We start from the raw sequence: 57,671 nt of genomic DNA, 5'->3' as shown, positions 1-57,671 counted from the left end.
CCTTCCCTACATGGCGAGACTCTGGGGCAAGCCGGTCCACCTCGAGTCGGTCGTGGACGGCAAGCCGGTGCTGTATACCTGCGACGGCGGCAAGACGACGCGGAAAAATTTGTAAGCCAGCCCCAAATTCGGAGGATCGTGCGTAGAACGCCGGCGTTTGGTTTAACTTACTCCTAGACACCATATCAAGGAGTGATACGCCATGACGCCAAACAACCAAACGAGCAGCCCGACCGAGACGCCGACGCGCCCGTCCCATCTCCCGCCGCAGCATCAGGATCAGCAGCCCGGCATTCAGAGCGATATGTATCCGGCCCCTGAGGTCGAATCTCCGACATACAAGGCGGCCGGCAAGCTGCTGGGCAAGGTCGCGCTCATCACGGGCGGCGACAGCGGCATCGGCCGGTCCGTCGCCGTTACGTTCGCCAAGGAAGGCGCGGACGTCGCCATCCTCTATCTGAGCGAGTATACCGACGCGCGCGAGACGCAGCGCATGGTGGAGGCGGAGGGCCGGAAGTGCATCATCCTGGACGGGGACGTGGGCGATCCCGAATTTTGCAAGCGGTCCGTCGAGGAGACGGTATCCCAGCTCGGCAAGCTCGACGTGCTGGTCAACAACGCGGCCGAGCAGCATCCGCAGAAGACGATCGAGGACATCACGCCCGAACAGCTGGAGAAGACTTTCCGTACGAACGTCTTCGGCATGTTCTATCTGACACAGGCGGCGATGCCGCATCTGAAAAAGGGCGCAGCGATCATTAACACGACGTCGATCACCGCCTACCGGGGCAGCCCGGAGCTGCTTGACTACAGCTCGACCAAGGGCGCGATCGTCGCCTTCACCCGCTCCCTCTCGGGCAACGTCGTGGACAAGGGCATCCGCGTCAACGCCGTCGCTCCGGGACCGATCTGGACGCCGCTCATTCCCTCGACCTTCGACGAGCAGAAGGTGGCGAAGTTCGGCGCCGACAGCCCGATGAAGCGGCCCGGCCAGCCTGACGAACTCGCGCCGGCCTACGTCTACCTCGCGTGCGAGGACTCCTCGTACGTGACGGGCCAAGTGCTGCACGTCAACGGCGGCACCGTCATCAACGGATAAATAAAAAGCACCGTTTCCAGCGCGAGCGATTCGCCTGGACGGTGCTTTTTTTTGCGATCGTGCGCCGATCTAGCCGTGCGCTTCCTTCAGGCGGACCGCATGCCAGTCGGTCCGGTAATAGCGGATAGCCACGGTCAAGCCGAGCACCGTCAGGAACGTATACAGCGCGAGCCAAGCCCCCATGCTGCCCCAGTCCGCCACCTGGACGAACAAGAACGTCAGCGGCACGAACAGCAGGAAGCTGAGCGCCAGCGACGCGCGCATGAGGAAGGTCGTATCCCCGATCCCGCGCAGCCCGCCCGCGTAGAAGTTGTACAGCGCGTCGAAAATCTGCAGGTAAGCCGACACTTGAATCAAGCGCGCGGCCGTCTCGTAGACGAGCGGATCGTCGCTGAACATCCGCGCGATCGGGGCCGCCCAGACGAGCTCCGCCGTCCCGAGCAGCAAGATGAATAGGCTCCCGAGCACCGCCGTATCCGTGCCGGCTCGCCGCGCTCGCAGCGGCTTGCCTCGCCCGATCTCCTGCCCGACCAGGATCGTCGCCGTCGATCCGAAGGCGAACGCCGGCATGAAGCCGAACGACATAATGTTCAGCGCTACCTCGTTGGCCGCGAGCGCCGCGTCCCCGAGCCTCGCGACGAACATCGTGAAGATGTACATCGACACGCTCATCGAGAACTCCATCAGTCCCAGCTTGCCGCTCTCTTGCGCAACGAGACGCAGCTCGCGCCAATCCGGCTTCGGGAGGGTACGCGTATTGAACTTGCGGTGCATCGGTCCGTAGAAGACGATCAGGCACAGCGCGAGCTGGATCGCCTCGCCGATGAGGATCGCGTAGCCGGCGCCCTTGACCCCGAGCTCGGGCAGGCCTAAGGCGCCGTTGACGAAGCCGTAGGTCAAGCCGATCATGATCAGGTTGGAGACGATCGCGACGATCATCGAGACGCGGGTATTGCCGACGCCGCGGAAGAAACCGTGGAACACGAAGCTGACGATGCCGAACGCCATCGCGTAGAACCGCAGTTCGAGATAGTCGGCACCGGTCCGCACGACATTGTCGGAACCGCCGGTGAGCGCGAGCACGCCCTCGCTGCCCAGCCAGCCGGCCAGCACGATGAGAACGGCGATGACGACGCTGGCGATCAACGCCAGATAAGTCCGCGCGATCCCCTTGCGCATCTCCCCCGCCCCGTAATTTTGCGCGACGAGATAATTGACCGTATGCCCGATGCCCGAGAATAGCGCGAACACATTGTACATGATGATGTTGGAAACGCCTACGACGGCGATGACGACGATGCCCAGATGCCCGACCATGATCAGGTTCACGGTACCGGTCACCGTCTGCGTGGCGAACGCGAACAGCGACGGGAGCGCGAGCATCATGATTTGAAGCCAATTCCGGAATAATGGCATGATGAGATTAACCTCTTTTGTCGGATGTTCATATAGTCTGCCTTAGGCTCTAATGGAAGTCAATGGGTTGCGCGATTTGAGGTTTTCCCGTAAATTGGATGGGAAGAGGTGTGAAGCACACGCCGTCCGTGCAGCGAATTTACGAATTCGCGGCTCGGGCGGCTTTTTCTATTTCGGGAGGGAATGAACTTGGAAAAAGCATCTACGCGCCGGTTAAGTACGCTGCACGACATGCTGCAACCGCTTCGTTCGATCGCAATCGCAGGAGAACTCGCCGATCCGCAGAGTCAGCACGCCTTCGAGGCGGCGTTTGCGGCTTGGTGGCGCCGGGTTCGCAGGAAGGCTTCGGATCGCGGTCGCGCCAGGCTCGCAGGCGGATTGTCGCACGCTTCGCTGTATTTTCTTCGGTTCGTATGGTGGCCAGCCTTCCGTTCGCTGTCCGGACTTATCCCCGAGTACGAGATCGTCGATTATAAAGACGGCTATCGCTACATCGACTTCGTTTATCTCACCAACGGACTCCGCATCGCCATCGAGCTCGACGGTCGCGGCCCGCATCGCCTGCACATCTCCTCCGCCGACTTCGAAGACGAGCTCATGCGCCAGAACTACCTCATGCTCGATCGCTGGCTCCTGCTTCGCTTCCCTTATCTCATGCTCCGCGACAAACCGCGGCAATGTCAGCAGCTGCTGCAGCAGTTGTTAGGGAGTGCGGGCGGCGCTCACATGGAGACCTTTAACCAACTCAGCCCGACCGAACAAAGGATATTGGCCTGCGTATCCAAAATCACCGGTTTTTTCGGACCATCGCAGGTTGCTGCCGTCATAGGCATCAGCAAAAATACCGCTCACAAGTACATTCGATTGCTAGCCGCCAAACAATTCATCTCGCCCGTAAACGCCGAGCACCAAAAAGTCCGTAGATATACGTTGAACCGCGACCGTATTCCTTTTCACTTTTTTTGACGCCCTGCACCGGGCGGCGCGGCGGGGTCAGGCACGCGAGAATAGCGCATTTTTGCGCTATTCCCGAACGGCGAGTTGGCGGCGGGCGGCGCGGCGGTGTCGGGCATGCGAGAATAGCGCATTTTTGCGCTATTCCAGAGCGGCAAGTTGGCGGCGAGCGGCGCGACTGTTTTGCGCGGGCGAGAATAGCGCATTTTTGCGCTATTCCCGAGCGGCGAGTTGGCGGCGGGCGGCGCGGCGGTGTCAGGCATGCGAGAATAGCGCATTTTTGCGCTATTCCAGAGCGGCAAGTTGGCGGCGGGCGGCGCGGCGGTGTCAGGCACGCGAGAATAGCGCATTTTTGCGCTATTCCCGAGCGGCGAGTTGGCGGCGGACGGCGCGGCGGCTTCGGGCACGCGAGAATAGCGCATTTTTGCGCTATTCCCGGGCAGTGAGTTAGCGGCGGGCGGCGCGACTGTTTTGCGCGGGCGAGAATAGCGCATTTTTTGCGCTATTCCCGAGCAGCGAGTTGGCGGCAGGCGGCGCGAACAGCAAAAAACCGCACAATGGCTGTGCGGTTCGGCGCGCGAGAAGAGGCTTGGTGCGCATGCGGTTCGGAGCGCGTGCGCTCAGCGATTGAGCAGGCTGCCCACGTAGCGCAGCAGCTCGTTGGCGCTGGCGGTGGTGTAGCCGTGCTCTTCGACGAGGCGGTTGATGACCTCGTTGATGCGCTTGAGCTGGTTCTCGTCCGGCGTTTTGGTCGAGGTGGTGATCTTGACGATATCCTTGAGATCGGTGAACAGCTTCTTCTCGATCGCCTCGCGCAGGCGCTCGTGCGTGCTGTAGTCGAACTTGCGGCCCTTGCGCGAATAGGCGGAGATACGGATCAGAATCTCCTCGCGGAACGCCTTCTTGGCATTCTCGGAGATGCCGATCTGCTCCTCGATGGAGCGCATGAGGCGCTCGTCGGGATCCATCGACTCGCCGGTCAACGGGTCCTTGATCTTCTGCCAGTTGCAGTACGCTTCGATATTGTCGAGATAGTTCTCGAACAAGGTGCGCGCCGACTCCTCGAACGAATAGACGAACGCTTTCTGCACTTCTTTCTTCGCGAGCGCGTCGTACTCCTTGCGCGCGACGGAGATGAAGCCGAGATACCGCTCGCGCTCCTCCTTGGTGATCGAAGGATGCTGGTCGAGCCCGTCCTTGAGCGCGCGCAGCACGTCGAGGGCGTTGATGTACTCCTGGTCCTGCTTAATCAGGGCGCTGGAGATGCGGTTGATGACATAACGCGGGTCGATGCCGGACATGCCCTCGTCGGTGAACTCGTTCTGCATCTCCTTGAGATCGGCGTCCTTGAAGCCCTCGACTTCCTCGCCGTCGTACAGCCGCATTTTTTTGACCAAGTCCATGCCCTGCTTCTTGGATTCCTTGAGCCGCGTCAGGATGCTGAAAATGGCGGCGGCCCGCAGCGCGTGCGGGGCGATATGGATATGGTTCATGTCCGACTGGCCGATCAGCTTGGAGTAAATCTTCTCCTCGTCGGTCACGCGCAGGTTGTACGGCACCGGCATGACGATCATCCGCGACTGCAGCGCCTCGTTTTTCTTGTTCGCGATAAACGTCTTGTACTCGGATTCGTTCGTATGCGCCACGATGAGTTCGTCCGCGCTGATGAGCGCGAACCGGCCGGCTTTGAAGTTGCCCTCCTGGGTGAGAGACAGCAGGTTCCACAGGAATTTCTCGTCGCATTTGAGCATTTCCTGGAATTCCATGAGACCGCGATTGGCTTTGTTGAGCTCGCCGTCGAACCGGTAGGCGCGGGGGTCGGACTCGGAGCCGTATTCGGTAATGGTCGAAAAGTCGATGCTGCCCGTCAGATCCGCGATGTCCTGCGACTTGGGATCGGACGGGCTGAACGTGCCGATGCCGGTGCGCGTATCTTCGGACAGGAACACGCGCTCGACCTGGAAGCGCTCGATGTCGCCGCCGTATTCGCTTCGCAGCCTAAGCGAGCACGACGGGCAGAGATTGCCTTCGATGCGCACGTTCAATTCCTTCTCGAAGTCGGGGCGAAGCTCGTTCGGTACGAGATGCAGCGGCTCCTCGTGCATCGGGCAGCCCTGCAGCGCGTATACTGCACCCCGGTGCGTGCGGGAATATTGCTCCAGTCCCCTTTTCAGCAGCGTCACGATCGTGGACTTGCCCCCGCTCACTGGTCCCATGAGCAGCAGGATCCGCTTGCGGACGTCGAGCCTTCTGGCCGCGGAGTGAAAGTATTCTTCGACGAGCCGTTCGAGCGTACGGTCGAGTCCGTAAATGTCGTTCTCGAAAAATTGATACTTCTTGACGCCGTTCTGCTCTTCCACACCGTGGGAGACGATCATGTCGTATACCCTGGAATGCGCGGTCATCGCGGGCACGGGGTCTTCTCTCAGCAGTTCGATGTAATCGCGAAATGTTCCCGTCCACGTCAACCTCTCGCTAGCAGTCCGGTACTCGGCGAGCCGCTTGAAGATGTCCATGCCGCTATCCTCCCTGTCCTTCGCGTATGTCTATCGGTGTGATCCTTCATCGTCTTCGCAACGTACTCTATACCTATGCCGAGAGGTGGACGGATTTGCCCCGAAAATAAGGATGAAAATAAATGCTTCGTACGCGGAAGCAGTGAAGTTGACGCCGCTCTGACGCATGGAGCCGGCCGGCCGCTGCGCCGCCAGCGCCCTCATGCTATAATGGACGAATCAATTCGTCGAACGGGGGAAAACGGCGTGGCGGTCAAGTACGAGACGGAGCTGTATCCGGCGCTCAAGGCGTTCTGGACAACGAGAGGCTACGAGGTCAAGGCGGAGGTCCGCGGCTGCGATCTGGTCGCGGTGCGCCAAGGCGAGCCCCTGCCCGTCATCGTCGAGATGAAAAAAACCTTCACGCTCGCGCTGCTCCTCCAGGGGCTCGAGCGTCAGCGGACGGGCGCCGCCGTATGGCTGGCGGTCGAGCGCAACCGCGTCAAGAAAGGCGCGCACAACCAGCGCTTCGGAGAAATCGCGGATCTGTGCCGCCGGCTCTCGCTCGGCTTTATCACGGTCACTTTTTATAAGACGAAGCCGCCCGTGACCGAAGTGTGGTGCGAGATCGGCAGCCGACCGGCCAGGGGGACGCCCGCCGCGAACGTTCTCGACGCGGCCGCGGTCGCCGAGCATGGCATGGAGCAGCGCTACGCGGCGGCCGAGTCCCCATCCGGCGGCATGCTCCCGACCTCCTCGCTGCTTCCGGCCTCCTCGCTGCTGTCCGCCGCGCTCCCGACCGCCGGATCCGGCGGCCGCCGCAAGGGAACGGCCAAGCTGCTCAAGGAATTCGCCGGCCGCAGCGGCGATTATAATATCGGCGGCAGCTCGCAGCGCAAGCTCGTCACGGCCTACCGCGAGCGGGCGCTGCAATGCGCGCTGGCGCTCCGCTGCGCCGACAGCCCCGCGCTCGCGCCGCGGCAGATCGGCGCGCTTACCGGCGTCGCCGAGCCGGGGCAGCTGCTGCGAAGCAATTACTACGGCTGGTTCCGCAAGGCCGGGCGCGGTCTGTACGAGCTGACGCCCGCAGGGCTCGCCGCGCTGCTCGAATACGGGGAAGCCGTCTCGTATTGGACGGCCAAGTTCCCCTGGGCGGCATCGGCCGCGGCAGCCGCGGAGCCGGACGAATCCGGTGCCGAAGCCGGAGAACCGGGCCGCAATCTATTCGAGGAGGCGATACGACGATGAATCAAGCACGCGTAAGGATCGGACCGGCCGACATGTACGATGGCAATCCGGTGTCGTTGGAGCTGGACGGCAAGCCCTACTGGCTGACCCAAGACGCGGAGGGACGCTTCGCTCTGCTGCTCGCCTACTGCCCTCACGCAGGCGGAGAGGTGCTGCACGCGGAGGGCGAGTTCTATTGCCCGCTCCACTTTTGGACTTTCGACGGGCGCTCCGGCGAATGCACGAACCGGGACTACGAGCGTCTCATGCGCCGCGACGTCGTGCTCGAGGACGGGGCGTTCTACGCTGCAGGCGCCGACTATTAGCGGATGCGTCAGACCGAGCGGCCAACGAATGCCTGGATGGTCCGACTTAATCTTCGGACCCCTTCCTTGATCTCCCGTTCGTCGGAATGCACCGGCGTCAGCCGCAGCCGCGAACGGTCCGCCTCGCCGGCATAATATCCGGTCCCCGGCTGGAACAATAAGCCCTCCAGCCATGCCGCCTTCAACAGGGGCTCTCCCTCCAGTCCCTCGGGCAGCTTCAGCCATGCGTGACTGCCGGCCTGCGGGCATTCGCAGATGAGCCCCGGCACCTCGGCTGCCGCGATCCGCTCCGACAGCAGGGCGTGCCGCGTTCGGTAGATGAACCTGAGCGTCTCCAGCACCGTCGCCGGAGACGATTCCTCCCAGTACCTTAGCAGCGCCTCCCGGTTCTCCAGCGCCTCCAGCTCGCGGTCTGGCCTTCTGACAGGCGGACTCGGCGCGAACGCCTCGTCCGCGCGGCGCCATCCCGTCCATTGCAGCCATCCCAGCCGCATGCCGGAGACGAGACCCGACGGCAGTCCGCCGATGACAGCTGCCGGGCCGGTGTCGCAGCCTGCAGCCAGATTTAGCGTCCGTTCGCAGGTCAAGCTCTGACGCTCGTCGAGGAGCAGCGCCACGCCGGCTGCCGCGCATTGCCGCAGCAAGGCCGTCCGCCGCTCATCGCTCCATTTTCCGCCCGCGGGGTCCGAGCAGGTCAACGAGACGTAGACGGCACGCGGCCGGAATGCCGCGAGCGCGCCCGTTAACGCCTCGGGGTCCATCCCGTCGCGCGTACCCGGCACCTCGACGGCCACCGCTCCGCTGCGCGCGAAGAGCTGGAGCGCCGTCCGGCTCGTCGGACGTTCGACCAACACGGCGTCCCCGGGCCGCAACAGCGCCTTCGCCGCCAGCCGGAGCGCCTCGTCCGCATCGTCCGTCAGAAGCCATTGCCCCGCGTCGTCCGAAGGCTGCCAATACGGTCCCAGCTGCCCCGATTGTACCAGCGCCGCCAGCCGCTGCGCCGTATCGATGCGGCGCAGGCGGTCCGCGCCCGATTCAGCCGCGGCTTCGGCCGTACGCTGCCTTTTTTCCTGCCATTCGGCCTCGGCCAACAGCCCTTCCGCAGGCCAGCCGCCCATCCAATTGATCATGGCCCCCATCTCCAATCGCCTCCGACCGCTCGCGCGCCGGGCGTTATGCCCACCCTACAGTGTATGCTGCACTTCGGCCGTTTTTTGCGTTTTCTTTTTGGCCGGGCTTGGTTATAATAGAAGAAGTTTAGTGGAGGTGTCGAACATGTTACTGGGAATGAGCGACAAGTTCTGGATCGTGATGCTTGTTTTCGCGCTGTTCATCACGGCGATGCTGACGGCCGCGTACAATGAGGACAAGACCAAGGGTCTTTAATCCCGGACTCGCACAGGCGCCGCGCGGGACTTCGCGAAGCGGCAAGACCCCCAAGACCATTCCGCGCATGCGGAGAGGTTTTGGGGGTCTTTTATCGAATAAGAGCCGATTCCGCCGGCAATCGGTTGCCAGGCGGAACGGCTCATCTCTCATCGACATCGGGGAGCGCTTTAGATCGCGTTCATTTCCTTCATGCAAGCCCCGCATACATGACGTTCCTTGTATTCGGTGACGTTCTCCATGGACGAACAGAATACGCACCGCGGACGATAGCGCTCCAGAATAATATGATCTCCCTGCACCAGGATCTCTACAGGATCTCCCTCATTCATCTGATATCGCTTCCGCAGCGATTTCGGCAGTACGATCCGGCCGAGTTGGTCCACTTTTCTTACGACACCAGCAGGCTTCAAAGCAGTCCTCTCCCATTCTTTCGTTATTCATAACAATTGCGATTGTTGCCCAAGTCTTAACCTTAGGTTCGCTAACATCCCCGACAATCCCTGCAAAAAATAGCTTTTGCTTAAAATAATGCAAGAATCTTGCCGATTTATGTCGAATTTATTAGGGGATTAGCCTTCCAAACCCGGAAACCCGGTCTGCCTGAGCGCTTCATAAACGACGATCGCCGCCGAGTTCGCGAGATTCAGCGAGCGGACCTTGTCGGTCATCGGCATGCGGATGCTCTGCCCGGGATTCTCGTCCAGCAGCGCCTGCGGCAGCCCTTTGGTTTCCTTCCCGAAGACGAACAGGTCGCCGTCCCGATAATGCAGGTCGCTGTACCGGCGCGAGCTGCGCGTGCTGGCATAGAAGAACCGGCCCTCGGGGAACGCGGCCCTGACTTCGGCGAACGAATCGTAATACGTGATGTTGACCGCGTACCAGTAATCGAGGCCCGCGCGCTTCAGAATCTTGTCGTCGGTCGAAAAACCGAGCGGGCGGACGAGATGCAGATGCGTGCCGGTCGCGGCGCAGGTGCGAGCGATGTTGCCGGTGTTGGCGGGAATCTCCGGCTCGACGAGAACGATGTGAAAAGGCATGACGGATGCCTTCCTCCTTTGCGAAATAGCGTTGATATCGCGTTGCGTGAACGTTCGGCGAAGCGAAAAAACCGCGGCGTGCGCCGCGGCTAAACAAAATCCGGCAAGCTATGCATGTAACGTCAGCGGCCGGAAGATCCTAACCGTTGGTCCGGGCGAACTCGCCCATGAAGTCTACCAGCGCCTTGACGCTGTCCAGCGGAACGGCATTGTAGATCGATGCGCGCAGACCGCCGACGTCGCGGTGGCCTTTCAGACCGATGAACCCTGCCGCCTCTGACGCCTTCACGAACAGCTTTTCCAGCTCTTCGCTGCCGAGACGGAAGGTGACGTTCATGATGGACCTGCTGTCAGGTGCGGCGAAGCCCTTGTAGAAGCCGCAGCTCTGATCGATCGCCGTGTATACCAAGCCGGCCTTCTCCCGGTTCAGACGCTCTACGCCTGCCGCGCCGCCATGCGCCTTCACCCAATTGAGCACCAGATTGGCCATGTAGATGGCGAACGAAGGCGGGGTATTATACAAAGAACCGCTCTTCGCATGGGTGTCGTAGCGGAGCATCGTCGGGACGGTGATTGCGGGGGCGCCGATCAGATCCTCCCGCACGATAACGATCGTCACGCCGGACGGCCCCAGGTTCTTCTGCGCGCCGGCATAGATCAATCCGAAGCGGGATACGTCGATCGGCCTGCACAGAATGTCGCTCGACAAGTCACCGACGAGCGGCACGTCTCCCGTATCCGGATACTCCGCCCATTGCGTGCCTTCGATCGTCTCGTTCGACGTCAGGTGCACGTACGCCGCGTTGTCCGGAACTTGAAGCTCGCTCAGGGACGGGATCCGCTTGTAGGCGTCGGCTTCGGACGAAGCCGCGATCGCGACCTCTCCGAACAGCTTCGCTTCCTTGATTGCTTTGGTGGCCCAGCTGCCGGTGGCGACATAGGCGCCTGCCTTGTCGGGCTTAAGGAGATTCATGGGCACCATCGCGAATTGCGTGCTGGCGCCGCCTTGGACGAGCAGTACCTTATAGCCGTCCGGCACGCCCATCAGTTCGCGGACGAGCCGCTCGGTTTCCGTATGTACGCGTTCGTAAATGGCGCCGCGATGGGACATCTCCATCAGCGACATGCCGCTGTTCTCGAAGTCGACGAATTGCTCCTGGGCCTGCTGCAGCACCTCGAGGGGCAGGGCGGCCGGACCCGCGTTAAAATTGTAGGCACGATTGGACATGTCATTTCCCACCTTGTATTCGGTCATATTAAAAACATCATAACAAAGCTGTCCGGGGTGTTCAACCGCTTTAAAGGACAAAAGGATGGCAAAACAAAGAATTTCCGAACGAATAAGGAGGACAACATGGAGAACCTTCGTCTTTTTCTCGGCATCGCCTTACCGGAAAACGTCGAGCGCTTCTTGGGCGGCCGCGCGGACTGGATGAAGCCGAAGCTGTCGTTTCGCAAATGGGCGCATCCGGCCGACTATCATATCACCCTTCATTACCTGGGCAATATCCCGCAAGATCGCGTACCCGACATCGAGCAAGCAATCCAGGATACCGCCGATATTGCAGCGCCCCCGCACTTGTCACTCGCAGCGCCGGGCATGTTCGGTCCAGAATCCTCCCCTCGGGTCCTTTGGTGCGGTATTCAGGAGTTATCCTCCGCTGCTCCCGTCGCAGGTTCTCCAGCAGCCTCGCCTTTACATGCGTTGCACGGCACGCTCGGCGAGCATTTGCAGGCACGGATCGGATATCGGCCGGAATCGCGAACCTACCATCCGCACATCACGCTGGCCCGAGACTGCGCGGGCGGCCACTGCGCCAAGCGCACCGTCAAGGAGCTATGGGATACTGCGTCCGGGACTGACGGGCAGCAGCCGGGTCCATGGAGGTGCAGAGACATCACTTTGTTCCGTTCCCATCTCGGACGTTCGCCGTCGTACGAACGGATGGCTTCGATTCCATTACGGAATATGGAGTAAAACGCGGCATCGCAAAAAAAGCTCCCTTGCGGGAGCTTTTTCCTTATTTCTTTAGGATTAGCAATCGAAATAAAGGCCGTATTCGTGCGGGTGAATGCGGATCGCGACAGCCTTGGCTTCTGCACGCTTGACATCGACGTAGTTGTCGATGAATTCCTTCGTGAAGACGCCGCCTTCGGTCAAGAATTCATAGTCCGCCTCGAGCGCGTCGAGCGCTTCGTCCAGGGTGCCCGGTACGCTGCGGATCTCGGCTTTCTCTTCGTCGGTCAGCTCGTAGATGTTCTTGTCGAACGGTCCATAGCCGAGAGCGCGAGGATCGATCTTGCGCTTGATGCCGTCCAGGCCGGCCATCAGCATGGCTGCGAACGCCAGGTACGGGTTCGCGGTGGAGTCCGGCGTACGGAACTCGATGCGGCAGCCCTTCGGCGTCACGGCAGCGACCGGGATACGTACGGCAGCGGAACGGTTGCCTGCGGAGAACACGAGGTTAACCGGCGCTTCGTAGCCAGGAACCAGACGCTTAAACGAGTTCGTGGACGGGTTGGTGATCGCGATCAGGGCAGGCGCGTGATGCAGGATGCCGCCGATGTAGTTCAGAGCCAGCTCGCTCAGGTTCGCATAAGCGCCCTTGTCGTAGAACAGCGGCTCGCCTTCGTTAAAGATGGAGCTGTGCACGTGCATGCCCGAACCGTTGTCTCCGAAGAGCGGCTTCGGCATGAACGTTGCGACCTTGCCGTATTGGCGGGCAACGTTGTGCACGATGTATTTGTACTTCATCAGGTTGTCGGCAGTCTTGGTCAGCGTGTCGAAGCGGAAGTTGATCTCCGCTTGTCCGGCCGTCGCCACTTCGTGGTGATGGCGCTCGACGCGCAGGCCGGAGTCTTGCATCAGGCGAACCATCTCGCTGCGGATGTCCTGTTGGGAGTCGACCGGAGCTACAGGAACGTAGCCGCCCTTGACGCCGACCTTGAACGCCAGGTTGCCGCCTTCTTCCTTGCGGTTCGTGTTCCAAGCGGCTTCTTCGGAATCTACGAAGAAGGAGGAAGAATTCATCGTGCTCTCGTAACGAACGTCGTCGAAAATGAAGAATTCCGATTCCGGAGCGAAGTAAGCAGCCGTACCGACGCCGGATTGTTGAAGGAATTCTTCGGCCTTGTGCGCGATCGAGCGCGGGTCGCGGTCATAACGCTCGCCGTCCGGCGTGAAGATGTTGGACATAATGATCAGGGTCGCGTGAGCGGTGAACGGATCCACATAGACCGATTCGGTATCAGGCATCATTACCATGTCGGATTGTTCGATTCCGCGGAAACCCGTGATCGAGGAACCGTCGAATGCTACGCCATTGACGAAGGTGTCTTCGTCTACTTCGGTTGCCGGCAGCGTGATGTGGTGGGCGCGGCCAGCCAGATCGACGAACCGGAAATCGACGAATTCAATATTCTTTTCCTTGATCAGATCCAATACGTTTTGAGCAGACATTTCGAATTTCCTCCCCATTTCCGAACATTAGGTCTTGTGAAACGAAACAACGTTCAACTTTTCACCTGAACTCTGTCGCTATTATAAATTTTTGCTAGTGGAGCGTCAATACTTATGTAAGGTATTTTTTGTGGAAGTGTGAGGTATGTTAACACTTTCGTCATAGGCCGAATTGCCCTCCTGCGCGCGGACCGAATCCCGCGCCGCACGGCGCCCGCGCCCGCCGGACCGGGGGTTGTCCGCCTCCCTTTCGGGAACCGGGCCGGCAGGCTCGCGAATCCCGTTTATTATCATATAACGCCAATGCCTGCCGCGCCTTTTCGTTATCTTAATCTTCGCGCGGCGAACCATGCGGCGACGCGCTCGTAGCATTCGAACCGCGTCTTCGCGTCGGCCGCGATGCAGTTGAGTATCGCTTCGTCCGCGCCGTAGCTCGCAGCCAAGCCGGACAGCATGCGGCCGACGCGCTCGGGTCCGCCCACGATCATTCTGCGTCTGTTCTCCGCGATTCTCGCGCGGTCCGGCGCGCTGTACGGATGATGCAGCGCCTGCTCGACGGTCGGCACCGGTCGGCCGTAGTCTCCCTTGTCGTTCAGCAGCAGCCGCAGGTCCAGCGGCGCGGCAGCGCGCTCGGCTTCGCGATCGTCCGCAGCGCAGACGACGAAGACGCATACGGCGACGCGTGGCTCGCTCCCGAGCGGCCCCGGGCGGAAGTTCCGCCTGTATTCGCGGGCGGCGCTCTGCCCGCCCTGCCCGTTGATGAAATGCGCGAAGGCGAACCCTGCGCCCATCGCGGAGGCGACCTGCGCGCTGTGGCCGCTGGAGCCCAGAAGCCACGGCTCGGGGATCGTGCGCACGGCAGGCGTGGCCGCGAGGCCCGACAGCGGATGTCCTTGCCCGAGCGGAGGCCCGCTGCCCAGATAAGCCGCGAGCTCGCGAAGGGCGTTTACGAAGCCCGCTTCCTTGTCTTTGCCTGCTTCCCTGCCCATCGCGCGGGACACGAGCGGCATGCCGCCCGGCGCCCTTCCGATGCCGAGATCGATCCTGCCCGGGTACAGCCCTTCGAGCAGCTTGAAATTTTCCGCGACTTTGTACGGACTGTAATGCGGCAGCAGCACCCCGCCCGATCCAATGCGGATGCGGGAGGTGCCGGCGCCGACGGCAGCCAGGAGCACCTCCGGCGAGGAGCCCGCAAGCCCAGGCGCGTTGTGATGCTCGGATACCCAAAAGCGCGAATAGCCGAGCCGCTCGGCGAGCTTCGCCAGCTCGACGGTGTCGTACAGCGCCCGGGCGGCGTCGCCGCCGCTTAATACGGGAGATTGGTCCAGAACGCCCAGCTTCAACATCCGCGATCACCTCGCTTCTATATGTACGCAGGTTCTTCTATGCGATGTACGCAGGTTCTTTTATGGGATGTACGCAGGTTCTTCTGTGCGCAGAATTTATGGTTCCGCTCCCCGTTTCGCCCACAATTTCGATATAATGTAGAACAATGGCGATTGCTGACGAAGCGCACGGCGCCGCGAGAATACAGCGAGGCGGGATACGATATGAAATGCATACTCGTCGACGACGAACCGTTGGCACTGAACGATATGGAGAGGCAGCTTCGCAAGCTCGGCGGCATCGAGATTTGCGGCAAGTACAGCAATGCGCAGGAAGCGCTCGACGCGCTCGGCGCGCTGGAGCCGAACGTCGTCTTTCTCGATATCGACATGCCCGTCATGAACGGACTCGAAGCGGCCCTTCATTTCCAGGAAGCGCGTCCCGCCGCCAGGATCGTATTCGTGACCGCTTACCAGGAATATGCCATCAAGGCATTCGAGCTTAACGCGTTGGATTATCTGCTGAAGCCGGTGCTGCCGCAGCGCCTGGAACAGACGCTGCGCAGGCTGGAGGGCTCTGCGTCCGCCTCGGGGGCCGGCGACGCCCCTGCCGGCGCGCAGACGGCGGTCATCCGCTGCTTCCGTTCGCTGTCCATCGAGTACGGCCCCTCCGCGTCGCAGTTGACTTGGCGGACGAACAAGGCGCAGGAGCTGTTCGCCTTCCTGCTCCACAGACGGGGGCAGCAGACGCGCAAGGATACGCTGATCGAGCTGCTCTGGCCCGAGCTGGAGCCGGTGCGCAGCTACGCCCTGCTCTATACGACGGTGTATCAGCTACGCAAGTCCATAGAGGCTGCCGGCTTGCAGATTCGTATTCTTAATACCAAGGCCGGGTACGAGCTGGTAACGGAGGACAGCCTGATCGACGTCGACGACTGGGAGCGCCGCATGCCGTCGGCCGACGAGTCGCACCCGGACCAATTGCAGCAGTATGAGTCATGGCTCGAGGATTTCACCGGCGACTATCTGGAGGAGCAGGACTACGAATGGGCGGATACGGAACGCCGGCGCCTGCGGCTGCTGTGGTACCGTTTTGCCGTGAAGCTGGCGGCTCTCCTGGAGGAGCACGGCATGCCCGCCTACGGCTTGGACTGGCTGTACCGGGTACAGGAGCGTTTTCCTTATTCCGAGGAGATTTACTTCCTTATTATGAAGCAGCATGCGTCCCTCGGCGAAAATAGCATGGTCGAGCAGCAATACGCCCTGCTCGCGAAGATGAGCGAAGAGCAATACGGCCACCCGCCCTCCGCGGACATCGCCGCATGGTACGCCGGCTGGAGGGCGGACGGTCCGGCGGGCGCGCCCGACCGATGACGGCGAAACGTACGCTCGGCATCGCGCTGCTCGCCGCAGTCCTGCTCTTGGTGCTCCGCGCGGCGTGGTACGATAGCCGCAGACCGCCCGAGCACCCCCCGATCCGGGACGGCATCCTCGATCTGCGGGGCGTCGACCTTCCGGCGAATCGCCCGTTCTCGTTGGACGGCGAGTGGGAGTTCTTCCCCGCGTACCTGACGTCCGGCGACGAGCCGCTGGACGCCGGACGGACGCCGCGCGCGCTCATCGACGTCCCGGGCAACTGGAGCCGGGCGCTGGACGCCTCGCGGCTTAACGGACTTCCTCCCAACTTCGGCTATGGCACCTACAGGCTGCGCGTGCTGATCGATCCGCACCCGGGCCGCGATCTCGGCGTGCGCAGCGTTCAGACGTACATGTCCTCCGATCTGTTTGTCAACGGGCAGCGCGTCGGCGGTTCAGGCAAGCCCGCCGCGAACGCTTCAGCCTACACGCCCGGCATCGTCCCTTACGCCGCCTACTTCGAGGACGACGGCTCGGGCGCGATCGATATTCGAGTCGGCACGGCGAATTACTTCGATACGACCGCCGGCGGCATGCGCAGCTCCTTAAGCTTCGGCACGCGCGGGAGCATCGAACGCATCGTGCTCGAATCCGCGGGTCTGCAGCTGCTCGTTTGCGCCGTCGCGGCGCTTCACGTGCTGAACGCGGCGCTGCTGTACGTCGTCGGTTTTCGCAACCGGGGCATCCTGCTTTTCGCCGCGCTTAACGTCAGCGCCCTGCTGATGGTGCTGTCGCAGGACGACATGCTGCTCGGCCGGATCGCGCCCGTCGGCTCCGCCGTCCTGCTCAAGCTGGCGCTCCTGATGCCCGCTCTCGTCTTCGCATCGCTGCTTGCCTTCGCCGCTTACTTGGAGACGGATCGCGGACGCCGTCCGCTCATTCGCGCCGCGTACGCAGGCTGCCTCGGCATCGGCGCCTATTTTTTGTTATCGCCGACCATAGGCGGCTTCGGCAGCGCGCTGAATATCGTCCTGTTTTTCGGCAGCGGCGCCATTCTCTTCTATTATTTATACCGCGCGACCCGGAGCGGCCGGCCGGGAGCCGTCTATTTGCTCGTCGGAGCGACAGGCGTCTTTTGCAACGTGATCGGCGCCGCCACGCAGACCGTTTTCGATTCGACCAAGACCTTTTACGCCTTCGATCTGCTGTTCGCCTTCTTGTCGTTCGGCGCCTACTGGTTCCGCCATTACGCCATCCTGCTGCGGGACATGCGGGCGGCGACGGACAAGCTCCGGCAGGCCGACAAGGAAAAGGACGACTTTCTCGCGAATACGTCGCACGAGCTTCGCAATCCGCTGCACGGGATGCTGGGCATCGCCCAATCGGTGCTCGAGGGAAGCCGCGCCAAGCTGGACGTTCGCAGTCAACGCAAGATGGAGCTGCTGCTCTCCGTCGGCCGGCGCATGTCGATGCTGCTCGGCGATCTGCTCGATCTCTCGGCTTTCAAGATGAGCGCGGTCCGGCTCCACCCCAAGCCCGTCGACCTGCGCGCGGTCGTCACCGGCGTGATGGACATGCTGGGCGACTTGTCCGACGGCAAGCAGCTGCGTATGACGAACCGGATCCCGGCGGCATTCCCGCCCGTAATCGCGGACGAGAACAGGCTGATCCAGATCCTATACAATCTGCTCCACAACGCGCTCAAATTCACCGAACAAGGTACAGTAGACGTGAACGCGACCGCTGGCGGCGGATTCGTGCATATCGCCGTATCGGACAGCGGGACGGGTATTCCTGCCGACATCCTGGACCGGATCTTCGTGCCTTACGAGCAGGGCGGCGCCGGTGCGGCCTACGCCGGCGGCTTCGGACTCGGACTCAGCGTGAGCAAGCAGCTCGCGGAGCTGCACGGGGGAGGACTGAGGGCCGTCTCCGAACCGGGTAAAGGCACCGTGTTCACGCTGTCGCTGCCGCATGCGGAGCCCGCGTATTCAGGGAGCGCCGTTCATACGGAAACTTCCATGGAGACTGCAGCCGCGGATCCGCATTCTGGCCGTCGACGACGACCCCGTTAATCTGAACGTGCTCGAGGGCATGCTGGCGCCGGAGGGCTACGAACTGACGACCGCGACCAGCGCCAAGGATGCGCTCCAATGGCTCGACCGCGGCAAATGGGATCTGTTGGTCACAGACGTAATGATGCCGAATATGTCAGGCTACGAGCTGACCCGGATCGTCCGCTGCAGATTCCCGCTGGCGGAGCTGCCCATCCTGCTGCTGACCGCCCGCAATCGTCCGGAGGATATCGCCTCCGGCTTCCGCGCCGGCGCGAGCGACTACATCGCCAAGCCCGTCGAACCGCTCGAGCTGAGGTCGCGCGTCAAGGCGCTCACGGATCTCAGGCAGTCCATACGCCGGCGCCTTCGCCTCGAGGCAGCCTGGCTCCAGGCGCAGATTCAGCCGCATTTCCTATTCAATACGCTGAACACGATCGCCGCGCTGGGCGAGGTCGACGCGGACCGAATGCGCATGCTCGTCTCCGAATTCGGCAACTACCTTAAGGCCAGCTTCGACTTTCGCAATTCGGATCTGCTCGTGCCCCTCGACCGGGAGCTAAGCCTGGTCCGATCCTACCTATACATCGAGCAAGAGCGCTTCGCGGAGCGCATCCGGGTCCGGTGGGAGATCGACGCCGACGCGGCGACGACGCCGGTGCCGCCGCTCTCCGTCCAGACGCTCGTCGAGAACGCGGTGCGTCACGGCATCCTGAAGCGGCCTTCCGGAGGGACGGTCTGCATTCGCGCCGGTCGCGCCGAACATGGCCTCGAAGTATCGGTCCGGGACGATGGCATCGGCATCGACGAAGCGACCCTTACGCGGCTGCAGGACAACGTGCTGGATAAGGAATCGGGCATCGGGCTCATTAATACCGACCGGCGGCTCCGACAGCTGTTCGGCAGGGGACTCGCGCTCGAGAGCGGGCCTGACGGCACGAAGGTTTCCTTTATCGTGAAGCACGGACGACCCTAACGTTGAGTCGACCCTAGCGTTACCGTTTAGCCTCCGCAGCGGCTGCTGCAGGGGCTTTTTTTACGTCCGCTCGGCTTTTCGCCGGTTTGTTCAGTTTTTGTACAGTTTCTTTTTATACACTTTTTTCTAGTTTGGATATTTGACGAAACGTGAAGGGGGAGCGTTCTAAATTGAGTGGAGCGCCGTTGCCAAGACATCTCGGGCTGACGTTGCTCGCGTTTGTATTGTTGGCTGCCGGCATCGCGCTGGTCGCCTATCCGCGGTTCGCGGAACGGCGGGAGGACGCGCGCGAGCTGCGGCTGCTCGCCGAATGGAGCACCCAAGCCGCATGGACCGCGCCGCTGTCCGCGCCAGCGACGACCGCTGCCGCTCCCGCGCCGCCCGCGTGGCGGGAGATCGACGGCGCCAAGGTGCTCGGCACCGTCTCGATCGGTCGCCTGGCGATCAGCGAGCCGATCGTCTACGGCGCCGACGCTGCGGCGCTGAGGCGCGGCGCAGGCACGGTCGTGGAGGGACCTCTGCCGGGACGGCCGGGCAACTTCGTGCTCGCAGGACATCGCAGCCTGACGCGCGGCAGGCACTTTAACCGCCTGGGCGAAGCCGTCTTCGGGGATACCGTCGACATCGACACCTCGGCCGGACGATCGACCTACCGGGTCACGGATATCCGTATCGTCGAGCCGGAAGATCTGTCCGTGCTGCGAAGCGCGGCGGCCGGCGAGTCGGAGTTGACGCTCGTAACCTGCCACCCGCGCAAGCATCCGACGCACCGCCTCATCGTTCATGCCGTCCTCATCAAGAATAACGATAGAACAGGAGACCTGTAAGCAATGAAGATTTTCAAGTCCTTTTTAGCCATTATGCTTGTATTCGGCCTGCTGTGGAGCCATTCCTGGCTGCCCGAACCGGATGCGAACGCCGACAGCGACGCTGCCAACGGCATTCTGATGAGTATGTCCACCGACGTGCCGGACGTAGATTCGGGCCGTACCTTTATGTACAAGGTAAATTTCAGCTTCTCGGATCTGGACGAGAGCAATATCGACCCCGAGCAGTTGAAGCTCGTGCTTCCGATTCCCGCCGGCGTCGAGTACGAGACGTATATCCCGCTGTCGATCCTCTCCGGCATGACGCAGACCGGCAACGAACTGGCGTTCAGCTTCAAGAACGCCGCCGACGGCGGACCGACCGCAGGTACGTCCTACACGCTGCAGATCAATGCGCATTATACCTCGCATACGACCCCCGAAGGCACCCAGACGACGGCGATCGCCAAGATCATGGGACCCGACGGGGACGGCAATCCGACGGTCGAGTTGGAAGCCTCCAATCCCGTCACCGTTACGGCTCACGCAGCGGCGGACTGGGAACTCGTCAAGGAGCGCGTCTCTCCCCTCCCGACGCCGCTCGTAGACGGAGAAGTCCAATATCAACTGACGTTTAACAATAAGAAGTCCGGCACGAATATCGGCGTGCTCGATATCGAGAACGTCGTCGTCACGGATACGCTGCCTCCCGAGGCCGAGTTCGTGTCCGCAAATCCGGCGCCGTTGTCCGCGCCTGCGCCCGGTACGACCGGGGTCGTGACCTGGAAGCCGGCCGGCGCGCTCGCCGACGACGCGCGCTATTATGTGACCGTCCGTTATCCGGCGGACAAGGTGGATACGACGACGACCGTAACGAACATCGCGGACGTAACCTACAATCCCCTCGGTCTAGCCGCGCGCTCGCACCATGCTAGCGTAGGCCACGGATTTACCGCCGCCAAGATCGATAACGGTCCCGGAGGCTTTAATAAGGACGTCGAGACCCGTCAGCAGGAGATCTCTCCCGGCCAGGATGTCAAATTCTACGTCGGAGGCTTCCGCAACCGGTCCAACAGCACGATGGAGGACGCGTTCATTACGGATATGACGCCGACCCGGGATACGAGCAATACGTCCGTCGATCTCGATCTGAAGGCGATCGATACGGCAACCTTCCATGACGCAAGCGTAACTTATTCGGTTTATTATACGACGCAGACAAGCCCGGCCCCCGGCGACTGGCTATTCTGGAAGTCCGTCAGCACGGAGACTTCCGAGAATCTGTCCGTCTCTGCGCTGAACCTGGGCGCAGACCGCGTGATGGGCGTGCAGTTCCGCTTCGCGAGCCCGCTTCCCGTCTCGTTCAGCCAGACGACGAACTTCGTGCTGACCTACACGCTGCGGAGCGGCTCGGCGATCGTGGACGGGCATACGATCCGCAATACGGCCACCGTCGACTACACGTTCGATTCCGGGCCCAAGCACGGATCCGACGACGCCGACGTGCACGTATGGGGGCCGCGTCCGCTCGTGCGGCTGGACAAGACGCGCGTCGGCAGCGGACCCTTCGTGCCCTCCAACGCAACGGAGGCAAGCTTCGTCGAATTCGACCTCAAGGTAACCAATACCGAGTATTCGAGCGCCGTCTTCAAAGACCCGATCGTATTCGACAAGCTGCCGAAATATTTAACTTACGAATCCTCGGCGATCTCGGATTCGAGCGGCTTTACGGCGAGCGCGCTGACGCTCGATCTGGCCCCGGCCAAGGACGGCGCCGGCGAGACCCTGCTGCGCTGGAAATTCCCGGGCGGCACTTCGATGCCCGTGGACAGCACGTTCACGATTCGCGTCAAGGCCAAGATCGACGCCTACACCCCGCCAACGACCTACACGAATGTCGCGGGCCTGACGAGCGGTAGCGATCCCTATTTGAACGACTACTACTTTAATCCGCTCAAGACCGATACCGGAGATTACGACGGCGACGGCAGTCCGGCCGACCACTACATCGGCTCCCAGGCCGACGTCACCGTCAATCGCGTAGCCGAACTCGGCTCGTACAAGCGGGTACGCGGCGAGCTGGACGACGATTGGAAGACGGGCAAGTTCCCGGCCGGCTGCACGTTCGGCGCGGCCTGCGACGAGCTCGCGAACACCGTCGCCGGCGGACGGGTGGATTACAAGCTGACCGTCAAGAACAACTCCAACTTCGACGTCGATCATATCGTCGTCGTCGATACGCTTCCGCGCGTCGGCGACGAGGGCGCGCTGCTTGGGTCTCGCGGCTCCGAATGGGGCACCGTGCTGACAGAGCCGCTCGCCCCTAACGCGGATTACACCGTGTATTACAGCACGGACGCCCATCCCAAGATCAATGCCTCCTCGACCTGGAGCACGACGGCGCCGGCCGATCTGACGACCGTCACGGCGCTCAAGTTCGAGTTCGCGGCGGCAATAGCGCTGAGTCCGGGCCAAGAGTACCCGCTCACCTGGACGATGAAGGCGCCGCTCGGGACGACGCGGGACCGGATTGCATGGAACTCCTTCGCGCATCAGGCGCAGGAAAAGGGAACGAGCTCGAAGCTCGAGCCGGCCGAGCCGCCGAAGGTCGGCGTGCACATCAATCCGCCCACGGGACTGTCGCTCGGCGATTATGTATGGGCGGACATCGATAAGGACGGCGTGCAGGATGCCGGAGAACCGGGCATCAACGGCGTGAAGGTCGAGTTGCTCAAATCCGATAACACGCCATTTACGAAGGATTTCAAGGACGACGGCGTGACGGTCCATATCCCCGTGACGACGGTGACGGGGCCGGACGCGAGCGGCAAGGCGGGTTACTACCTGTTCCCCAGCCTGCCCGCAGGCGACTATAAGGTACGGTTCACGATGCCGACCGCGCTGCCGCAGGACTACAGCTACGGCACCGGCGCCAACGCATACACGAACGCGGCTCGGCACTTCGCCGCCTGGACGCAAAAGGGAGCCGGCGGGAATGCCGCGGCGGACTCCAACGTCGGCGTATCCGGCGTTCCAGACCCGACGGCGGTCGTCGTAACCGACCTGATCCATCTGACCGCCGACGACCTGACGATCGACGCGGGCCTGGAGCCCCCGCTCGGCGCGATCGGCGATTACGTGTGGTACGATCGTAACGGATCGGGTACGCAGGATGCCGGCGAGCCTGGCATCTCGGGCGTGACGGTCAAGCTGTACAAGCAGACAGGATCCGCTTGGACGAGCGAAGGCACCGATACGACCGATGCGGACGGCAAGTATTTGTTCGACAACCTGCTGCCAGGCAAATACAAAGTGCAGTTTCCAACGCAGCTCGCCAATTATGATACCGACGGCGTTGGCACGCTTAAGGACGTTTTGCTGACGTTCAAGGGCAAAGGGAACAAGCGCGCCGAGGATTCGAATGCTTACGATCTGGCCGGCGCCGCTACCTTCGGCACCGACGCGACGGAGGACGACGCCAAGCCGCTGGGCTATACGGACGTCATCGACCTGCAGCTCGGCGAAGTCAACCTGACTGTGGATGCAGGTTACCTGCTGCCGGTCGAGCTGGGCGACGAGGTATGGATCGACGGCAACGCGGACGGCAAGCAGGCGAGCGACCCGACGGACGCCCCCAAGTCCGGCGTGACCGTCCGCCTGCTGACCGAAGGGGGTACGGCGGTTAAGAATCAAGCCGGAGATCCCGTAACGGATACGACGGATGTCAATGGATTGTATTTGTTCGACCATCTGCTTCCGGGCAAATACAAGGTCGAATTCGTCCTGCCTTCGGGCTACGGTTTTACGCGCAGTAATCAAGGCGGCGCCTCGACCGACTCCGACGTCGTCCGGTTGGCCAACAATGACCCGACGCTGCAGACGTCCGGACAGACCGGCACCATCGGGTCGGTGCAGGCGCCCGGCGCCAGCGACAAGACGATCGACGCAGGCCTCGTCGAACTGACGGCCCTCGGAGACTACGTCTGGAACGACAAGGACCTGGACGGCGTTCAGGATGCGGGCGAGCCTGGCGTTAGCGGCGTCAAGGTCAACCTTTACTACGAGGACGACTCCGCGACGGCCGTCTACCGGACGGCGACAACGGCGGCGAACGGCTTGTACAAGTTCGAGAACCTGTATCCGGGCAACTATAAAGTCGAGTTCGTCCGGGGCGACGGCTATCTGTTCACGGCGAAAAGCGCGAGCGCAGGCACGGCAGCCAGCGATTCCGACGCGAACGTGCCGGGACTGCCGACGGAAACCAAAGCCAAGACGGACACGGTCGCGCTGCTCGCGGACGACAACATGGATATCGACGCGGGTCTCATCGAGCTCGCATCCGTCGGCGACAAGGTATGGCTCGACACCGACGGCGACCATGTGCAGGACGCCGGCGAATCCGGCGTAGCGGGCGTCCAGGTTCAATTGCTGGACAACGCCGGCGATCCGGTGGTGACCGACGCTTACGGTACGGCGATTTCTACGGCCACTACGGTGGCTGACGGTCTATACAAGTTCGAGGATCTGAATCCGGGCGACTATACCGTCAAGTTCACGCTGCCGACCGGCTATTGGTTCGTACAGCCGGATCAAGGCAGCGACGGCGCGCTCGATTCGGACGCGATCAAGGAACCGAGCGGCTCCGTCGGACTCGCCGACACGACGCTGTCCGCGGGCGAGCATGACATGACGATCGACGCAGGCGTGCACGCGCTGGCTTCTCTCGGAGATCTGGTCTGGCACGACCTGAACGGCGACGGCGTGCAGGATGCCGGAGAAGCCGGCAGAAGCGGCATCAAGGTCGAATTGCTCGATTCGGACGGCACGACGACGGCGAAGGACGCTTATGGGAACGACGTCGCTTCGCAGACGACGGATGCCGACGGCAAGTACAAATTCATCAATCTGGCGGCAGGCGACTATATAGTCAAGTTCAGCCAGCTCCCTGCCGGCTTCAACTTCACCGGCAAGAGCCAGGGCACGGCCGCCGTGGATTCTGACGCGATCGCGTCGGGTGCAAGCGAGGGCCTGACCGATATCGTGCCGCTCGCTCTGGGACAACAGAGAACCGACATCGACGCAGGAATCGTGGACCGCGTGTCGCTGGGCGACTTCGTATGGAGCGACCGCGACTTCGACGGCATTCAGGATGCAGGAGAACCCGGCGTCGAAGGCGTGACGGTTAAACTGTACGACGCGGCCAATCTCGCGACGGCGATCAAGACGGCGGCGACGGACGCGGACGGCAAGTACGCCTTCACCGGTCTGTGGCCGGGCGATTATGTCGTACAATTCATCCTGCCAAGCGACGAATACATGTTCACGCATGCGCTCGCAGGCGCGGATCGCCTCGTCGACTCCAACGCGGACGACGACGCGGCCGGCACGAGCTTCGGCTACAGCCCGGCTGTCACGCTCGTCTCGGGCGACAACGACATCACGATCGATGCCGGGCTCGTCGAGCTCGCCTCTCTCGGCGATATCGTCTGGCACGATGCCGACGACGACGGGATTCAGGATCTCGGCGAGAGCGGCTTCGCCGGCGTCACGGTCCACCTGCTGGACGACAGCGGCAATCCGGTCCTGAAGGACGGCACGCCTGTTGCGGCGACGACCGACGTTAGCGGAAAATACGGCTTCTCCAAGCTCGTTCCGGACGATTACATCGTGAAGTTCGACTTGCCGACCGATTACATTTTCGCCAAGAAAAACGCCCCGGGAAGCGCGCCGAACAATGATTCGGACGCCGATCCGGCGACCGGACGCACGGCCCTCGTCTCGCTAAGCCCCGGTGAAAACGACGTCGACAGCGATGCAGGCGTCGTGAAGCTTACCGCGCTTGGCGACTATGTATGGATGGATCGCAATCTGAATGGCATCCAGGACGCCGGGGAGACCGGCGTGGCTGGCGTGACCGTACGCTTGCTGGACGGCGCGGGTTCGCCGGTGACGAGCGGCGGCTTGCCTGTCGTCGCGACGACGGATGCGGACGGCAAGTACATGTTCGAGCATCTGCTGCCCGGTTCGTACCGGGTCGCGTTCGACCTGCCTGCCGGCTACGTCTTCACGTCGATCGATAAAGGCCCGCTCGATACGGCGGATTCGGATGCCGACCCGAGCGCAGGCGGGCGCACGGCTGCCGTGACGCTGTCTTCCGGCGAAGTCGTCCAGACGCTGGACGCCGGCCTTGTCCGACTCGTCAACTTGGGCGACAAGCTCTGGGTGGATCTCGGCGCGATCGGGCGTCAGGACGGCGAACCCGCCGATCCGGCCGCTGCAGGCGTCACCGTACGCCTTCTCCAAGGCGACGGCACGCCTGTCCTTAGCGGCGGGACGCCGGTGACGACCGTCACGGACGCCTCCGGCAATTATCTGTTCACCAACCTGTATCCAGGCGATTATAGAGTCAGCTTCGATCTGCCCGCAGGTTATCTGTTCACGAAGAGCCTGATGGGCGGTACCGGCTATACGACCGATAACGATTCGAATGCCGACGCGGCCGGCCTGACCGGTGTCGTCACGCTGACTGCCGGCCAGGACGATCTCGGCATCGACGCAGGCATCGTACGGCCCGCATCGATCGGAGATTACGTCTGGGAAGACACGAATTCTAACGGCATCCAAGATCCGGACGAGACCGGACGCAACGGCCTTAAGGTCGAGCTGCTCGACGCCCTCGGCAACGTGCTGAAGACGACGACAACGGCCGATGGAGGAGGCAAATCCGGCTACTATAAGTTCGACGGGCTGATGCCGGACGCATACGGTATCCAGTTCTACACTCCCGACGGCCAGATGTTCACGGTAAAGGGCGCGGCACCTGCCCCGGGCCAAGACTCCGACGCCGGAATGGAAGGCGATACGGAACTCGTCACGTTGTCTCCGGGCGAGTACCGCGACGATATCGACGCCGGCTTCCACGTCGTGCCGGCTATCATTCCGGCTGGCCTCGGTGACCGCGTATGGGTGGACGTCAACGGCGATGGCATCCAGGACGAAGCCGAGCTGGGCTTGAACGGCGTGACGGTCGAGCTCTACAACCGTTTCGACGCGCTGGTCGCGACTAAAGTCACCGCGGACGATTCAACGGGCAAGCCCGGACTCTACGCATTCACCGGTCTGAATCCGGAAGATTATATGGTAAAATTCATTTTGCCTGCGGGCTATCAATTTACGAAGGCCGCTCAAGGCACGGACAAGAGCAAGGATTCCAACGCGGATCTGCTCGGCAAGACGCCGGTCGTGCCGCTCCTGGCCGGTCTGTATGACAAATCGATCGACGCCGGCGTGATCCCGCTGTCTTCCCTTGGCGACTATGTGTGGATCGACGCTAACGCGAACGGCAGGCAGGATGCCGGGGAATCCGGCATGAACGACGTCGAGGTCTCCCTCTACGATGCCGAAGGCAACGAGATCGACATGCAGCTGACCGGCAACGATGCCGGCGGCAAGGCGGGTTACTACGCATTCAAGGATCTCGTACCGGGCGCATACCGGGTAGGATTCCGACTGCCTGACGGCTACGCGTGGACGTCCGTGCACGCTGCTGGCGCGAAGGGCGACAACGATTCGGATGCAGGTCCAGACGGCCGGACTGGCGTCGTCTCGCTGCAGCCGGGCGCCGTAGACTTGACCGTGGACGCCGGACTCGTCCTGAAGAAGGACGAGCCGCAGACGCCTGACGGCGGCGACGGCGATCCTGGCACGCCAGGCACGCCGGGCACGCCTGGCACGTCCGAGCCGGGCAGCGGCAACGGCCACACGGGCGGCGGCTCCTCCGGCGGCTCGGATACGGGCGCCAACGCGGGCGGCGACGGCAGCGAAGGCGACGATGGCGGCGCAGACGCCGGCACGAACGGGGCCTCCGCCGGATCCTCCGGCTCCGGCGCCGCAAGCGGCGGCAAGCTGCCGCAGACCGGCGAAACGGCGCCGATCTATCCGTATATCGGATACGGTCTGATCGCGGCATCGCTCCTCTTGTTCGCCATCCGGCTTCGCCAGCGCAAGCCGAAGCGCACGCTGTAATTCATATCGTTTGATTGCGAAGACCGCCGGAGCGATGCGCTGCTCCGGCGGTCTTTTTATGCGCGATCGATTCGTTGTATCCCTTATGCTTTCTCGCGCCCTCCGGACCACAGATCCGTTATATCCTCCCCAATCAGGGTTATCGGAGCTCCTCCCAGTCCAGACCGAGCAATAGCCTCACGAAATTAAAGAACCGCCAGCGATGCTGGCGGTTCTGCACGTTGCATTCGGTTTATTTGATCCATGTCGCGAACGCTTCAGCCGGCTCCTTGGCCGTGTCGAAACGCTTGCCGAGAAGCGGCGCGAGCTGTTCGAGCTCCTTGAGCAGATTGGCGAACTGGTCCGGGAACAGCGATTGCACGCCGTCGCCCGTCGCCGAGTTGTCCGGGTCCGTATGCATCTCGATGATCAGACCGTTGGCTCCCGCGGCGAGCGACGCCTTGGTCATCGTCTCGACTAGCTCGCGACGGCCCGTGGCATGGCTCGGATCGGCAATGACCGGCAGGTGAGACAGCTGCTGGATGACCGGGATCGCGGCCAAGTCGAACGTGTTGCGCGTGTACGTCTCGAAGGTGCGGATACCGCGCTCGCACAGCATGACGTTCGGGTTGCCGCCGGCGAGGATGTACTCGGCCGCATTCAGCCATTCGTCGTAGGTCGCGCTGAAGCCGCGTTTGAGCAGCACCGGATTCCGGATCGTGCCGAGCTTGCGGAGCAGGTCGAAGTTCTGCATATTGCGCGTGCCGACCTGCATGATATCCGCATTTTCCGCGCAGATATCGACGAACTCGGGCGCCATGACCTCGGTGATGGTGAGCAGGCCGTACTTCTCGCCGGCTTCCTTCATCCACTTCAGTCCATCTACGCCGATGCCCTGGAAGCTGTAGGGACCGGTCCGCGGCTTGAACGCGCCGCCGCGCAGCACCTGTCCGCCGGCCGCCTTCACCAGGCGGGCGATCTCGTCGATCTGCTCCGGCGTCTCGACCGCGCATGGGCCGCCCATGACAACCAGATTGTCGCCGCCGATCTTGACGCCCTTCACGTCGATGATCGTGTCGTCCGGATGGAAGTCGCGGCTCGCCAGCTTGTAGGACTTGGAGATCTTGATGACGTTCTCCACGCCCTGCATCGAACGGATATGCTCCGCGAGCGTCGGCTCGGCCTTGCCGATAATGCCGATGACCGTACGGTCCGTCCCGCGCGAGATATGAGGCTGAACGCCGCTCTTCTGAATATATTCTGCAATCTCCAAGATGCGTTCTTCGGAGATATGCGGAGTCGTAATAACGATCATAAGGACACGCTCCCGGTTTCGGATTATTCAAGCTCACTCGCTTTTATGCTTTTAAGCTTATACGCTTCGACGCTTATACGCTTTTAAGCGCTAAAGTAAATATAGACGATAAAACCCCGGGTGTCAATCCCCGGGGCCCTATGCCAATCTTGTTACTCCAATGCCGGTTTGTTCGCCTCGACGACGATCTTCCTAGCGCGTCTCTTCTCCCTGCGCTTGCGCTTGAAGGCCTGAACGCTGTACCAGATCGGAAAGAAAAACAGAACGCCGAGCGCCAGCCCGTCGATCATGCCGCCGACGATCATCTTCAGGTTGAACAGCAGAAAGTGGTTGACCTTCTCCGGCAGGAACGAGAAGTTGACCGCGAAGTGCTCGGGCATGACGGCGTCCGCCACCATCTTGTTCAGGAACGACATAGGCACGTAGATCAGCTTGCCGAAAACGAAACCGACGAGCGCCGACGGCAAATTGCCTCTTAGCAAGAAGATCAGCGGAAAGATAAGCACGAACGATGTGCCGTAGGTAGGGAGATTAAACATCTCGACGAACAGCCCGATCGCGAACCCCATCGCTATAGAGTAAGCCCCGCCCTTGGCACGCAGGAGCTTGACGTATTGAAGCTTCAGATAACGTCCGAACTTGCGGAAACGTTGTTGCATGGCGCTCCTTTCTTGCGGCCTGCGGCGCCACTCCAGCCGGGAAAGGCTCAAATGGTTGTTTTTTCTCTAACCGTCGGCAGCAGCTTGCTCATGTTGACGGTGCGGCGGATCTCCCACGTCGAAGGATCGTTATGATCGTATCGCTCCAGGTACTGGATGACTTCCTTGGTCAGCGGCGTCGGCGTCGAAGCGCCCGATGTGACGGCCACGCGGTCGATGCCCGCGAGCCATTCCTGTTGAATCTCCGTTACGTCCGAGACGCGGTACGCCTTCACGCCGGAGATCTCCTCCGACACCTGGGCGAGCCGATTGGAGTTGTTGCTCCGTGGATCTCCGACCACGATGCACAGCTGCGCGTTTTTCGCCTGCTCCGCGACCGCCTCCTGCCGGACCTGCGTCGCCAGGCAGATCTCGTTATGAACCTCTGCCCGTGGGAACGTCTCCAGCAGCTTGGATATCAGCAGACGGATGTCCCACTGCGACATCGTCGTCTGATTCGTAATTATAATACGGTCGCCCGCGAGGCGAAGTTCCGCAATATCCGCCTCGCTCTCGATCAGATGGACGCGCTCGGGCGCGATGCCTATGGCTCCCTCCGGCTCGGGATGACCTTTTTTGCCGATATAGACGATGTCGTAGCCCGCGGCGACCTTCTCGCGGATGAGGTCGTGCGTCTTGGTGACGTCCGGGCAGGTGGCGTCCACGATGGTCAGCCCCTTCTCCTTGGCTCTGCTGCGTACCTCGGGAGATACGCCGTGCGCAGTGAAAATGACGGTGCCGGACTCGATGCTCTCGAGTATCTCGAGCCGGTTCGCGCCGTCCAGCGTGATGATGCCCTCGTCCTTGAACGATTCCGTGACATGGCTGTTGTGCACGATCATGCCCAAAATATAAATGGGGCGCGGCAGATCCAGGTTGCGCGCCGTCTGAAGAGCGAGCACCATGGCATCCACCACGCCGTAGCAATAGCCGCGAGGGGAAATTTTAACGATCTCCATTTTTGTAACCCGCTTTCTCGCCCGTACTGTCAGCTTGGTTCCGTACCAGGAACAACCGGGCGTACCGATGCCTCCATTATACCGTAATCCGGGCGATCGGAAAAGTCGACGGGCAGCCAGACGGTAAACCGGCTGCCGCCTTCGGGACGCGATTGGACGTCCAGCGAGGCGCGGTGCATGTCCGCGATCCACTTGGCGATCGAGAGTCCGAGGCCGGTGCCCGCCGTCTGACCGCGGGATTCGTCGGCCCGGTAGAAGCGGTCGAATATGCGGGGCATGTCGCTTTTGGCGATGCCGATGCCCGTATCGACGACGGACAGTCCGACGCGATCGTCCTGACGGAACACCTCCAGGCGCACTGCGCCCGCGGGCGTATACTTGAAGCCGTTCTCGATGAAGATGAACAGCAGCTGCATCAGATAATCGCGGTTGGCGACGACGCGCACACCGGCGAGCGCATCGAGCGGACCCACGATCCACTCCGCCTTCCGCGGCAGAAACCCTGCCCTGCGCGCCGCCTCTTCGACAAGCGGAAGCAGATCGATCGGCTCTTTGTCCACCACATAACCGGCGTCCGCGCGAGCTAGCGACAGCAGATCGTTGACCAGACTGCTCATCCGCCGCGCTTCGTCCGAGATATCGTGCAGCGCCTCCCGCGACAGCTCCTCGCGCTCGGCGAGGGATAGACGAGGTTTTGCCATCGCATTCCCCGACGCATCCGCAAGATCGCCCGAAGCCTTCTCCGCCCATACTTTTTCCAAAAGATCCACATTGCCGCGGATCGTCGTAAGCGGCGTGCGCAGTTCATGGGAGGCGTCGGATACGAATCTGCGCTGCGCCGTATTGGACTCCTCGAGCACATTGTACGCCTTTTCCACCCGTTCGAGCATATGGTTGAGCGTCCTCGTGAGCCGGCCGATCTCGTCCTGACTCTCTCCCGGTATGCGGAGCTTCAGATCCGATCCGCTCTGCACGCGCTCCGCCGCCTCCGTCACCTTCTCGATCGGCCGCAGCGCCTTGCGCGCGAGGAAGAGGCCGATGACGAAGGCGAGAACGAGGCTGGCGAGGCCGGCAATCCAAAGGATCGTGCGCATTTGCGACAAATATCCGATTTCCTTGCCCGTGTAGGCGCCGACCTGCAATAATCCGAGCAATTGACCGCCAAGTTCCAACCGCTTTTCATAAATTAAGAATGGCGTGCCCGACAGCGTAACAGCGCGGTATTGACCGTCTACCGCTTGCTTGGCCGAAGGAAACGGAAACGTGAAGTTGGAAGAGATCAGGTTGCTGGACTTGCTGTTGACTACGCCTTCGAACGATTGCGAGTAGTTAACGACTTGGACGGCGATAATGACATCGAACGGCGAAGAGGCGCGCGGCGTAAGGTCAAGATCGTCCGGCGACACGGCGACGCGTATTTTATCGGCTTCGATTGCCAGTCTATTCTTAATAACGCCCATCGTATTCTGGGATACAACCGCATACATGATGACGCTGACCGCGATCAGCAAGATCGCCAGCAGCCCCGAATACCACAAGGTCAGACGCAGCCTGATCGACATGAGCTAGCTGTCTCCCTTCAGAATGTAGCCTGCTCCCCGCACCGTCTGAATGAGCCGCTTGTCCCCGAATTCCTCCAGCTTCTGGCGCAGCATCGCCACGTACACCTCGAGCACGTTGGACTCTCCGCTATAATCGTAGCCCCAGATTTTATCCATGATCTGGTCTCGCGAGAGGACGCGCTTCGGATTCTGCATGAAGAGGTGGAGCAGATCGAATTCCTTGGCGGTCAGCTCGATCCGGTTGTCGCCGCGGATCGCTTCCCGACCGTCTACGTCGAGCACGAGATCCTCGAAGCGCAGCCTGTTGTTCTCCCCTGCCGGCTCCGGACGGCGGCGCATGAGGGCGCGCACGCGGGCCATGAGCTCCTCGAGCGCGAACGGCTTCACCAGGTAATCGTCAGCCCCCAGATCAAGGCCGCGCACGCGGTCCTGCACGTCGTCCTTGGCCGTCAGCATGAGCACGGGCACGTTGATGCCCGCGGTCCTCAGCCTGCGGCACACCTCCCAGCCGTCGATGCCGGGCATCATGACGTCGAGAATGATCAGGTCCGCGGATTTGTCGGCCACGATGCCGAGGCCTGCCGGACCGCTCGATGCGGTCGATACTTCGTAGCCCTCGAAGGCCAGGCTGCGCCTGAGCAGGGAGGTAATCTTGTCGTCGTCGTCGATTACGAGAATATGAGGTCTCATAGGTTCCTCCGTCTAAAAGAATAGGGCAGTCTCGGCGACTGCCCCGCTAACGCTATTGTAGCAGAAAAGCTTATGGTTGTTGGCGCTTATGGTTGTTGCTGTTGCTGCGGTTGCTGTTCCGTCGATTGATCGGCGAAGTCGCTCTTGTTGCCGATCGTCAGCGTCAGATCGATCTTTTTGCCGTCGCGGTAGACGTTCAGGATCGCCTTGTCGCCCACGGCCTTCTTCTGGATCGCCTCGATCAGCTCTTCCTTCGTCTTGTACGACTTGCCGTCCATGCCGAGGATGACGTCGTACTGTCGCAGGTCCGCCTTGTAAGCCGGCGAGTTATACAGGATGCTGTTCACGAGCGCGCCATCCGTGCTGGACAGTCCCAGCTGGCGGGCGGCCGAGCTGCTGATATCCTGCAGCGTAGCGCCGATGAACGGAGACGGCTTCGCCGGAATCTTGGTGTTGGACTTCAGATTGTCCAGCACTTCGGTGATCGTGCTCGTCGGGATCGCGAACCCGATGCCTTGCGCCTGAGAGCTGACCGCGGTGTTGATGCCGATGACTTCGCCGTTGAGATTAATCAGCGGACCGCCGGAGTTGCCGGGATTGATCGAAGCGTCGGTCTGCAGCAGATGCTCATAGTTCCGCGTGCCGTCCGAATCCTGAATGCTGATCTCGCGTTCGTTGGAGCTCAGCACGCCGACGGTAACGGTGTGGTCGAAGCCGTACGGGTTGCCGATCGCCACGACCCAGTCGCCCATGTTGGCCGATCCGGAATCGCCAAGCTTAAGCGTCGGGAAGTCGGCGCCTTCGATCTTCAGAACCGCGAGGTCCAGATCGTAGCTGGAGCCGAGCAGCTTCGCCGTATACGGTTCCTGATGACCGGTAACGGTAACTTTGATCTGGTCGGCGTCCGCGATGACATGCTGGTTCGTCAGGATATAGCCGGTGGAGTCGAAAATAAAGCCCGAACCCATGCCCGACTCCTGCAGCGAACCGCTGCCGTCCGTGCCGCCGCCGCTACCGTTTCCGCTGCCGCCTCCATTGCCGCCGGAGCCGTCTCCGTACTCGTCGCCGAAGAACTGGCGGAACAGCGGATTTTCGTCGAACCAGTTGCCCGTGCCGCCCCCGCCGCCACTCGACGCCGATACGAAAGTCTCGATTTTGACGACCGCCGGGCTTGCTTGCTCGAAGATTTTCGCAATGTTGTTCGGCCGCACCACGTCCGACACGTTGGCGACCGTCTTGGCGCCGCCGTTGTCGCTCGCGGACGCAACCGCCGCGGAGGCGGGCGCCGCCGCCTGGGTGCTGAACCAATCGCCGCGGTCGGCCGCGAACATCAGTCCGCCTACGACGACCACGCCCGCCATGAACGACGCGAAGATCGCGCGTACCGAGGACTTGCGGGGCGGCTTGGATGCCTCCCAGTTCCTGCCGCTGCCCGAGACGGTGAACGGCCGGTACTCCCTGTCCGCGGGCTGAACGGCCGGCGTCGCGGGACGCTGCGCCTCCGCGCCCTCGTACGCCGATCCGTAGGCGGAGCTGCGCTCCCGGTCCGTTCCGAACGGGCCGTACGTGAAGCGGGTCTCCTCTCTCGGCGGCAGGTAGCCCGAATCCGGCGTATCCGACGCGGAGGCCGTCTCGCCCGCCGATCCGTCGCGTTCGGCCGCGGAGCCCGAGTACCCGAATTCCGGGCCCTTCGTCGTTTGCGTTTCGCCCTTCTCTTCGCGCTCATTGCCGTATCGGAACCCGAAGAGATTGTCTTCCGGCTTTTTGTTCTGATCGTCCATGTCCGATTCCTCCCATGTCCTCGCCGGCGGTTCCCGGCCGGTCGTTGTTGTTCTTCTTGTTACCATCTTCGCCTACTTACCTTAAAACAATCTTAAAGTGAACTGAATCAAAACTAAAAAGTCAAAAAATGAGAAACGCCCCCCGTATCGCCGGAGGGCGGACGTAATATCTCGGGGCGATCGCCGCTGCTTCTAATTAGGACACAAAGACGGGCTCGCGAATTAGTTGGCGAACCGCTGCTCCGCTTGTTCCAACAGTCTTTTGGCTTCGCGAATCCATGTATCCTCGATCGCGGCATCCGGGTTCTCCGGCGCGGCGAACTGGTCGAAAAAACCGCCGAACGTCCGGGGCTGCGCATCCTGATCCAGCCCGTCTTCGTACTCGTGCTTCAATACGTAGGGCTGTCCGAACCGAATGACGGCATCGGTCTTTTCAGCCTCCGCGTCAAGTTCGCCGCGCTCAACCTCGAAAGGCAGCCGCAACCATACTTTGTGCGCCTGGTCGAGCGCGCGGTCGAGGGATCCCGTCTTGTATTCCCAGTTGCCTCCCAGGCTGAAGCCCAAATCGTCCAGGCCTTCCTGCGCCTGAACGTACGGGACTTGGGTGGAGGTGAGGCTCGAAGACAGCAATTGCATGGAAATTCCGCCTTTTTAGCCATAGAATGCCCGATCGCGCCGCACGCTAAACCTCCCCGCGTTAAGCCTTCGCCCAGCCTTTACGATGCGCAAAGATGGCTAGCTGCGTCCGGTCCTCGAGCTCGCACTTCATCAATAGGTTGCTGACATGCGTCTTGACGGTTTTGATGCTGATATGCAGCTCGTCGCCGATCTCCTTGTTCGACTTTCCCTCCGCGATGAGCAGCAGCACTTCTCGCTCGCGCTCGGTCAAGCCTTCGTCTTCATCCTGCGTCATGCGCCGGCGGAGTCCGCGCGTCAGCGCCTGAGAGACGTCGCCGCTCATGACCGGCATTCCTCGGAGCGCGCCCTGCATCGCATAGACGAGCTCGTCCGCGGACACCGTCTTCAGCACATAGCTTACGGCGCCGGCCTCGATCGCCGACACGATCTTGTCATCTTCAAGGAAGCTCGTCAAAATGACGATCCGCACGTTCGGGTACTTGGCCAGCATCGCGCGGGTCGAATCCACCCCGTCCATGCCGGGCATCATGAGATCCATCAGTACGAGCTGGGGCACGCGCCCGCCGTATGCGCCCGCATCCAGACGGTCGATCGCCTCCTGCCCGCCCGCAGCCTCTCCGATGACCTCGAAGCGGTCGTCCAGCATCAGATAGGTGCGGATGCCCGCCCTCACCATCTCGTGGTCGTCCACGATCAGCACGCCGCACGGGCTTTGCATTGCGTTTACTCCGGTCATTAGCGCTTAACCCCTTCCGTTTCCTTCGACCGCCTGGGCGAACTTGGGCAGTCCGACCTTAATCCGCGTTCCCGAACCGGGCTTGGTCGCGATCTCGACGTCCCCCCCGAGCTGGATCGCCCGCTCGCGCATCGTGCTCAGGCCGTATGAGCCCGCCTTAACCTGATCCGCGCTGAAGCCTTCCCCGTCGTCGTCGATCGACAGCAGCACCTGCCTGTCCGTCTCGCCCAGCACCAGCCGGACTTCGTCCGCGCCCGAGTGCTTCATTACGTTGGCCATCGCTTCTTGAATGATGAGAAAAAGCTGATGCTCCATGGCCGGCGGCAGGGCCGCGGACACACGGACGTCCAGGGTCCCTTGCATGCCGTTCTGCCGGCAATAATCCGGGAACCAGCGGTCCAGCGCTTCCGGCAGCGTCGTCCCCTGCAGCTCGAGCGGCCGCAATTGCGCGATCAGACCGCGCATCTGGCGCTGCGCGGCTTTGGACATCTCGATGAGCTGCTGCATGACGCGCCCGGCATGCTCCGGGTTTTTCTCGATCAAGGCCGGCAGCGCGGACGCGCTCATATGGATCGCGAACAGCTGCTGGCTGACCGTATCGTGCAGGTCCCTCGCCAGCCTGCGTCGCTCCTCCAGCACCGCCTCCTCCACGGTGGCCGCCTTGCCCATCACTTCCTTCTCGCCGAGCTGCTGGAGCAGGCGGAGCCGCTCCGACAGCCCTTGCTGCAGCCGGTTGAATTCCCGGTACGATCCAGCGAAGGCGTCGGTCCTATCCTCCGGCAGCCGGGCTTCCCAGTTGCCTGCGGCCGACTGCTTGAGCGCTTCCTGCAATGCGTCGATTCGGCTCTGGTACCTTCTGCCGCGGAAGTAGGCGCTGACGATGCGCACGGCGATGAGCAGCGGGATCAGCCGATAGATCGCCGGCCCCGCCGGCAGCGCCTCGATATGAGGCCGCCACAGACCGTAGATGACGGCCAGCACGATACCGCCGGACAGCGCGGCATAGAAGGCCCATTCCCATTTAATATTGCGTAACAACTTCGGCACCGGAGGTCAACCTACCTTCGTCACGCGCACGTCGCCAATAAAGCAGCTGACGATGAGCACGACTTGTTTGTCCGTATCCTGGAAGCCCGGCGTCTCCGCGGACATCTGGTTGAATACCCCGCCCCGCTTTTGTTCGAGCACCTTCACGTCCCCGATCAGACAGCTCGAGACGACGCGGATGCCGACGCTGTGGTCGCCCGGCACATAAGCCTTGACGTCCCCGATGAAGGCGGAGACATAGATGCGCGTCTCGCCGACGGGGATATGCGCCCGCGTCAGGTCGATCGTCGTGTCGCCTATAAAATGAGAAATGCTCATCGGCTGCAGTTCCCACATCTCTTGACCGATGTGCACGTCGCCGATGAACCGGCTGTGATCGATTCGCGATCCCCGCATCGAATGTCCAGGCGGGCGGTGATAATCCTTCCATAGACGTTCGGACTCGCTGCCGCCATCGTAACCGTGGTCATGCCCCCGTCGCGCGTGGCGCTCACGCGTTCTCGCATGAAGCTTTTCATGGCGCTCCTGATGCTTGGCGTGAATCCGTTCAGCCCGCTCCTGCATGCGCTCGTGCACGCGGCCCAGACGCTCCTGCCGTCGCTCCAAGCGCTGCTGCAGCCGATCCTTCGGGTCCCATCCCCAGTCCTGTCCGTTCGCCGCTCGGGGATCCCGCGTCCGATTGGCGTCCTGGTCCCTTCCGTTAGCGGACATGGCCGGCGGACCGTCGCCGGATGGAGCCTCGTCCGTAAATGCGTTCGGACTGTCGTACGGCGCCGGCGGCGGGGGAGGGGGCGGCGGCAAGGCCGAATCGAAAGTCTCGGGCGCCGGCGGCGGCGTTACCTGATTCCATCCGCTATCCTCCCATTTTTTCTTCGGAGCGCCGCATCCGCTTCCTCTGAACACCATGTTCAAGCCCGCCACGATGAACGCCGCCGGGATCGCGAACCGGATGAGATCTCCGATCTCCCATGTCAGCCAGCCCAGGTTCCGTCCGAGGAAGAAGATGCCGAACAGCACGACGACCGAATTCCAGCCGATGCCGTTCCTCCGCTGCAGGAGCAAGCCCTGGATGCCGAAAAAGATCATGAAAACGGGCCAATAAGTCGAGAAAAGATAGCCGATATCGACCTCGATGACGCCGCTCTGGTTCAGTAAAAATACCAGGCCGCCTCCGATTAAAATAAATCCCCAAAAGATGCGGTGTAGCACCGACTGCTGCATAGGGGTTCCTCCGTTGTGTGCTCTAATGTTCTAACTGGTTTCATTATAAAGGAAAGTGTTGCCGCCGCCATAGCGGCGCGGGAAGGAACTTCGCTCGGTCTAGAGACTGAGGCCGCTCCCAGCCCTTTTTATTATGTCATTTATTATCACACGTTTCGTTGACATATATGACTTAACGCTATATAATTTGGTCGTAATTTCGTTTGATTTGGTGTTATACCCTATAAAATCGATTCGCTCTGGGGGAACAAAGATGACGTTGGAAGCGCTGTCCAGCGGCGTCGACACGATCTGGGTCGTGTTGACCGCCGCGATGATCTTACTGATGGAGGGCGGATTCGCGCTGCTTGAGGCAGGCTTCGTCCGGCAGAAAAACGCGGTAAGCATTATTATGAAGGTATTCGTCGACATCTCGTTCGGCGCCCTCCTGTTTTATGTGGTCGGCTTCGCGCTCATGTACGGCAAGGACGCCGGCGGCTTAATCGGCTGGTCCGGCTTCTTGATGAACGGTGACCTGTCCCACTTAAGCCTTAACATTTCAGTCGACACCTTCTGGCTGTTCCAATGCGCCTTCGTCATCGCCGTCATCTCGATCGTGTCCGGCGCCGTGGCCGAACGCATTCATTTCCGAGCCTACATCGTTTACACGATCATCATGACAGGCCTTATCTATCCGATATCCGGACACTGGATCTGGTCGGCCAGCGGCTGGCTCGCGAAGCTCGGCATGATCGACTTCGCCGGCTCCGCGGCCATCCACGCGCTCGGCGGGTTCGCCGCGTTGGCCGCGGCCTTGTTCCTCGGGCCGCGCATCGGCAGATTCGGCGAAGACGGCCGCACCAACATCGTCCCGCCGTCCAATCTCCCCCTGGCCTCCGTAGGCGCCTTCATCCTCTGGTTCGGCTGGTTCGGCTTCAATTCGGGGAGCACGCTCAGCGCCACCAACCCCAACATCGGACACATCGCGGTCACGACGATGCTCGCTTCGGCCGCCGGCTGCGCCGCCTGCATCCTGTTCACCATCCTGCGATATCAAAAAGCGGATCCGCCTACCGTCATTAACGGCGCGCTCGCGGGCCTCGTCGGCATCACCGCCGGATGCGCCTTCGTGTCGGACGGGGCCGCCATCCTCATCGGAGCGGTCAGCGGCATCGCGATGGTGCTGGCGACAGAGTGGCTCGAGGCGCGCCGCGTCGACGACCCGGTCGGCGCCTTCGCCGTGCACGGCGTGTGCGGCAGCCTGGGCACGCTCGCGGTCGGATTGTTCGCGACGCCCGACTTGGCCGCGAACGCCGGATTGTTCTACGGCGGCGGCTGGCGGCTCCTCGGGGTACAGGCGCTCGGCCTGGCCGTCGTCGCCGTCTGGGGTTTCGCGCTCACCTGGGGCTCCCTCAAGCTCATCAAGGCATGGCGGCCCGTGCGCGTATCCCGCGACGAAGAGCTCGTCGGTCTCGACGTCGGCATTCACGGCGTGCCCGCATACAGCCAAGAGCACGACTTTCTCGATATCGAGCGGCTGAGACGCGAATAGCCGTCTTGGGCTCGTCCGCTATCCAGCTTCGCCATCCGATCGGGGACGGCGAAGCTTTTTATTTTAGCTCATAAAAAAGAAGCTTCTCCGGCAAGACGCGGACGTCTCCGGAAAAGCTTCCTTCCACACATGCAGGATTCGGTTATCCCTGATCTTCTATGGTCTCGCCGTTCTGCTTCATCGTCTCGTAGCGCGCGATCTCCTCGCGCAGGTGCCTGGCCTTCTCGAGCGGCTTCTTGACATAATGAATATATTCGACGGCAGCATGATGATCCGGCTTCTTGCCGCTCAGAAACTTGCGCAGCGTCGACATGGTCCGGTAAGCCTGCTCTTCCTTCTGAATCCTGCGCTCGTAGCGCTGGACCATCTGTTCGATCTCGGCAACTTCCTCAAGCCGCTTCTCGATGAGCGCATCCAGGAGCGAATGGACCTCCGCATGCCTCGCCGGCACGCCGGAAGCGGATATGGTTTGCACGATCGGCTTCGTCATGAAATATCACCTGTCTATTCTTGTGAAGATTCATCACACGTAAGCCAATTGTACCGGAATTCCTCCCATATGAGAACACTTATGTCAGCTATTTTTTAGGAAGAGATCACAATGTCTATCCCGATAACGCCGATTGGCTTGCCTTCGGTCCCCGGCAGCGGCATCGATACCGTCACGCAGGGCTTTTTCGTAATCGCGGATAAATAAACCTCGGATACGAACATATCGCCTTCCATCGCTTTTTTCCACCAATCCCGGCTGCGCGCATTGAGCAAGCCTGCGACCGGCTCGGAAAAGATAAACGATCCGTCGGCCCGATTGGACCAAATCGCCTCCACGCCGGCCGTATTCGCCAGCCATCCGGACAAGACTTTGCGGTGAATGTCTTCCTCCAGCCCGACGAGCGCCGGATCCGCCGCCATGGTCTCGAGAAATTGCATCCAGCGCTCTTTCTCCGCGAGCCCCGTGTCCGACCACACCCTCCCGCCGGCCTGCTGGACCGCCCCGATCAGCTCGTCCGCGGCCGCCTTAAGCCCGGTGGATACTCTGCCGAGCTTGGCTGTCTCCTCGCGCTGCTTCACATTCTGCGCGAGCGTGTCGTCGATGCTCGCCATCATCAGATTGACCGCGTCGACGACGTCCTTGAGCATCGCGTTGGCCACGGTCGTCCGATCGGCCTGCTCGACGGCGGCGCCCAGCGTTTGCCCGACCTGCCCGTCCACCTTCACGATATGATTGTAGATCGCGTCCATCCGGTCCCGGTTCACCTTCATCTCGGCCAGACCGCGCGCGACCGACTGCTTCTCCTCCGCGACGGACGCCACGACCTGGCGGATGCCCGCCTCGATGTCGCGCACGATGCCCGTGGATTGCTTGACCGCGACGCCGCTCTGCTCGGCGAGCTTGCGGATCTCCTGGGCCACCACGGTAAACCCGCTGCCGTATTCGCCGGCGTGCGCGGCCTCGATCGCCGCGTTCAAGGCCAGCAGGGACGTCTGCGAGACAATCTCCTGTATAAGCTCGTTCATCTGCGTAATCTTCGAGGCCTGGGCGATCAGTCCGCTCACGCGTTCCTCCATCGTCCCGTGATGGACGGCGAGATCGTTCATGACTTCGTCGGTCTGCAGCATCGACTTGCACACGTCGATGACGACGTCTCTCGCCTCCTTGCTCTGCCGGCTCATGCCCTCGGAGGTGGCACGAATCTCCTCGGATGCCGCCGCTACCTCCTGCAGCGCGGAAAACGCCTCGTCCAGCCGGCCTGCCGCGAGCCGGCTCTGCTGCCGCAGCCGGTCCTCCTGCACGGCCGACCGGTCTGCGATCGCCTCGAGCTGCCCGACGCTCGAGTCTACCTCGTCCACCGCGGCCTGGAGCCGGTCGGAGATGACGACCGCTTCGCCGACCATCGTCCTCAGCTTGTCCTGCTCCGCCAGGGCAACCGCGCCTGTCTGCGTCGCAGCTTCGGACGCGGCCCCGGCTTCCTTTCGCATGGCTCGGGTCCCGTCCGTCCGCTTATTGATCCATTTCCGCCATCCGGCCATGCGAACCGCCCCCGACTGCCGTCGACATCTTCTACCGCCGATCGACAAGAATGTTATATTTTCTAACATTATATCCGTCCCCCGGGCAAAATAAAAGAGGAACCTCTCGGTTCCTCGCGCTTGTATGCGATTCGCTATAAGTCCATGGCCCCAGTGCCTCCGGACTCGGCCTTCAGCCTGGCCTTGCCGCGGTGTATGCGGGCCTTGATGGTACCGACCGGCACCTGCAGCGCCGCCGCGATCTCGTCGTCCTTGAATCCGTAGTAAAACTTGTAGAGCAGCAGCGTACGCGTAGCCGGCTCCAGCCGTCCCAGAATGTCGGACAGCTCCGCGATGACCTCCGGCTCGTTCAGCCGCATGGCGCCGGACTCGCCCGCATAGGAGTCGCTGAGCTCGCTGACGGGCTTGACGCGCCTTGCCCGATTGGCGTTGAGCGCCAGATTGGCGGCGATCGTCTTCGCCCATGGGATGATCTTGTTGCTCTCCCGGAGCGTGTCGCGCTTCTCCAAGATACGTACCCATGCTTCCTGGACCACGTCGATCGCGTCGCTCTTGTGATGAAGCCTGTGACGGGCCACCCGCAGCATCTCTCGATACAGCTCGTTCAGAAGTTCATCCTCGATAGCGGATTGTTCGCGACTTCCGATGTCTCCGCGGGAGTTCGTCATGCCTTAATGTCACTCCTTAGGCCTTTTGATCCTCATCTCCTTCATTTTAACATATGGATACCGATCGTAATATCATAATTATACTAAGAATCGAATTTTTTGTCGGACAAGTCCTGACCCGCCACGGCGACCTCGTTCATCGCGTCGAGCATCGTCTCCGTGACCCTGCCGCTGCCTCGTTTGATGACTTTGACCTCGACCTGTTTTTTACCCCATTCCTTAAAAACCTGCCGCGTGGAGGGGAAATAAAGATCGATGCGCCTGCCTTTGATTCGCGATCCGGTATCCGCCACGCACCCGTAGCCGTAACCCGGAATATACAGCAGCGTGCCGAGCGGGAATACGCGCGTGTCGGCCGCGATCGTCGATACTTTGCTGCGCCTGACTTTGACTCCGGAAAAGGTAACCCCGTACTGCGGGTGCCCGGGGCGTTTGCCCGTCGACTCCACGCCGGCGGTGTAGCCGGTCGCCAGGACGCTTACGGTCGAGGTATCGGCATCCGCCACATCTTCTGCCGCGTCTGTCGTTACCGCCGCCGCATCCGCGGGGCCGCACGGGACGACGGACGCGGACAATACGGCAGCCACGACAAGCGCGGTCAGGTTCGATCTGATAAAAAAGCTTGCGGGCATCGGTAGCATTCCTCCTAGAGGGAGAATGTCCAAAGCCCGCAAGCTTTATGCGCAATGCCTTATACCTTAATGCCTCGCGCCTGTCAGTCTATGCGCTTGCTGTCGATATCTCCCCTGATCCGCGCGATGAAGGCGTCGATCGGCTCCGCGCCGATATCGCCTTCGCCGCGACGGCGGACGGACACCGTGCCTGCCGCGGATTCATTCTCTCCCACGACGAGCATGTACGGCACCTTCTCCAGCTGCGCTTCGCGGATCTTGTAGCCGAGCTTCTCGTTGCGCAGATCCGCCACGACGCGGACGCCGGCTTCGCGAATCTTGTCCTCGAGCTCGCGCGCGTAACCCTCGAACGCCTGGCTGACCGGCAGGATCTTGGCCTGCACCGGGCACAGCCACACCGGCAGCGCGCCGGCGAAGTTCTCCAGCAGGAACGCGGTCATCCGCTCCATCGTGCTGATGATGCCGCGGTGAATGACGACCGGGCGATGCTTTTTGCCGTCGTCGCCGACGTACTCGAGCTCGAAGCGCTCGGGCAGGAGAACGTCGATCTGGGCGGTCGAGAGCGTCTCTTCCTTGCCGAGCGCCGTCTTCACCTGTACGTCCAGCTTAGGCCCGTAGAACGCGGCTTCGCCTTCGGCCTCGAAGTACGGAAGGCCGAGCTCTTCGACGACCTCGCGCAGCATGCGCTGAGTGGTCTCCCACATGTGATCGTCGGGCCAATACTTTTCCTTGTCCGCCGGGTCGCGGTAGGACAGGCGGAAGCGGTACTCCTTGAGCCCGAAATCCTCGTACACGCGCTGGATGAGCTGCACGACGCGCTTGAACTCCTCCTTGATCTGGTCAAGGCGGCAGAAGATATGCGAGTCGTTGAGCGTCATGGCCCGCACGCGGTGCAGGCCGGTCAGCGCGCCCGACATCTCGTAGCGGTGCATCGTGCCGAGCTCGGCGATCCGGATCGGCAGGTCGCGGTAGCTGCGCATCTCGCTCTTGTATACCATCATGTGGTGCGGGCAGTTCATGGGACGAAGCACGAGCTCTTCGTTGTCCATCTGCATCGGCGGGAACATGTCTTCCTGGTAGTGCTCCCAGTGACCGGAGATCTTGTACAGCTCGACGTTCGCCAGTACCGGCGTGTATACGTGCTGGTAGCCGAGCTTCTCCTCGAGGTCGACGATGTAGCGCTCGAGCATCTGGCGGACCTTCGCCCCGTTCGGCAGCCACAGCGGCAGACCTTGCCCGACCTCGCGCGAGAAGGTGAACATGCCGAGCTCCTTGCCGAGCTTGCGGTGGTCGCGCTTCTTGGCTTCCTCGAGGAAATGCAAATGCTCGTCGAGCTGCGCCTTCTTCGCGAAGGCGGTGCCGTAAATGCGCTGCAGCATCTTGTTCTTGCTGTCGCCGCGCCAGTAAGCGCCCGCTACGCTCAGCAGCTTAAACGACTTGATGCGCCCGGTCGACGGCAGGTGTGGTCCGCGGCAAAGGTCAAAAAACTCGCCTTGGTCGTAGATCGTAATCTCCGCTTCCTCGGGCAGCCCGTCGATGAGATCCAGCTTCAGCGGATCGCCCAGCTCCGTATAGATGCGTAGCGCTTCCTCCCGGCTGACGACGCGCCGTACGATCGGCAGATCCTCCTTGACGAGCTTCTCCATCTCGGCTTCGATCTTCGCCAGATCGTCGGGCGTGATCGACTGCTCCATGTCGATATCGTAATAGAAGCCGTCCTCGATCACCGGACCGATGCCCAGCTTCACTGCGGTATCGCCATAGAGCCGCTTGATCGCCTGGGCCATCAAATGCGCGGTGCTGTGCCGCATGACTTCGAGCCCTTCGGCGGAATCCAGCGTCACGATCTCGACCTTGGCGTCCTGCGCCAGCTCGGCGTTCAGATCGACGACTTTGCCGTTCAGTTTGCCGGCTACGGCGTTTTTCTTCAGTCCCGGGCTGATCGAGCCCGCGACGTCACCGATGTTGGAGCCGTCCTCGTATTCGCGGACCGCTCCGTCGGGCAGCTTGATCTGTACAGTCATTGCGTTGGCCTCCTTGGCAGCATGGAATATGTGTTGGGGACAAAGCAACGCAAAAAAGCGCCCGTCCCCGGAAAGGGACGAGCGCCGTGATTGGCGTCCGTGGTTCCACCCTCGTTCAACCGCAGCGCCGTCCGCGTATGCGGATCGCTGGCGATTCTCTAGGCATGAGTAACGGTCATGACCCGGCAGGACTTAATGGCGAAGCGGCGTCCGTCGGGTCGCAATGTCTCGATGCAAAAATGCGATGACGGGGTGACGCGCGAATCGCGTTCGGCCCTGCGGCTCGAAAGGGGTCGACGCTTGCCGTTGCCGGAAGGAACTTGCAGCCTGGGTTCCTCTCTCTGGGCCGTCCGTTGCAGCGCCGCTGTCTTTCTCGCAGCCGATAAGTTGCATTATACCCGCATCCAACCGCGTCCGTCAAGACGCGTAAGCGGCATAAGGGCGCGGTTCACGGAGGTCGGGGCCGGATCGTCGAGCGGATTGAGTGCGCCAGTCTAACGCAGCGACGGATGGTCGCATATCGCCGCCCGTTCGCCGAAAATCCCCATCAGCGTACGAACCACCTGCGCATCCGGTTCGTCCGTGTGAATGTACAACTTGCGCGGACTTGCCGCCAGCAGCCGCGTGACCAGCAAGCTCTCGCGGTCCTGCTGGTCGGCCGCCGCCTGCAGCATCGGCTCGGCGACCGGTTCGTCCTGAAGCGGCCGCATCTTCTCGTCGAGCAGCGTTGGCCCCTGGCCGGCGCCATGCAATACATGGATGGCGGGAAGCCCCGTCTCCTGACCTTTGACCATAGACTGCAGCAGCCGCATGAACTCCTGGTACTGCCGGTCCATAAGCATCTCCTCGATCGCCGTCTCCGCCGCTTCCCGAAGCTCGTCTGCATAGTCGCGCATTCTGAAGCGGACGTACCCGTCCAGATGCACCGAGCCGTGCCGCCACAGATACTCGCCCAGCTTCATCCCCATCTGGACCTGCCTGCGCCTTCTTCCCTCGCCTCCATCGGCCTGCGCACCGAACGCCTCTCCTCCGCTAGGCAGCTCGCCGTTCAGCAGGACGACCGCTTCCCGCACGCCCGTCTTGATCTCCTTGGGATCCCGCGTTCCCAGCCTGCGTTGCATGATCTTCTCGAGGGCCTGCGGCTCCTTGACCGCCAGCATGAACTCGGCCAGCACCATGCCCGTCTTGTCGCAAAACTCCCTGCGTCCCGCGGAGATATCAAGCCGGCAAGCGATGGCGTCGCCGCGGTCCGCGAGCTGCCACGGACCTTGTCCCGCGCTGTCGGCCAGCCCCTCGAACGCGTCGTTCATCATGCGTTGCAGCCTGCTTCGCGTCTCCAGGTTCCCGTACAACCTGACCGTCCACTGCTCCCTGTCCATCGTCTCACCCCCGGCTTCCTGTTCTTAAGCTATATGGTGACCGGATTCGGGATATACGATCGCTTGCGGCGAGTGGTATATTTTATTAATTCGGGACTGGGAAAATGCGGCTGCGGCGCAGGGTGCGGGGAGGGTGGAGGTGGCCTGCACTAGAGGAGGCGAAGGGGCGCTCGGGTGCGCGCGTTGGCTATCGCTTTCACTACAAGAGGCGATGGGGCGATCGGGTGCGCGCGTTGGCTATCGCTTTCACTACAAGAGGCGATGGGGCGCTACAGCGCGCGGGTTGGTCAATCGCCTTCACTACAAGAGGCGATTGAGCGATCGGGTGCGCGAATTGGGCGATCGCTTTCACTACAAGAGGCGATGGGGCAATAAAGCGCCCCGACCGGGCGATCGCCTTCACTACAAGAGGCGATGGAGCGCAATAGCGCGCGGGTTGGTCAATCGCCTTTGCTAGAAAAAGGACCATAAAACTCGAATGACGAGCCAACTCACACCCTCTTGTAGTGTGAATGCCCGTCATTCGCGCCATGATATATTTACTGCAATTAAGCAGCAGCCTTCAAAAAGTACGAAAAAATTAGTTCTGCATAATAAAGTCCCGCGCCACGCTCTCGTCCTCGTTGTACACCTTCAGAATCTCGTAGCGCGTATTGCGCTGCGCCGGGATCTTGCCCGCCTCGCGGATCAGCTTAAGGATGAGCTCGATGTTGACTTTGTGCGTGGTCCCGGCCGCCGAGACGACGTTCTCTTCCATCATCGTGCTGCCGAAGTCGTTGCATCCGTAAGTCAGCGACAGCTTGCCGATCTCCGGTCCCATGGTCACCCAGGACGACTGGAAGTTGTCGATGTTGTCCAGCGCGATGCGGCTGATCGCCAGCGTCTTAAGGTACTCTTCCGGCGACGCCTTCTCGCGCTTCATATTCGTATTGTCCGGCTGGAACGTCCACGGGATAAACGCCAGGAATCCCTTGGACGGGTAGCCGTTCGTGAGGCACTCGTCCTGCGCCTCGCGCACGCGCAGCAGATGCAGCGCCCGCTCCTCCATCGATTCGCCGAAGCCGATGACCATCGTGGCGGTCGTGTTCATGCCGATCTTGTGGGCGGTCGTCATGACGTCCATCCAGTCGCGCCAAGTGCCCTTGAGCCGGCTGATTTTCCTGCGCGTGCGATCGTCGAGTATCTCCGCTCCGCCGCCGGGCAGCGAGTCGAGTCCAGCCTCGTGAATCTGCCGGATGACTTCCTCAAGCGAGAGACCGTCCGATACGTCCTTCATCTTGTGAATCTCCGCGGGGGAGAAGGAGTGCATCGTAATATCGGGAAAACGCGCCTTGATCTTGCGCAGCAGATCCAGATAGTAGCCGAACTTCAGGTTCGGATTGGTGCCGCCTTGCATCAGAATCTCGGTGCCGCCGACGTCGACGGTCTCCTGAATTTTCTGCAGGATCAATTCGTCCGGCAGCACGTAGCCCTCATTGGAGCCCGGTGCGCGGTAGAACGCGCAAAACCGGCAGTATACGTCACAAATATTCGTATAATTCACGTTGCGGCCGACCACGAACGTCGTGATCGGTTCCGGATGGCGGCGCAGCATGAGCTCGTTCGCGGCCGCTCCCATCTTCTCGATCTCTTCCGACTCGAACAGCCTGACGACATCTTCCAATTCCAAGCGCTGGCCTTGCAGCGCGCGTGATAGTATTCCATCTACCGCACTCATCGTTCAAGCCTCCTTCACTATGCCCTTATTCTAACGCTGTTCTACGTCCTTGTCATGCATTTCTTTGTGAAATAAATCACGATTCGAAGCGAAGAAAAAGGCGCTTCCCTTAATCAGGAAGCAACCAAGCCGCGCCGAATCTGAATCCGTTCCTTCATCTCTTCGAAAATGCCGCGCTCGTGCTCGTGCATCAACGGGTTCGGCCGCGCAAAGTAATAGCCTTGGCCCATGCCGACGTCCAAGCGGAACAGCACGTCCGCCTCTTCCTCGCGCTCGACGCCCTCGGCCACGACCTCGCAGCTCATCTCGCCGGCGGCGGTCACGATCGCGCGCAGCAAGCTCTCCTTGACCTTGAACCGGTCCACGAACTGGATGACCGAGCGGTCGATCTTGATGAGCTCGGGCGTGAGCTCGCCGATCCACTGCAGGCTCGAGTACCCCGAGCCGGCGTCGTCGATCGCGAAGCGGTACCCCTTCTCCCTGAACCGGCCGAGGATCTCGGACATGCCCGCAAGATCGTGTATCTCGTGGCGCTCCGTGATCTCCAGCACGATCTGACGCGCGGATAACGCGGGATGCCGCTCCAGGCACTGCTCCAGATGCGCCATGAACAGCGGATGGGCGAGCGTCACCGGCGTGACGTTGAGGAAAACAGGCTCGCAGATGCGCCTGCTGGCGATCTCGTCCAGGGCATGACGCACGACGATGAATTCGAGCTTGCTCAGCAGCTTGCTCTGCCCCGCGAAGCGGAACAGCTCGTCCGGCATGTGGAACACGCTCGCCGCCGGTCCCCGCGTCAGAATCTCCCACCCGTACACGTCGCCGCTTCTGAGGTTCATGATCGGCTGCGCCAGCACGGAAATCCGGCCTTCGGCCAGAATCTCGTCCAGCTGCCTGCGGGCTTCGATGACCTGCGGCGTGACCGCTCCCGTGGCGAGAGCGAGCGCGAAGTCGAACGTCTCCTTCAGAACTTCGGCAGCATCCGCGCGGTTCCCCCAGGAAGCCGCCGATACCGGGACGTACGTCCCCGTCAGCTGCCGCCGCTCGGCTGCCTCGGGCAGCACCGTCGCGGTGCCGCCCTCGAACGCGTGCCGGAGCAGCTCCAGCCTGCGGAACAGCGCCGCGGGCACGAACGATTCGTCCGGATCGTGCGGCGCGCTGACCAGCACGGCATAGTCCTGCGCGCCGAACTGATCCATGCCGATCAATTCGCCGGCGCCGAACTGCTCCCGCGCGAGCGCGGCGAGCTGCCGCCTGCTGGCGGCCGACAGCCGCCGATCGTCCTCGCGGCTGTCCGGGTCCTGCTCGTGGACGGTCTTGCTATCCCAGCGATACAAAGCTAAAAAGCAGGCTTCCCCGCGGTCGAGACGACGCCGCAGGAGAGACAGAATCGGCCGACGGATCGTAAAGTCCGGCGGGAAGGCATTCAACCGGCTGTCCGGAAGAAAAACCTTGGCAATCGTCTTCAATCTCTCGAGCAGCACTGTCGCGGTCAACGGTCCTCGCCTGCCTTGTCGTATCGAATGTGTCGAATATTGCTATTCTACCACGTATCGGAATAGTCGGGAAGCCAGATCATGGAAGAAAATGGTTCGACTTCCCGGCCGTTCACTCTTCAAGGGCTTGCTCCAGATCGCGGATGAGATCATCGATATCCTCAAGCCCGACGGAATAACGGACCAGGCCGTCGGTGATGCCGCGGGCCGCCCGCACTTCGGGCGGCATCGCGGCGTGGGACATCATGGCCGGGTAGGACAAAATGCTCTCGACCGCCCCGAGGCTGACCGCCACGATCGGGATTCGCACCTTGCCCAGCACCCGTTTGGCCCTTTCCCCGCTGCCCGCGTCGAACGATACGACGGCCCCATAGCCCCGGGACTGGCGCTCGTGGATGTCTTTGCCCGGGTGACCTTCCAGCCCCGGATAATACACGCGCGTCACGCCGGGGTGCGCGTCCAGCCACGCCGCCAGCTTGCGCGCGCCGCGCTCGCTCGCTTCCATGCGAACCTGCAGCGTCTTCATGCCCCGCATGAGAAGCCAGCATTCCTGCGTGCCGAGCACCGTGCCGAGACCGTTCTGCAGCGCCTTGACCCGGCGGCCCAGCTCGTCGTCCGCCGTGACGACGAGGCCGGCGAGCACGTCGCTGTGTCCGCCGAGGAACTTGGTCGCGCTGTGAATGACCAGATCGACGCCCAGCTCGATCGGACGCTGATGATAAGGCGTCATGAACGTATTGTCGAGCATCGTGAGGAGCCCTTGCTCCTTGGCCCAAGCCGCGATCCGCGAGATGTCGGTGATCTTGAGCGTCGGGTTGGACGGGGTCTCCATGAACAGCGCCTTGGTATTCGGCCTGCGCGCCGCAACGACCTGATCGAAGTCCGTCATGTCGACGAATGTGGATTCGATCGCCAGCCGGTTCAGCACGGTCGTCAGCAGGCGGTACGTGCCGCCGTACACGTCCTCGGTGACGATGACATGGTCGCCTGCCGAGAGCAGCAGGAAGGCGGTCGAGATCGCCGACATGCCGGACGAGAACGCGAATCCGCGCGTCCCGCCCTCGAGCAGCGCGATGTACGATTCAAGCGCTTCGCGGGTCGGATTGCCCGAGCGGCTGTAGTCGTGCTTGGGCGGCTGCTCCAGATCGAAGTGATGGAACGTGGACGCCTGATAGATCGGGACGCTCGAGGCGCCTGTGGCCTCGTCGATCTCCGAGCCGAAGTGGATTAGCTTGGTGGCGAACTCGCGGTCTCCCGCGTGCCGGTCGTTCGGATGCGTCACGCGCGCTCTCCTCCGATCTCGGCCACGGCCGACCCGATCGCCTGTCCCAGATCTCCGATCAGGTCGTCGATATGCTCGATGCCGACGGAGAATCGCAGCAGGCGGTCGTCGACGCCGACCTGCCGGCGGATCTCCTCGGGGATGTCCGCGTGCGTCTGCACGGCCGGATAGGTGAGCAGCGACTCGACGCCGCCCAGGCTCTCCGCGAAGGCGATCAGGCGCAGATGGCGAAGGATCGGCTCGACCGTGCGCGCGTCCTTCATGCGGAAGGAGAAGATGCCCGTGCTGCCCGAGGCCTGACGCTTCTGGACTTCATGGCCGGGATGCTCCGGCAGCGCGGGATGATAGACGGATTCGACCGCCGGGTGCGCGTCGAGCCACTCCGCCAGCTTGACGGAGTTGAACTCGTGCCGTTCCATCCGGAGCGCGAGCGTCTTCATGCCGCGCATCAGCAGCCAGGAGTCCTGCGGCCCGAGCACCGCGCCGATGGAGTTGTGGAGGAACGCCATCTCGTCGGAGAGGGCCTGGCCCTTCGTCACGATCAAGCCCGCCAGCACGTCGTTGTGGCCGCCCAGATACTTGGTCGCGCTATGGATGACGATATCGGCGCCGAGCTCGATCGGACGCTGGAGGAACGGCGTGAGCAGCGTGTTGTCCACGATCGTCAGCAGGCCGTGCACCTTCGCCCAGGAAGCGACGGCCGCGATGTCCGTGATCATCATGAGCGGGTTGGTCGGCGTCTCGATGAGAACCGCGCGGGTGGCCGGCGTGCGCAGCGATTCGAGCGCGTCCAGGTCGTTGGTGTCGACGTACGAAGCGGTCACCCCGAAGCGGGTCATGATCTTCTCCAGCAAGCGGTAAGTGCCGCCGTACAGGTCGAGGGACACGATCAGGTGGTCGCCCTGCTTGAACAGCGCGAAGATGGTCTGAAGCGCGGCCATGCCGGAGCTGCAGGCGAATCCGCGATCGCCGCTCTCCAGCCGCGCAGCCGCTTCCTCGAGCACGGCCCGCGTCGGGCTCTTGGTACGGGCGTAATCGAACCCGGTGCTCTGTCCGAGCTTGGGATGGCGGAAGGCGGTCGATTGATAGACCGGGAAGCTGACGGCGCCGGTGGCGGGATCTTCCTGCGAACCGATCTGGGCAAGGCGGCTTTCGATTTTCATGTGTGGGATTCCTCCATCGTCTTATATGGTCATGCGGGGTGGATTCGCTTCAGATGCCGGCGCCCAGGTCGTAAGGCGTCTCTTGGTAGACGTAGTAGTTGAGCCAGTTGGAATAGAGCAGGTTCGCGTGGGCGCGCCAGGTCGACAGCGGCATTTTGGAAGGATCGTCCTTCGGATAATAGTTCTTCGGCACGTCGATCCGGAGCCCCTTCGCCTTATCGCGGTCGTACTCCCACTTCAGCGTGTTCGGATCGTATTCCGAATGTCCGGTCACGAAGATCTGCTTGCCCCCGCGCGAGGCCACGATGTATACGCCCGCTTCCTCCGACTCGGCCCACACCTCCAGCTGCTGAACCTTGTCGATGTCTTCCCGCCGCACCTCGGTATGCCTGGACTGCGGGACGTAGAACATCTCGTCGAATCCGCGCAGCAGCGGCACGTTGCGCTTCGAGATCGTATGAGGGAATACGCCGAACAGCTTCTCCTCGAGCGGGAGCTTCGGCACGCCGAAGTGGTGGTACAAGCCCGCCTGCGCGGCCCAACAGATATGGAACGTCGAGGTGACGTACTTGGCGCTCCAGTCCATGATGTCCTTAAGCTCTTCCCAGTAGTTGACCTCCTCGAAGGGCAGCGTCTCGACCGGCGCTCCCGTGATGATCAAGCCGTCGTAACGTTGATGGGAGATCTCGTCGAACGTCTTATAGAAGCTCTCCAGATGCTCGGACGACGTATTCTTCGACGTATGCGTCTTCGGGTGAAGCAGCACGACCTCCACCTGGAGCGGCGTATTGCCGATGAGGCGCAGGAGCTGCGTCTCGGTCGTTTCCTTGGTCGGCATCAGATTCAGTATCGCAATGCGGAGCGGGCGAATATCCTGATGGTAAGCCACGCTTTCGTCCATGACGAATATGTTTTCTCCGGTCAGAATCTCCTTCGCGGGCAGGTTGTCGGGTACCTTGATGGGCATGATATCACTCCTGTTCGATCGGTTTTGGGCAAAATAAAAGACCCGCTTTCGTCAGAAAGGGGTCGTCGTTAACAAACGGTTACACGCGATCGCCTCTCTCATCTCCCAGAAACGTCCTAAATAGAACGTCTTCGCAAGATTTAGCACCGTGCGTACGCTACGCCGGTTGCCGGGCTTCATCGGGCTAGTCCCTCCGCCTGCTCTTGATAAGATGGGCAAAACTATTCAGTTGTATTGGTTAAACTAAACCTAATGTAACCGATCGGCCCGTTCCCGTCAAGCGCCCGAAAAAGCCCCGCGAAATTGTCCTTGAAAGGGATGTTGCGGAGGATTATACTTAACACGGATTGCGCCCGGACAGGGCGGGACCAAAGGTTAGGAAACGATCCGAACGCGGAAGGGGGGAGCCGGTCATGGAAGGAGATCATCCTGGGCCAAGTCGAATATCAAGCAGATTTGCCGCAGGACGAGAGTCCGCCGCCGAAGCCCCGCGCTTGCCCGGCTCCGCCGAGTAGCCCCTTCGCCCGCGGATGTTCGCCCTGCATAATACGACAGCGCCGTTCCATGCGCCTATCGACAGGCGCGCCGGACGGCGCTTAAGCCGATTATGACAAGGAGCGATATCCATGAAGATCCGCCTGGTCCGTCAAGGCTTATTCACGCCTGTCGAAGACATCACCGAGACGCTCGTCCCGCCCGAAGAGGGCTTCTACTGGATCGACGCCGACGTGGACGATCTGGTCGTGCTTCAGCCGCTGTTCGGCATCCACGACCTGGCCGTCGAGGACTGCCTTACCGAGGAAGAGCAGCGCCCGAAGCTCGAAGTTTACGAAAGCCATTATTTTTTGGTCATCAACAGCATCCGGTTCGACGACGAGGAGATTTTCCTCCGGGCCCTGAACCTGTTTCTCGGACGCCATTACCTCATCACCGTCACCCGCCAGAAAATCAACGAGCTGCGCAGCATCAAGCCGGTCCTTTGGGAGCAAGAGGTCAACACGGCCGACAGGCTGATGTACCATCTCGTCGATATCGTCGTCGACAATTACTTTTCCGTCGGGGACCGGATCGAGGCCCGCATCGAGCAGCTTGAAGAAGATATCCTGATGCACACGAAGAAGTCCCATCTGACTGAGATCATCGGGCTGCGAAGCGAGATCCTCTGGCTCAAAAAGGTACTGGGCCCGCAGCGGGACGTCATCGCCACGCTGAATAAGCGGGACCTCCGGCTTATCGATCACCAGCTGCAGAAATATTTTATCGACATCCACGAAAATGCCGTCAAAATATACGAAACGTTCGAAACGTACCGCGATCTGATGGGGAACTTGCGAGAAGCCTATCAATCCAGCGTCGCCAACCGGGCCAACGAGATCATGCGCGTCTTCACGGCGCTGACGACGATCTTCATGCCGCTGACCTTCCTGACCGGGGTCTATGGCATGAACTTCGATTATATCCCCGGCATGCACGATCAGTACGGCTCCGTCGTGCTGTTGTGCATTATGATCGGACTGGGATTCGGCATGTTTTATATTTTCCGCAAGAAGGATTGGCTATGAACGCAGCCGGCCCGTTCATACGACACAAGGCGCTCCTGACATTCTGCAGCAGCAGAACGCGGGAGCGCCTTGTCGCAACTAGGCGAGCGGAATGGATCAGGCGGTCAAGCCGCCGGCCGACGACGCGCCCCGTCAGGCACCGCCCTCATATCCCGTGCTCGGTACAGCGAACAAGCCCCGGCGCCGATGATGGCGCCATCTGAAGTATAGCGCCGCCCCCCGGATGTACTCGTCGAGGATCATGCCGGCATAGACGCCGTACAACCCCCAGCCGAACTGGATGCCCAGCAAGTACGTGAGGCCTACGGACACGAGCCATTGGCTCGGGATCGAGATCTTCATCATGAACCGGCTGTCCCCGACCGCCACGATCGATTGGCCGAGCGCCATGTTAAGCATCTTGCCCGGCTGCAGGACGAGATTCAGCCACAGCAGCGCGATCGCCATGTCGACGATCCATGGATCGGCGGTAAAGAAGGTGATGATCTGACTGCGGAATACAAGCATCAGCGCCGTGTTGAACATCACGAACGCCATGCCGTACCCCATCGCCCGATATGCGCTGTGGTATGCCTCCTTCAGCCGGCCCTGGCCGAATAGGTAAGCGATCAGAATCTGCACCGCCATCGCGTACGACCAGCCAATCGTGAACGCGAACGATTCCATGGTGTTCATGTATGTCCGCGCCGCGAGCTCCTGTGCGCCCATCGCGCCGATGATGCCCGTGATCGCGAGCTGGGAGATCTGCCAGGAGCCGCCGTTGATGCTGAGCGGCCAGCCGATCCGCAGGATCTCCTTGGACTTGCCCCAGTCCGGGCGGAAGAGTTCTCCGTAGCCGATCTTGCCGCCGAAAGCCGAGCGGAAAATATAAAACAGGAACACCACCGAAGCCGCGCGAACGAACAATGTAGACAGAGCGACGCCGAACAGCCCCCACTTCGGAAGCCCGAACAGGCCAAAAATAAAGACCGCGTTCAGGAAAATGTGCACGACGTTCATGACCAGCGCGATGTACATCGGCGACCGCGTGTTGCCCGTATTGCGGATGGCGGTCGACAGCGCGTTGCCGATCGCCGTGAAAATCATGCCGCCGCCCACGATCGACATATAATCGCGCGCCAGCGGCCTTATGTCGCCCGGCATGCCGAGCCATGCGGCGATCTGGCTGGCTCCGAAGATCATCAACAGGCTGACGGCCAGCCCGATCGCGCCGGTCAGTACCACCGATACGATCGCGAGCTTGCGCGCCTCGTAGGCCTCGCCGGCGCCGAGCCGGTTCGCGATCAAGATGCCTGCGCCGCTCGCGACCAGCATGAACACGACGATTACGGCGTTAAAGAACTGATTGGAAAACCCGACGACGGCGACGGCTTCATCCGAGATTCTGCTGACCATGAGCGTATCCGACGTACCGATCGCAAAGGCCAGGAACATCTCGATCATAATAGGCCAAGTAAGTCGGCCGAGCTTCATCTTTTTGTCTAATTCCATCTGTGTAAGCGCCCCTCGCCGAACCCGCATGCATGCCTATTCCAATATCCATGGCATCATATCACGTCCGGTGTTGCGGCAAAAGGGCGCTTCGACCCCGTGAACACGGGTTTATGGCTGAATTCGTCCTTAAATGGCGATTTTCCGGCTTCTACGGAAGCTTATGCGAAGCATGCGCAGCTTCTCGTATTGTCGCTCGGTCTCGGCAAATTCCGTGCCGGCCGCGCCGCCGTATACGCGCTGCTGCAGAGGCTTCAGGAAGCGGTCTCCCAGCTCGCCCATAGCGCCCAGGGCGATCTCCTTCTCCTCCTCGGGAACGGTCGCCAGCTCCTGCTCGATGAGCGGCAGCACGTCGTAGCCCTCTTCGTCGAGCTGCTCGATACGGGCGACCAGGTCCCTGCGGGCACACTTCATCAGCTCTGCGAGCTCCGCCAGCGAGCTGCCCTCGCGGATGCCAGCCAGCAGCTTGCGCTTCTCCCGGATGAGGGACAGGCTCTTGCCGTATCGCTCTTCCCGCTGACCGAACGTCCAGGCCGCGTAGCGCTCCTCCGATACCGCGGCCGATACCCAGTCCAGCGGGAAAACGTGGCCGCGCTCCGTCTGCGCGAGCATCGCGACCAGCTCGGCGCCGTAACGCTGCGCCTTCAGCTTGCCGAAGCCCGGCACCTGCTGCAGCTCCGCCTCGCTGTGCGGCAGATAGACGGCCAACCCGTGCAGCTCCCGGTTGGTCGCGATCATATAAGCGGGTCGCTTCTCCTCCGCCGCCTTGGTCCTGCGCCAGAGGCGAAGCGACTCGAGCACCTCCTCCGAAGCGGATTGACTGTCCGCATAGCACTGGAGCAGCGTCTGCAGCTGCGGCTTGCGCTCCCAGAAAGGCGTGTCGTCGAGCATGCCGTCCAGCATCGGACGGTACCCCTCCTTCATCCGGCCGGCCACGCCATGGCGGAACGACGACAGCAGCTCCTCCCAGCTCGTGCCCTCGTACCAGATCGTCCGCTCGGTCTCTCCGCCCTCGGCCGTCTCCTGCCAGCCCGCGGTCCAGTTGCCCTGCTCCTCTCCGATGAATACTTGACCCTCGCGTCCTGCCGGATAACCGCTATCCAGCTCGAGCCGATTCAAAAACACGATCTTCATAGCCTTCGTCCTCCTTGTATGG

Annotated in this window: 45 protein-coding genes and 1 riboswitch (1 of these 46 only partly in view); of the genes, 13 read left to right on the top strand and 32 right to left on the bottom strand. The window is 61.5% G+C overall.

All coding sequences use genetic code 11. The annotated features are described in order from the left end of the window. Both PQG80_RS06700 and PQG80_RS06695 read left to right on the top strand, forming a co-directional pair. Positions 1–115, top strand: the final stretch of a protein-coding gene (locus tag PQG80_RS06700; RefSeq protein WP_271750456.1) for a SpoVR family protein. It extends 1,286 nt beyond the left edge of the window; the window shows 115 of its 1,401 coding nt (coding positions 1,287–1,401); the start codon falls outside the window, past its left edge; its stop codon occupies positions 113–115. An 87-nt stretch (positions 116–202) separates the two neighbouring features. Continuing rightward, positions 203–1,099 (top strand): SDR family oxidoreductase, encoded by an 897-nt coding sequence (locus tag PQG80_RS06695; RefSeq protein ID WP_271750455.1) that lies wholly within the window; start codon positions 203–205, stop codon positions 1,097–1,099. A gap of 69 nt (positions 1,100–1,168) precedes the next feature. Here PQG80_RS06695 and PQG80_RS06690 read toward each other — a convergent pair whose 3' ends face one another. Further along, entirely contained in the window at positions 1,169–2,515 is a 1,347-nt protein-coding gene (locus tag PQG80_RS06690; RefSeq protein ID WP_271750454.1) for an MATE family efflux transporter, read from the bottom strand. A 189-nt stretch (positions 2,516–2,704) separates the two neighbouring features. Here PQG80_RS06690 and PQG80_RS06685 point away from each other — a divergent pair, with 189 nt between their 5' ends. Further along, positions 2,705–3,481 (top strand): DNA-binding response regulator, encoded by a 777-nt coding sequence (locus PQG80_RS06685; RefSeq protein ID WP_271750453.1) that lies wholly within the window; start codon positions 2,705–2,707, stop codon positions 3,479–3,481. On the opposite strand, the gene PQG80_RS06680 is transcribed toward PQG80_RS06685, so the two are convergent. Together PQG80_RS06680 and PQG80_RS06675 are read right to left on the bottom strand one after the other, a co-directional pair. Next, complete coding sequence (locus PQG80_RS06680) at positions 3,469–3,891, bottom strand: hypothetical protein (RefSeq protein ID WP_271750452.1); 423 nt, start codon at positions 3,889–3,891, stop codon at positions 3,469–3,471. The genes PQG80_RS06685 and PQG80_RS06680 overlap by 13 nt on opposite strands. A gap of 198 nt (positions 3,892–4,089) precedes the next feature. Then, on the bottom strand, positions 4,090–5,985 hold the full coding sequence (locus tag PQG80_RS06675; protein WP_271750451.1) for a PrkA family serine protein kinase: 1,896 nt from the start codon (positions 5,983–5,985) through the stop codon (positions 4,090–4,092). A 246-nt stretch (positions 5,986–6,231) separates the two neighbouring features. Between PQG80_RS06675 and PQG80_RS06670 the strand changes: the two genes are divergently transcribed. Beyond that, positions 6,232–7,212, top strand: coding sequence for a DUF2161 family putative PD-(D/E)XK-type phosphodiesterase (locus tag PQG80_RS06670; RefSeq protein WP_271750450.1), 981 nt, complete (start codon positions 6,232–6,234; stop codon positions 7,210–7,212). Beyond that, the gene (locus tag PQG80_RS06665; protein WP_271750449.1) at positions 7,209–7,517 is read left to right on the top strand and encodes a Rieske (2Fe-2S) protein; all 309 of its coding nucleotides are present in this window, start codon (positions 7,209–7,211) and stop codon (positions 7,515–7,517) included. The genes PQG80_RS06670 and PQG80_RS06665 overlap by 4 nt, the downstream gene beginning before the upstream one ends. 8 nt (positions 7,518–7,525) lie before the next feature. Here the strand turns inward: PQG80_RS06665 and PQG80_RS06660 are convergent, their stop codons facing one another. From PQG80_RS06660 to serC, 4 genes are all read right to left on the bottom strand, one after another. Next, the gene (locus PQG80_RS06660; RefSeq protein ID WP_271750448.1) at positions 7,526–8,647 is read right to left on the bottom strand and encodes an aminotransferase class I/II-fold pyridoxal phosphate-dependent enzyme; all 1,122 of its coding nucleotides are present in this window, start codon (positions 8,645–8,647) and stop codon (positions 7,526–7,528) included. 426 nt (positions 8,648–9,073) lie between these two features. After that, a complete protein-coding gene (locus PQG80_RS06655; RefSeq protein WP_271750447.1) occupies positions 9,074–9,316 on the bottom strand; it encodes an AbrB/MazE/SpoVT family DNA-binding domain-containing protein in 243 nt (80 codons plus the stop codon). Between the two features lie 159 nt (positions 9,317–9,475). After that, positions 9,476–9,943, bottom strand: a complete 468-nt coding sequence (gene trmL, locus PQG80_RS06650) for a tRNA (uridine(34)/cytosine(34)/5-carboxymethylaminomethyluridine(34)-2'-O)-methyltransferase TrmL (protein WP_271750446.1) — start codon at positions 9,941–9,943, stop codon at positions 9,476–9,478. 139 nt (positions 9,944–10,082) lie between these two features. Further along, positions 10,083–11,171, bottom strand: coding sequence for a 3-phosphoserine/phosphohydroxythreonine transaminase (serC, locus tag PQG80_RS06645; protein WP_271750444.1), 1,089 nt, complete (start codon positions 11,169–11,171; stop codon positions 10,083–10,085). Between the two features lie 126 nt (positions 11,172–11,297). On the opposite strand from serC, the gene thpR reads away from it, so the two are divergent. After that, entirely contained in the window at positions 11,298–11,921 is a 624-nt protein-coding gene (gene thpR, locus PQG80_RS06640) for an RNA 2',3'-cyclic phosphodiesterase (protein ID WP_271750443.1), read from the top strand. Positions 11,922–11,978: 57 nt separating this feature from the next. Here the strand turns inward: thpR and glnA are convergent, their stop codons facing one another. Beyond that, positions 11,979–13,403, bottom strand: coding sequence for a type I glutamate--ammonia ligase (gene glnA / locus PQG80_RS06635; protein WP_271750442.1), 1,425 nt, complete (start codon positions 13,401–13,403; stop codon positions 11,979–11,981). A 323-nt stretch (positions 13,404–13,726) separates the two neighbouring features. Further along, positions 13,727–14,749, bottom strand: a complete 1,023-nt coding sequence (locus tag PQG80_RS06630; protein ID WP_271750441.1) for an LLM class flavin-dependent oxidoreductase — start codon at positions 14,747–14,749, stop codon at positions 13,727–13,729. A 204-nt stretch (positions 14,750–14,953) separates the two neighbouring features. Here PQG80_RS06630 and PQG80_RS06625 point away from each other — a divergent pair, with 204 nt between their 5' ends. The 5 genes from PQG80_RS06625 (at position 14,954) to PQG80_RS06605 (ending at position 27,945) form a co-directional block, all read left to right on the top strand. Next, positions 14,954–16,102, top strand: a complete 1,149-nt coding sequence (locus tag PQG80_RS06625) for a response regulator (RefSeq protein ID WP_271750440.1) — start codon at positions 14,954–14,956, stop codon at positions 16,100–16,102. Continuing rightward, on the top strand, positions 16,099–18,159 hold the full coding sequence (locus PQG80_RS06620; protein ID WP_271750439.1) for a sensor histidine kinase: 2,061 nt from the start codon (positions 16,099–16,101) through the stop codon (positions 18,157–18,159). The genes PQG80_RS06625 and PQG80_RS06620 overlap by 4 nt, the downstream gene beginning before the upstream one ends. Next, a complete protein-coding gene (locus PQG80_RS06615; RefSeq protein ID WP_271750437.1) occupies positions 18,059–19,114 on the top strand; it encodes a response regulator in 1,056 nt (351 codons plus the stop codon). Before PQG80_RS06620 ends, PQG80_RS06615 begins: the two co-directional genes overlap by 101 nt. A 170-nt stretch (positions 19,115–19,284) precedes the next feature. Beyond that, entirely contained in the window at positions 19,285–19,941 is a 657-nt protein-coding gene (locus PQG80_RS06610; RefSeq protein WP_271750436.1) for a class D sortase, read from the top strand. Positions 19,942–19,944: 3 nt separating this feature from the next. Next, the gene (locus PQG80_RS06605) at positions 19,945–27,945 is read left to right on the top strand and encodes an SdrD B-like domain-containing protein (protein ID WP_271750435.1); all 8,001 of its coding nucleotides are present in this window, start codon (positions 19,945–19,947) and stop codon (positions 27,943–27,945) included. Between the two features lie 232 nt (positions 27,946–28,177). On the opposite strand, the gene aroF is transcribed toward PQG80_RS06605, so the two are convergent. The 10 genes from aroF to liaF form a co-directional block, all read right to left on the bottom strand. Then, the gene (gene aroF, locus PQG80_RS06600; RefSeq protein ID WP_271750434.1) at positions 28,178–29,239 is read right to left on the bottom strand and encodes a 3-deoxy-7-phosphoheptulonate synthase; all 1,062 of its coding nucleotides are present in this window, start codon (positions 29,237–29,239) and stop codon (positions 28,178–28,180) included. 152 nt (positions 29,240–29,391) lie between these two features. Next, on the bottom strand, positions 29,392–29,898 hold the full coding sequence (locus tag PQG80_RS06595; protein WP_271750433.1) for a DUF2062 domain-containing protein: 507 nt from the start codon (positions 29,896–29,898) through the stop codon (positions 29,392–29,394). Positions 29,899–29,945: 47 nt separating this feature from the next. Then, positions 29,946–30,896, bottom strand: coding sequence for a 4-hydroxy-3-methylbut-2-enyl diphosphate reductase (locus tag PQG80_RS06590; protein ID WP_271750431.1), 951 nt, complete (start codon positions 30,894–30,896; stop codon positions 29,946–29,948). Between the two features lie 29 nt (positions 30,897–30,925). Beyond that, on the bottom strand, positions 30,926–32,458 hold the full coding sequence (locus PQG80_RS06585; protein ID WP_271750430.1) for a sensor histidine kinase: 1,533 nt from the start codon (positions 32,456–32,458) through the stop codon (positions 30,926–30,928). A gap of 3 nt (positions 32,459–32,461) precedes the next feature. Further along, complete coding sequence (locus tag PQG80_RS06580) at positions 32,462–33,148, bottom strand: response regulator transcription factor (protein ID WP_271750429.1); 687 nt, start codon at positions 33,146–33,148, stop codon at positions 32,462–32,464. A gap of 86 nt (positions 33,149–33,234) precedes the next feature. Next, positions 33,235–34,929 (bottom strand): S1C family serine protease, encoded by a 1,695-nt coding sequence (locus PQG80_RS06575; protein ID WP_271750428.1) that lies wholly within the window; start codon positions 34,927–34,929, stop codon positions 33,235–33,237. A 222-nt stretch (positions 34,930–35,151) separates the two neighbouring features. Beyond that, a complete protein-coding gene (locus PQG80_RS06570) occupies positions 35,152–35,565 on the bottom strand; it encodes a YugN family protein (protein ID WP_271750427.1) in 414 nt (137 codons plus the stop codon). A 61-nt stretch (positions 35,566–35,626) separates the two neighbouring features. Then, positions 35,627–36,286 (bottom strand): response regulator, encoded by a 660-nt coding sequence (locus tag PQG80_RS06565; protein WP_271750426.1) that lies wholly within the window; start codon positions 36,284–36,286, stop codon positions 35,627–35,629. A 24-nt stretch (positions 36,287–36,310) separates the two neighbouring features. Beyond that, complete coding sequence (locus PQG80_RS06560; protein ID WP_271750424.1) at positions 36,311–37,351, bottom strand: sensor histidine kinase; 1,041 nt, start codon at positions 37,349–37,351, stop codon at positions 36,311–36,313. 6 nt (positions 37,352–37,357) lie between these two features. Then, the gene (gene liaF / locus PQG80_RS06555) at positions 37,358–38,572 is read right to left on the bottom strand and encodes a cell wall-active antibiotics response protein LiaF (protein ID WP_271750423.1); all 1,215 of its coding nucleotides are present in this window, start codon (positions 38,570–38,572) and stop codon (positions 37,358–37,360) included. 253 nt (positions 38,573–38,825) lie between these two features. Between liaF and PQG80_RS06550 the strand changes: the two genes are divergently transcribed. Next, on the top strand, positions 38,826–40,103 hold the full coding sequence (locus PQG80_RS06550) for an ammonium transporter (RefSeq protein WP_271750422.1): 1,278 nt from the start codon (positions 38,826–38,828) through the stop codon (positions 40,101–40,103). 142 nt (positions 40,104–40,245) lie between these two features. Here the strand turns inward: PQG80_RS06550 and PQG80_RS06545 are convergent, their stop codons facing one another. The 11 genes from PQG80_RS06545 to metA form a co-directional block, all read right to left on the bottom strand. Further along, on the bottom strand, positions 40,246–40,593 hold the full coding sequence (locus tag PQG80_RS06545) for a hypothetical protein (RefSeq protein WP_271750421.1): 348 nt from the start codon (positions 40,591–40,593) through the stop codon (positions 40,246–40,248). Between the two features lie 95 nt (positions 40,594–40,688). After that, the gene (locus PQG80_RS06540) at positions 40,689–42,134 is read right to left on the bottom strand and encodes a methyl-accepting chemotaxis protein (RefSeq protein WP_271750420.1); all 1,446 of its coding nucleotides are present in this window, start codon (positions 42,132–42,134) and stop codon (positions 40,689–40,691) included. A gap of 134 nt (positions 42,135–42,268) precedes the next feature. Then, entirely contained in the window at positions 42,269–42,802 is a 534-nt protein-coding gene (locus PQG80_RS06535) for an RNA polymerase sigma factor (RefSeq protein WP_271750419.1), read from the bottom strand. 83 nt (positions 42,803–42,885) lie between these two features. Next, positions 42,886–43,434, bottom strand: coding sequence for a 3D domain-containing protein (locus PQG80_RS06530; protein WP_271750418.1), 549 nt, complete (start codon positions 43,432–43,434; stop codon positions 42,886–42,888). An 83-nt stretch (positions 43,435–43,517) separates the two neighbouring features. Then, a complete protein-coding gene (thrS, locus tag PQG80_RS06525; protein WP_271750417.1) occupies positions 43,518–45,458 on the bottom strand; it encodes a threonine--tRNA ligase in 1,941 nt (646 codons plus the stop codon). Between the two features lie 494 nt (positions 45,459–45,952). Further along, on the bottom strand, positions 45,953–46,837 hold the full coding sequence (locus tag PQG80_RS06520) for a putative sporulation protein YtxC (RefSeq protein ID WP_271750416.1): 885 nt from the start codon (positions 46,835–46,837) through the stop codon (positions 45,953–45,955). 580 nt (positions 46,838–47,417) lie between these two features. Further along, positions 47,418–48,554 carry a cyclic dehypoxanthinyl futalosine synthase gene (mqnC, locus tag PQG80_RS06515; protein WP_271750415.1) on the bottom strand — a complete coding sequence of 379 codons (1,137 nt, stop codon included), beginning with the start codon at positions 48,552–48,554 and terminating at the stop codon, positions 47,418–47,420. A gap of 113 nt (positions 48,555–48,667) precedes the next feature. Further along, positions 48,668–50,050, bottom strand: coding sequence for an EAL domain-containing protein (locus PQG80_RS06510; RefSeq protein ID WP_271750414.1), 1,383 nt, complete (start codon positions 50,048–50,050; stop codon positions 48,668–48,670). Between the two features lie 112 nt (positions 50,051–50,162). Next, positions 50,163–51,332: a PLP-dependent transferase gene (locus tag PQG80_RS06505; protein ID WP_271750413.1), complete on the bottom strand. Its 1,170-nt coding sequence runs from the start codon at positions 51,330–51,332 to the stop codon at positions 50,163–50,165. Then, positions 51,329–52,495 (bottom strand): PLP-dependent transferase, encoded by a 1,167-nt coding sequence (locus PQG80_RS06500; RefSeq protein ID WP_271750412.1) that lies wholly within the window; start codon positions 52,493–52,495, stop codon positions 51,329–51,331. The genes PQG80_RS06505 and PQG80_RS06500 overlap by 4 nt, the downstream gene beginning before the upstream one ends. 49 nt (positions 52,496–52,544) lie before the next feature. After that, positions 52,545–53,462, bottom strand: coding sequence for a homoserine O-acetyltransferase MetA (gene metA, locus PQG80_RS06495; protein WP_271750411.1), 918 nt, complete (start codon positions 53,460–53,462; stop codon positions 52,545–52,547). A 95-nt stretch (positions 53,463–53,557) separates the two neighbouring features. Then, a riboswitch (SAM riboswitch) is annotated at positions 53,558–53,675 on the bottom strand. Positions 53,676–54,088: 413 nt separating this feature from the next. Here metA and corA point away from each other — a divergent pair. Further along, positions 54,089–55,024, top strand: a complete 936-nt coding sequence (corA, locus tag PQG80_RS06490) for a magnesium/cobalt transporter CorA (protein ID WP_271750410.1) — start codon at positions 54,089–54,091, stop codon at positions 55,022–55,024. A 132-nt stretch (positions 55,025–55,156) separates the two neighbouring features. Here the strand turns inward: corA and PQG80_RS06485 are convergent, their stop codons facing one another. Together PQG80_RS06485 and PQG80_RS06480 are read right to left on the bottom strand one after the other, a co-directional pair. Beyond that, positions 55,157–56,515, bottom strand: a complete 1,359-nt coding sequence (locus PQG80_RS06485) for an MATE family efflux transporter (protein WP_271750409.1) — start codon at positions 56,513–56,515, stop codon at positions 55,157–55,159. Between the two features lie 129 nt (positions 56,516–56,644). After that, positions 56,645–57,649: an HRDC domain-containing protein gene (locus PQG80_RS06480; RefSeq protein WP_271750408.1), complete on the bottom strand. Its 1,005-nt coding sequence runs from the start codon at positions 57,647–57,649 to the stop codon at positions 56,645–56,647. Positions 57,650–57,671 lie beyond the last annotated feature (22 nt).

This window comes from Cohnella rhizoplanae (assembly GCF_948329515.1).
In the GTDB taxonomy this organism is placed as follows: Bacteria; Bacillota; Bacilli; order Paenibacillales; family Paenibacillaceae; genus Cohnella; species Cohnella rhizoplanae.
Note: the sequence above shows the minus strand (reverse complement) of the source record. Positions and strands in the feature narration are given on the sequence as shown.

Coding starts and splice junctions, on each gene's coding strand:
- corA (WP_271750410.1), top strand. CDS start 54,089: ATGAAGATCCGCCTGGTCCGTCAAGGCTTATTCACGCCTGTCGAAGAC.
- PQG80_RS06545 (WP_271750421.1), bottom strand. CDS start 40,593: ATGACGAAGCCGATCGTGCAAACCATATCCGCTTCCGGCGTGCCGGCG.
- PQG80_RS06660 (WP_271750448.1), bottom strand. CDS start 8,647: ATGATCAATTGGATGGGCGGCTGGCCTGCGGAAGGGCTGTTGGCCGAG.
- PQG80_RS06605 (WP_271750435.1), top strand. CDS start 19,945: ATGAAGATTTTCAAGTCCTTTTTAGCCATTATGCTTGTATTCGGCCTG.
- PQG80_RS06485 (WP_271750409.1), bottom strand. CDS start 56,515: ATGGAATTAGACAAAAAGATGAAGCTCGGCCGACTTACTTGGCCTATT.
- PQG80_RS06665 (WP_271750449.1), top strand. CDS start 7,209: ATGAATCAAGCACGCGTAAGGATCGGACCGGCCGACATGTACGATGGC.
- PQG80_RS06620 (WP_271750439.1), top strand. CDS start 16,099: ATGACGGCGAAACGTACGCTCGGCATCGCGCTGCTCGCCGCAGTCCTG.
- PQG80_RS06575 (WP_271750428.1), bottom strand. CDS start 34,929: ATGGACGATCAGAACAAAAAGCCGGAAGACAATCTCTTCGGGTTCCGA.
- metA (WP_271750411.1), bottom strand. CDS start 53,462: ATGCCCATCAAGGTACCCGACAACCTGCCCGCGAAGGAGATTCTGACC.
- PQG80_RS06550 (WP_271750422.1), top strand. CDS start 38,826: ATGACGTTGGAAGCGCTGTCCAGCGGCGTCGACACGATCTGGGTCGTG.
- mqnC (WP_271750415.1), bottom strand. CDS start 48,554: ATGAGTGCGGTAGATGGAATACTATCACGCGCGCTGCAAGGCCAGCGC.
- PQG80_RS06535 (WP_271750419.1), bottom strand. CDS start 42,802: ATGACGAACTCCCGCGGAGACATCGGAAGTCGCGAACAATCCGCTATC.
- thpR (WP_271750443.1), top strand. CDS start 11,298: ATGGAGAACCTTCGTCTTTTTCTCGGCATCGCCTTACCGGAAAACGTC.
- PQG80_RS06520 (WP_271750416.1), bottom strand. CDS start 46,837: ATGGACAGGGAGCAGTGGACGGTCAGGTTGTACGGGAACCTGGAGACG.
- PQG80_RS06590 (WP_271750431.1), bottom strand. CDS start 30,896: ATGGAGATCGTTAAAATTTCCCCTCGCGGCTATTGCTACGGCGTGGTG.
- thrS (WP_271750417.1), bottom strand. CDS start 45,458: ATGACTGTACAGATCAAGCTGCCCGACGGAGCGGTCCGCGAATACGAG.
- serC (WP_271750444.1), bottom strand. CDS start 11,171: ATGTCCAATCGTGCCTACAATTTTAACGCGGGTCCGGCCGCCCTGCCC.
- PQG80_RS06630 (WP_271750441.1), bottom strand. CDS start 14,749: ATGTTGAAGCTGGGCGTTCTGGACCAATCTCCCGTATTAAGCGGCGGC.
- PQG80_RS06580 (WP_271750429.1), bottom strand. CDS start 33,148: ATGAGACCTCATATTCTCGTAATCGACGACGACGACAAGATTACCTCC.
- liaF (WP_271750423.1), bottom strand. CDS start 38,572: ATGCAGCAGTCGGTGCTACACCGCATCTTTTGGGGATTTATTTTAATC.
- PQG80_RS06675 (WP_271750451.1), bottom strand. CDS start 5,985: ATGGACATCTTCAAGCGGCTCGCCGAGTACCGGACTGCTAGCGAGAGG.
- PQG80_RS06595 (WP_271750433.1), bottom strand. CDS start 29,898: ATGCAACAACGTTTCCGCAAGTTCGGACGTTATCTGAAGCTTCAATAC.
- PQG80_RS06530 (WP_271750418.1), bottom strand. CDS start 43,434: ATGCCCGCAAGCTTTTTTATCAGATCGAACCTGACCGCGCTTGTCGTG.
- PQG80_RS06500 (WP_271750412.1), bottom strand. CDS start 52,495: ATGAAAATCGAAAGCCGCCTTGCCCAGATCGGTTCGCAGGAAGATCCC.
- PQG80_RS06680 (WP_271750452.1), bottom strand. CDS start 3,891: ATGCGCTATTCTCGCGTGCCCGAAGCCGCCGCGCCGTCCGCCGCCAAC.
- PQG80_RS06570 (WP_271750427.1), bottom strand. CDS start 35,565: ATGCAATTGCTGTCTTCGAGCCTCACCTCCACCCAAGTCCCGTACGTT.
- glnA (WP_271750442.1), bottom strand. CDS start 13,403: ATGTCTGCTCAAAACGTATTGGATCTGATCAAGGAAAAGAATATTGAA.
- trmL (WP_271750446.1), bottom strand. CDS start 9,943: ATGCCTTTTCACATCGTTCTCGTCGAGCCGGAGATTCCCGCCAACACC.
- PQG80_RS06565 (WP_271750426.1), bottom strand. CDS start 36,286: ATGCAAAGCCCGTGCGGCGTGCTGATCGTGGACGACCACGAGATGGTG.
- PQG80_RS06480 (WP_271750408.1), bottom strand. CDS start 57,649: ATGAAGATCGTGTTTTTGAATCGGCTCGAGCTGGATAGCGGTTATCCG.
- PQG80_RS06690 (WP_271750454.1), bottom strand. CDS start 2,515: ATGCCATTATTCCGGAATTGGCTTCAAATCATGATGCTCGCGCTCCCG.
- PQG80_RS06540 (WP_271750420.1), bottom strand. CDS start 42,134: ATGGCCGGATGGCGGAAATGGATCAATAAGCGGACGGACGGGACCCGA.
- PQG80_RS06625 (WP_271750440.1), top strand. CDS start 14,954: ATGAAATGCATACTCGTCGACGACGAACCGTTGGCACTGAACGATATG.
- aroF (WP_271750434.1), bottom strand. CDS start 29,239: ATGATCGTTATTACGACTCCGCATATCTCCGAAGAACGCATCTTGGAG.
- PQG80_RS06695 (WP_271750455.1), top strand. CDS start 203: ATGACGCCAAACAACCAAACGAGCAGCCCGACCGAGACGCCGACGCGC.
- PQG80_RS06585 (WP_271750430.1), bottom strand. CDS start 32,458: ATGTCGATCAGGCTGCGTCTGACCTTGTGGTATTCGGGGCTGCTGGCG.
- PQG80_RS06615 (WP_271750437.1), top strand. CDS start 18,059: ATGCGGAGCCCGCGTATTCAGGGAGCGCCGTTCATACGGAAACTTCCA.